46 protein-coding genes (1 of these 46 only partly in view) are annotated in these 57,156 nt (G+C 72.3%); 22 read left to right on the top strand and 24 right to left on the bottom strand.

The genetic code is table 11. From position 1 onward, the window contains the following. Positions 1 to 94: 94 nt before the first annotated feature. On the bottom strand, positions 95 to 1,663 hold the full coding sequence (locus ACFWI4_RS14415) for a LamG-like jellyroll fold domain-containing protein (protein ID WP_387195435.1): 1,569 nt from the start codon (positions 1,661 to 1,663) through the stop codon (positions 95 to 97). A gap of 667 nt (positions 1,664 to 2,330) precedes the next feature. Further along, the gene (locus ACFWI4_RS14420) at positions 2,331 to 4,925 is read right to left on the bottom strand and encodes a bifunctional FO biosynthesis protein CofGH (RefSeq protein ID WP_387195207.1); all 2,595 of its coding nucleotides are present in this window, start codon (positions 4,923 to 4,925) and stop codon (positions 2,331 to 2,333) included. 222 nt (positions 4,926 to 5,147) lie between these two features. Between ACFWI4_RS14420 and ACFWI4_RS14425 the strand changes: the two genes are divergently transcribed. Beyond that, complete coding sequence (locus tag ACFWI4_RS14425) at positions 5,148 to 6,662, top strand: CehA/McbA family metallohydrolase (protein ID WP_387195210.1); 1,515 nt, start codon at positions 5,148 to 5,150, stop codon at positions 6,660 to 6,662. Here the strand turns inward: ACFWI4_RS14425 and ACFWI4_RS14430 are convergent. After that, entirely contained in the window at positions 6,634 to 7,089 is a 456-nt protein-coding gene (locus ACFWI4_RS14430) for an ATP-binding protein (protein ID WP_387195213.1), read from the bottom strand. The genes ACFWI4_RS14425 and ACFWI4_RS14430 overlap by 29 nt on opposite strands. A 212-nt stretch (positions 7,090 to 7,301) precedes the next feature. Between ACFWI4_RS14430 and ACFWI4_RS14435 the strand changes: the two genes are divergently transcribed. From ACFWI4_RS14435 to ACFWI4_RS14445, 3 genes are all read left to right on the top strand, one after another. Next, positions 7,302 to 8,153 carry a helix-turn-helix domain-containing protein gene (locus ACFWI4_RS14435; RefSeq protein WP_387195216.1) on the top strand — a complete coding sequence of 284 codons (852 nt, stop codon included), beginning with the start codon at positions 7,302 to 7,304 and terminating at the stop codon, positions 8,151 to 8,153. Positions 8,154 to 8,164: 11 nt separating this feature from the next. Beyond that, complete coding sequence (locus ACFWI4_RS14440) at positions 8,165 to 8,356, top strand: DUF397 domain-containing protein (protein WP_387195219.1); 192 nt, start codon at positions 8,165 to 8,167, stop codon at positions 8,354 to 8,356. A gap of 209 nt (positions 8,357 to 8,565) precedes the next feature. Beyond that, entirely contained in the window at positions 8,566 to 9,369 is an 804-nt protein-coding gene (locus tag ACFWI4_RS14445; RefSeq protein ID WP_387195222.1) for a DUF4232 domain-containing protein, read from the top strand. A gap of 18 nt (positions 9,370 to 9,387) precedes the next feature. Here ACFWI4_RS14445 and ACFWI4_RS14450 read toward each other — a convergent pair whose 3' ends face one another. The 8 genes from ACFWI4_RS14450 to ACFWI4_RS14485 all read right to left on the bottom strand — a co-directional run bounded on the left by ACFWI4_RS14450 (position 9,388) and on the right by ACFWI4_RS14485 (position 18,579). Then, positions 9,388 to 10,128, bottom strand: a complete 741-nt coding sequence (locus ACFWI4_RS14450; protein ID WP_387195225.1) for a TetR/AcrR family transcriptional regulator — start codon at positions 10,126 to 10,128, stop codon at positions 9,388 to 9,390. A 46-nt stretch (positions 10,129 to 10,174) separates the two neighbouring features. Then, positions 10,175 to 10,924, bottom strand: coding sequence for an SDR family oxidoreductase (locus tag ACFWI4_RS14455; RefSeq protein WP_387195228.1), 750 nt, complete (start codon positions 10,922 to 10,924; stop codon positions 10,175 to 10,177). A gap of 133 nt (positions 10,925 to 11,057) precedes the next feature. Continuing rightward, positions 11,058 to 12,521, bottom strand: coding sequence for an aldehyde dehydrogenase family protein (locus tag ACFWI4_RS14460; protein ID WP_387195231.1), 1,464 nt, complete (start codon positions 12,519 to 12,521; stop codon positions 11,058 to 11,060). Then, positions 12,518 to 14,248, bottom strand: a complete 1,731-nt coding sequence (locus tag ACFWI4_RS14465; protein ID WP_387195234.1) for an amidohydrolase family protein — start codon at positions 14,246 to 14,248, stop codon at positions 12,518 to 12,520. Before ACFWI4_RS14465 ends, ACFWI4_RS14460 begins: the two co-directional genes overlap by 4 nt. Before the next feature lie 20 nt (positions 14,249 to 14,268). Beyond that, on the bottom strand, positions 14,269 to 15,390 hold the full coding sequence (locus ACFWI4_RS14470; RefSeq protein WP_385395312.1) for an LLM class flavin-dependent oxidoreductase: 1,122 nt from the start codon (positions 15,388 to 15,390) through the stop codon (positions 14,269 to 14,271). 98 nt (positions 15,391 to 15,488) lie between these two features. Further along, the gene (locus ACFWI4_RS14475; RefSeq protein ID WP_385395309.1) at positions 15,489 to 16,265 is read right to left on the bottom strand and encodes an SDR family NAD(P)-dependent oxidoreductase; all 777 of its coding nucleotides are present in this window, start codon (positions 16,263 to 16,265) and stop codon (positions 15,489 to 15,491) included. Positions 16,266 to 16,276: 11 nt separating this feature from the next. Next, the gene (locus ACFWI4_RS14480; protein WP_385395306.1) at positions 16,277 to 17,218 is read right to left on the bottom strand and encodes a TIGR03619 family F420-dependent LLM class oxidoreductase; all 942 of its coding nucleotides are present in this window, start codon (positions 17,216 to 17,218) and stop codon (positions 16,277 to 16,279) included. 101 nt (positions 17,219 to 17,319) lie between these two features. Next, entirely contained in the window at positions 17,320 to 18,579 is a 1,260-nt protein-coding gene (locus ACFWI4_RS14485; protein WP_387195238.1) for an amidohydrolase family protein, read from the bottom strand. Positions 18,580 to 18,823: 244 nt separating this feature from the next. Between ACFWI4_RS14485 and ACFWI4_RS14490 the strand changes: the two genes are divergently transcribed. Next, positions 18,824 to 21,781, top strand: coding sequence for a BTAD domain-containing putative transcriptional regulator (locus tag ACFWI4_RS14490; RefSeq protein WP_387195241.1), 2,958 nt, complete (start codon positions 18,824 to 18,826; stop codon positions 21,779 to 21,781). Between the two features lie 224 nt (positions 21,782 to 22,005). After that, positions 22,006 to 22,179: a hypothetical protein gene (locus tag ACFWI4_RS14495; protein WP_385395298.1), complete on the top strand. Its 174-nt coding sequence runs from the start codon at positions 22,006 to 22,008 to the stop codon at positions 22,177 to 22,179. A gap of 139 nt (positions 22,180 to 22,318) precedes the next feature. Here the strand turns inward: ACFWI4_RS14495 and ACFWI4_RS14500 are convergent, their stop codons facing one another. Beyond that, positions 22,319 to 24,016 (bottom strand): fatty acid--CoA ligase family protein, encoded by a 1,698-nt coding sequence (locus ACFWI4_RS14500; RefSeq protein WP_387195244.1) that lies wholly within the window; start codon positions 24,014 to 24,016, stop codon positions 22,319 to 22,321. A 98-nt stretch (positions 24,017 to 24,114) separates the two neighbouring features. Between ACFWI4_RS14500 and ACFWI4_RS14505 the strand changes: the two genes are divergently transcribed. From ACFWI4_RS14505 to ACFWI4_RS14515, 3 genes are all read left to right on the top strand, one after another. Then, positions 24,115 to 25,263, top strand: a complete 1,149-nt coding sequence (locus ACFWI4_RS14505; RefSeq protein WP_385395294.1) for a lipid-transfer protein — start codon at positions 24,115 to 24,117, stop codon at positions 25,261 to 25,263. A 128-nt stretch (positions 25,264 to 25,391) separates the two neighbouring features. Then, positions 25,392 to 25,817: a Zn-ribbon domain-containing OB-fold protein gene (locus tag ACFWI4_RS14510; RefSeq protein ID WP_385395649.1), complete on the top strand. Its 426-nt coding sequence runs from the start codon at positions 25,392 to 25,394 to the stop codon at positions 25,815 to 25,817. Then, positions 25,814 to 26,605, top strand: coding sequence for an enoyl-CoA hydratase/isomerase family protein (locus ACFWI4_RS14515; protein WP_387195247.1), 792 nt, complete (start codon positions 25,814 to 25,816; stop codon positions 26,603 to 26,605). Before ACFWI4_RS14510 ends, ACFWI4_RS14515 begins: the two co-directional genes overlap by 4 nt. 219 nt (positions 26,606 to 26,824) lie before the next feature. Here the strand turns inward: ACFWI4_RS14515 and ACFWI4_RS14520 are convergent, their stop codons facing one another. Both ACFWI4_RS14520 and ACFWI4_RS14525 read right to left on the bottom strand, forming a co-directional pair. Further along, on the bottom strand, positions 26,825 to 29,149 hold the full coding sequence (locus ACFWI4_RS14520) for a PQQ-binding-like beta-propeller repeat protein (protein WP_387195250.1): 2,325 nt from the start codon (positions 29,147 to 29,149) through the stop codon (positions 26,825 to 26,827). A gap of 392 nt (positions 29,150 to 29,541) precedes the next feature. Then, a complete protein-coding gene (locus ACFWI4_RS14525) occupies positions 29,542 to 30,276 on the bottom strand; it encodes a VOC family protein (protein ID WP_387195253.1) in 735 nt (244 codons plus the stop codon). Positions 30,277 to 30,462: 186 nt separating this feature from the next. Between ACFWI4_RS14525 and ACFWI4_RS14530 the strand changes: the two genes are divergently transcribed. Next, the gene (locus tag ACFWI4_RS14530; protein ID WP_385395285.1) at positions 30,463 to 31,110 is read left to right on the top strand and encodes a TetR family transcriptional regulator; all 648 of its coding nucleotides are present in this window, start codon (positions 30,463 to 30,465) and stop codon (positions 31,108 to 31,110) included. Between the two features lie 100 nt (positions 31,111 to 31,210). Here the strand turns inward: ACFWI4_RS14530 and ACFWI4_RS14535 are convergent, their stop codons facing one another. Beyond that, positions 31,211 to 31,726 carry a nitroreductase/quinone reductase family protein gene (locus tag ACFWI4_RS14535; protein ID WP_387195256.1) on the bottom strand — a complete coding sequence of 172 codons (516 nt, stop codon included), beginning with the start codon at positions 31,724 to 31,726 and terminating at the stop codon, positions 31,211 to 31,213. 89 nt (positions 31,727 to 31,815) lie between these two features. Further along, positions 31,816 to 33,006 (bottom strand): acyl-CoA dehydrogenase family protein, encoded by a 1,191-nt coding sequence (locus ACFWI4_RS14540; RefSeq protein WP_387195259.1) that lies wholly within the window; start codon positions 33,004 to 33,006, stop codon positions 31,816 to 31,818. A 171-nt stretch (positions 33,007 to 33,177) separates the two neighbouring features. Here ACFWI4_RS14540 and ACFWI4_RS14545 point away from each other — a divergent pair, with 171 nt between their 5' ends. Next, on the top strand, positions 33,178 to 34,368 hold the full coding sequence (locus ACFWI4_RS14545; protein ID WP_387195262.1) for an acetyl-CoA acetyltransferase: 1,191 nt from the start codon (positions 33,178 to 33,180) through the stop codon (positions 34,366 to 34,368). A 22-nt stretch (positions 34,369 to 34,390) separates the two neighbouring features. On the opposite strand, the gene ACFWI4_RS14550 is transcribed toward ACFWI4_RS14545, so the two are convergent. After that, positions 34,391 to 35,692 carry a hypothetical protein gene (locus tag ACFWI4_RS14550; RefSeq protein WP_387195265.1) on the bottom strand — a complete coding sequence of 434 codons (1,302 nt, stop codon included), beginning with the start codon at positions 35,690 to 35,692 and terminating at the stop codon, positions 34,391 to 34,393. A 172-nt stretch (positions 35,693 to 35,864) separates the two neighbouring features. On the opposite strand from ACFWI4_RS14550, the gene ACFWI4_RS14555 reads away from it, so the two are divergent. Further along, positions 35,865 to 36,521: a pyridoxal 5'-phosphate synthase gene (locus tag ACFWI4_RS14555; RefSeq protein WP_387195268.1), complete on the top strand. Its 657-nt coding sequence runs from the start codon at positions 35,865 to 35,867 to the stop codon at positions 36,519 to 36,521. A 49-nt stretch (positions 36,522 to 36,570) separates the two neighbouring features. Here the strand turns inward: ACFWI4_RS14555 and ACFWI4_RS14560 are convergent, their stop codons facing one another. Next, complete coding sequence (locus tag ACFWI4_RS14560) at positions 36,571 to 37,443, bottom strand: GNAT family N-acetyltransferase (RefSeq protein ID WP_387195271.1); 873 nt, start codon at positions 37,441 to 37,443, stop codon at positions 36,571 to 36,573. 90 nt (positions 37,444 to 37,533) lie between these two features. On the opposite strand from ACFWI4_RS14560, the gene ACFWI4_RS14565 reads away from it, so the two are divergent. Continuing rightward, positions 37,534 to 38,139: a GNAT family N-acetyltransferase gene (locus ACFWI4_RS14565; protein WP_387195274.1), complete on the top strand. Its 606-nt coding sequence runs from the start codon at positions 37,534 to 37,536 to the stop codon at positions 38,137 to 38,139. Positions 38,140 to 38,285: 146 nt separating this feature from the next. Here ACFWI4_RS14565 and ACFWI4_RS14570 read toward each other — a convergent pair whose 3' ends face one another. Together ACFWI4_RS14570 and ACFWI4_RS14575 are read right to left on the bottom strand one after the other, a co-directional pair. Next, positions 38,286 to 38,795: a Zn-ribbon domain-containing OB-fold protein gene (locus ACFWI4_RS14570; protein ID WP_387195277.1), complete on the bottom strand. Its 510-nt coding sequence runs from the start codon at positions 38,793 to 38,795 to the stop codon at positions 38,286 to 38,288. Beyond that, positions 38,792 to 39,244 (bottom strand): DoxX family protein, encoded by a 453-nt coding sequence (locus ACFWI4_RS14575; protein ID WP_387195280.1) that lies wholly within the window; start codon positions 39,242 to 39,244, stop codon positions 38,792 to 38,794. The genes ACFWI4_RS14570 and ACFWI4_RS14575 overlap by 4 nt, the downstream gene beginning before the upstream one ends. A gap of 339 nt (positions 39,245 to 39,583) precedes the next feature. On the opposite strand from ACFWI4_RS14575, the gene ACFWI4_RS14580 reads away from it, so the two are divergent. From ACFWI4_RS14580 to ACFWI4_RS14590, 3 genes are all read left to right on the top strand, one after another. After that, entirely contained in the window at positions 39,584 to 40,777 is a 1,194-nt protein-coding gene (locus ACFWI4_RS14580) for a flavin-containing monooxygenase (RefSeq protein ID WP_387195283.1), read from the top strand. 378 nt (positions 40,778 to 41,155) lie between these two features. Continuing rightward, on the top strand, positions 41,156 to 43,381 hold the full coding sequence (locus tag ACFWI4_RS14585; RefSeq protein ID WP_387195286.1) for an acetate--CoA ligase family protein: 2,226 nt from the start codon (positions 41,156 to 41,158) through the stop codon (positions 43,379 to 43,381). 170 nt (positions 43,382 to 43,551) lie between these two features. Continuing rightward, positions 43,552 to 44,403 (top strand): enoyl-CoA hydratase/isomerase family protein, encoded by an 852-nt coding sequence (locus tag ACFWI4_RS14590; protein WP_387195288.1) that lies wholly within the window; start codon positions 43,552 to 43,554, stop codon positions 44,401 to 44,403. A gap of 81 nt (positions 44,404 to 44,484) precedes the next feature. Here ACFWI4_RS14590 and ACFWI4_RS14595 read toward each other — a convergent pair whose 3' ends face one another. Then, positions 44,485 to 45,453 carry a hypothetical protein gene (locus ACFWI4_RS14595; protein WP_387195291.1) on the bottom strand — a complete coding sequence of 323 codons (969 nt, stop codon included), beginning with the start codon at positions 45,451 to 45,453 and terminating at the stop codon, positions 44,485 to 44,487. Between the two features lie 154 nt (positions 45,454 to 45,607). Here ACFWI4_RS14595 and ACFWI4_RS14600 point away from each other — a divergent pair, with 154 nt between their 5' ends. After that, complete coding sequence (locus ACFWI4_RS14600; protein WP_387195294.1) at positions 45,608 to 46,234, top strand: flavin reductase family protein; 627 nt, start codon at positions 45,608 to 45,610, stop codon at positions 46,232 to 46,234. A gap of 89 nt (positions 46,235 to 46,323) precedes the next feature. Here ACFWI4_RS14600 and ACFWI4_RS14605 read toward each other — a convergent pair whose 3' ends face one another. Next, positions 46,324 to 47,670: an MFS transporter gene (locus ACFWI4_RS14605; RefSeq protein ID WP_387195297.1), complete on the bottom strand. Its 1,347-nt coding sequence runs from the start codon at positions 47,668 to 47,670 to the stop codon at positions 46,324 to 46,326. A 71-nt stretch (positions 47,671 to 47,741) separates the two neighbouring features. On the opposite strand from ACFWI4_RS14605, the gene ACFWI4_RS14610 reads away from it, so the two are divergent. From ACFWI4_RS14610 to ACFWI4_RS14630, 5 genes are all read left to right on the top strand, one after another. Continuing rightward, entirely contained in the window at positions 47,742 to 48,743 is a 1,002-nt protein-coding gene (locus tag ACFWI4_RS14610) for a GlxA family transcriptional regulator (protein ID WP_387195300.1), read from the top strand. A gap of 521 nt (positions 48,744 to 49,264) precedes the next feature. Then, entirely contained in the window at positions 49,265 to 50,560 is a 1,296-nt protein-coding gene (locus ACFWI4_RS14615) for a nucleotide sugar dehydrogenase (RefSeq protein ID WP_387195303.1), read from the top strand. 2 nt (positions 50,561 to 50,562) lie between these two features. Continuing rightward, on the top strand, positions 50,563 to 52,155 hold the full coding sequence (locus ACFWI4_RS14620) for a glycosyltransferase (protein ID WP_387195438.1): 1,593 nt from the start codon (positions 50,563 to 50,565) through the stop codon (positions 52,153 to 52,155). Positions 52,156 to 52,267: 112 nt separating this feature from the next. After that, positions 52,268 to 54,370: a polysaccharide deacetylase family protein gene (locus ACFWI4_RS14625; protein WP_387195441.1), complete on the top strand. Its 2,103-nt coding sequence runs from the start codon at positions 52,268 to 52,270 to the stop codon at positions 54,368 to 54,370. A gap of 2 nt (positions 54,371 to 54,372) precedes the next feature. Further along, positions 54,373 to 55,161, top strand: coding sequence for a hypothetical protein (locus tag ACFWI4_RS14630; RefSeq protein WP_387195306.1), 789 nt, complete (start codon positions 54,373 to 54,375; stop codon positions 55,159 to 55,161). 188 nt (positions 55,162 to 55,349) lie between these two features. Here ACFWI4_RS14630 and ACFWI4_RS14635 read toward each other — a convergent pair whose 3' ends face one another. Together ACFWI4_RS14635 and ACFWI4_RS14640 are read right to left on the bottom strand one after the other, a co-directional pair. Further along, positions 55,350 to 56,399, bottom strand: a complete 1,050-nt coding sequence (locus ACFWI4_RS14635) for a Zn-dependent alcohol dehydrogenase (RefSeq protein WP_387195309.1) — start codon at positions 56,397 to 56,399, stop codon at positions 55,350 to 55,352. Positions 56,400 to 56,499: 100 nt separating this feature from the next. Further along, on the bottom strand, positions 56,500 to 57,156 hold the 3' portion of the coding sequence (locus tag ACFWI4_RS14640) for an acyl-CoA dehydrogenase family protein (RefSeq protein ID WP_387195312.1). It continues 525 nt past the right edge of the window; the window shows 657 of its 1,182 coding nt (coding positions 526-1,182); the start codon falls outside the window, past its right edge; its stop codon occupies positions 56,500 to 56,502.

The raw sequence follows: 57,156 nt of genomic DNA on the forward strand, positions 1-57,156 counted from the left end.
GGGGGGGGGGGGGGGTGGGGGGGGGCGGCGGTGTGTGGGGGGGGCGCCGTGATCGGGGGTGCGCGCGGCCCCCCCTTCCGTGGGCCCCGCGGCCTCACGGGTTGATGTCGGCGCCCCCGCCCAGCTGGATGATCTGGGACGTGCTCAGGACCCCCGCGTAGGCCTGCACCTCGTCCACGTCGCCGTGCAGGTACTCGCCCCAGCCGTCACCGGCCCTGGCCCGGCCGACCTGGAGGGCGCCGGTGCTGTGCCAGCCGTTCGGGAAGCCGGCCGTGGCGGCGCCGCCGACGTTGCCGTCGACGACCAGCCTGATCGTGTCGGCCGCGTCGTCGTAGACCACCGCGAGGCGGTGGCCCGAGCCCTCGCCGCCGTCCGCCCACTCGGTCTCGGAGACCACCTTCTCCGGGGCTCCCGCCTCGTCCTTCTCCGGCATCACGAGCTGCCAGGAGTGCGTGGACGGCTCGTAGCGCACCTTGAAGGCGTCGGTGTGCTCGCCTGCCTGGGAGAGCACGGTCATCGGGTGGGCGGGCTCGGAGTCGGCGAGGCGCACGACGACGCCGAGCGTGAAGCTGTCCCCGGTGTCCACGACCGGTCCGTCGGTGGCCGCGTAGCCGCTCTCGCCGTCCAGGCGCAGATGCCCGCCGCCGACGAGCGCCGGGGGCACGTAGGTGCAGTCCGGGTCGATCTCCGGGATGCAGGAGTCGTCGCCTCCCCGGTAGACCGTCGCGCCCGTGCCGAGCCGCAGCGGGGAGCCGCCGTCCCGCTCGGGGCTCGCGCCGTCCGTCGCGGTCTCCAGCGACCAGTGGCCGAGCCGCTTCGGGGCGCGGCCGGCCAGTTCGGTCACCTCGCCCGGGACGACGACCCGGTCGTGGACCTGGACGTCACCGACCTCGCCGTGCCAGCGGTCGCGGTAGCCCGCGGTGCCGCGGGCGCGGCCGATCTGGAACGCCCCGGCCGCCTCGGCGGGCGTCGCGTCCACCGCGGTGCCGGTCTCGTGGCCGTTGACGTACAGCCGTGCCTTCCCGGTCTCCGCGTCGTACACGCCCAGCACGTGGGCCCATTCGCCGGTTTCGGGCGCGCCGCCCGAGACCCGTGCGCCGCCGATCGCGAACGACCAGGCCGGACCGGTGTCCCCGCCGCGCAGGCCGAGGGTGAAGCCGGGCCCGCCGGCGTCCGTGTCCTGGCTGGCGATCGTCATGGTCCGGCCGGTCTCGGCGGGCCGCACCCAGGCGCCGACGGCGAAGGACTTGCGCAGGTCGGTGGCGGGGGCGTCCGGGGTGAGGAAGCCGTGGCCGCTGCCGTCCAGGCTCACCGTGGAGGTGATGCCGGTGCCCGACGGGGCGGGGCCGCCGAAGGCCGCGCCGATGCCCGCGCGGGCGGCGGTGCCCGTCTCCGCGGCCGCCTTCCGGGAGCCGGCCGCGTCGTCCAGCTTCCAGCGGGCGACGGAGGCGCGGCCGGACTGGACGTTGAAGTCGTAGGTGGTCTGGCCGCTGCTGCGGCCGGCCCGGTCGATCGCGCGGACCTGGACGTGCTTCGGCCCGCCGGTGAGCGGCAGGTAGGGAACGGTCACGGCCGCCCCCGGGCGCTCCGCTGCGACCGTCCCGCTCGGACCGCCCAGGAAGCTGTACGTGTAGGACACCACGTCGTCCGAGGGCGAGGCCATCGTGAAGTGGCCGTAGACGCCGACCCCGTCCACCCAGAACTGCTGGTCGGGGGTCGGGTATTCGGGCGAGGTGACCGTCGCGTTCTGCGGGTTCACGTCGTCGATCACGAACGAGCAGACCGAGCCCTCGCCCTCGTCGCTCCACGGCGAGGTCGCCTTGGTGTCGTTCGCGCGGACGTGCCAGGAGACGACGGTGTCGGCGGGGATGTCGTTCGGCATCGTCCAGTACTGACGCTGCCCCGACGACAGGGTGGGGGTGGTGTAGGAGCGGCGCTGCTCGACCCCCGCCGAGTCGGTCCACCAGGCCTCGAACTCGCCCTTGACCGGGCTCGACTCGGAGGGCTGGTTGTCCTCCTCCGGGTCGTGGAGCACGGCGCTGAGGCGGGGCGCCTGCGCGACGTACGGCAGGTCCGCCCCCGTCGCGCACGCCTTGCCCTCGGTCGCCAGATCCGCGACGAGCGGCTGCTTCGGCGGCAGGTTGTCGAGTGCGTACGCGGTTCCGCCCGCGGTGGTCAGCAGCGCCACCGCGCAGCACCCGACCGCCGGCCATCCACGCACGACGGTTTTTCTTCTCAAATCGCCCTCCCCTGTCGGCACTTGAGCTTGTCGATCAAGCAAGCCGCATGAACCTAACAGGGGCCACCGACAGGGCAGAAAGGGATTTCTCTCAGTCGAGCACCGGCAGCAGTTCCGGCAGGTGGCCGTCGGAGGCGGCCGCCGTGCGTTGCCGTTCGAGGGGGACCTCGCCGTACACGGTCGTACGGGGCCTGGCGGGGCGCCCCGCGGCCTCGGCGACCGCGACCAGGTCCTTGACCGACATGTAGGAGCCGTAACGGGAGCCCGCCATACGGGAGATGGTCTCCTCCATGAGCGTGCCGCCCAGGTCGTTCGCGCCGGAGCGGAGCATCTCGGCGGCACCCTCGGCGCCCAGTTTGACCCAGCTGGTCTGGATGTTGGGGATGTGCGGGTGGAGCAGCAGGCGGGCCATCGCCATGACCGCGCGGTTGTCGCGGGCCGTCGGGCCGGGGCGGGCGATGCCGGCCAGGTAGACGGGGGCGTTGGTGTGGATGAAGGGGAGGGTCACGAACTCCGTGAAGCCGCCGGTCTGCTGCTGGATGCGGGAGAGCGTGCGGAAGTGGCCGAGCCAGTGGCGGGGCTGGTCGACATGGCCGTACATCATGGTGGAGGAGGAGCGGATGCCCAGTTCGTGCGCCGTGGTGATCACCTCGATCCAGGTCGCCGCGGGCAGCTTGCCCTTGGTCAGGACCCAGCGGACCTCGTCGTCGAGGATCTCGGCGGCGGTGCCGGGGATGGTGTCCAGACCCGCCTCCTTGGCCGCGGTCAGCCACTCGCGGATGGACAGGCCGGTGCGGGTCGCGCCGTTCACCACCTCCATCGGGGAGAAGGCGTGGACGTGCATGCCGGGGACGCGTTCCTTCACGGCCTTCGCGATGTCGAAGTACGCCGTGCCGGGCAGGTCCGGGTGGATGCCGCCCTGCATGCAGACCTCGACCGCGCCGACGTCCCAGGCCTGGGCGGCACGGTCGGCGACCTGCTCCAGGGAGAGGGTGTAGGCGTCGGCGTCCGTGCGGCGCTGGGCGAAGGCGCAGAAACGGCAGCCGGTGTAGCAGACGTTGGTGAAGTTGATGTTGCGGGTGACGATGTACGTGACGTCGTCGCCGACCGCGGCCCTGCGCACGTCGTCGGCGATCCGGCACAGGGCGTCGAGCGCCGGGCCGTCGGCGTGCAGCAGCGCGAGGGCCTCGTCGTCGGTCAGCCTCGTCGGGTCGTCGGCCGCGGTCGCCAGGGCCGCCCGTACGTCCGTGTCGATCCTGGACGGCACCATCCCCGGGGCCGCGGCCTCCTTCAGCTCAGCCCAGTCGCCGTACACGGTGTCGAAGTCCTCGCGGCGGTCGCCGGTGCGGCCCTCGGTGTCGATCGTGTGGTGCAGGTCGGTGCGCCCCGCGGACGTGAACGCCTCCTCGGGCTCCTGCCAGGGCCGGCCCTCGACGACCGCGTCCGGCAGCGCGAGGCCGGTCTCCGGGTCCGCCAGCGCCCGTACGTGCGGCAGCAGCCGCGGGTCCAGCCAGGGCTCGCCCCGCCGCACGAACTCCGGGTAGACGCAGAGGCGTTCGCGCAGCTCGAAGCCGGCCTCGGCCGACCGTTCGCGCAGCAGCTCGATCTGCGGCCAGGGGCGTTCGGGGTTGACGTGGTCGATGGTCAGCGGCGAGACCCCGCCCCAGTCGTCGATCCCGGCGCCGATGAGCCGGGCGTACTCGCCCGCGACCAGGTTGGGCGGCGCCTGGAGGCAGGCGGACGGGCCCAAGAGGTGCCGGGCGACGGCGACGGTGGCGATCAGTTCGTCCAGCTCGGCGTCCGGCATCCCGCGCATCGCGGTGTCCGGCTTGGCGCGGAAGTTCTGGATGATCAGTTCCTGGATGCCGTGGTGGGCCCGGGAGATCCGGCGCAGCGCGAACAGCGAGTCGGCGCGCTCCTCGTACGTCTCGCCGATGCCGATCAGCAGTCCGCTGGTGAAGGGGACGGAGGAGCGGCCGGCGTCCTCCAGGACCCGCAGCCGGACGGCGGGTTCCTTGTCCGGGGAGCCGAAGTGGGGGCCGCCGGGCTCGGACCACAGGCGGGTCGCGGTGGTCTCCAGCATCATGCCCATGGACGGGGCGACGGGCTTGAGCCGCTGGAAGTCGGTCCACGACATCACACCCGGGTTCAGGTGCGGCAGCAGGCCCGTCTCCTCCAGGATGCGGATCGAGATGGCCCGTACGTAGGCGATCGTGTCGTCGTAGCCGTGCGCGTCCAGCCATTCGCGGGCCTCGGGCCAGCGGTCCTCCGGCTTGTCGCCGAGGGTGATCAGGGCTTCCTTGCAGCCGAGTTCGGCGCCCTTGCGGGCGATGTCGAGGACCTCGTCCGGGGACATGAACATCCCGTGCCCGGCCCGGCGCAGCTTCCCGGGGACGGTGACGAAGGTGCAGTAGTGGCACTTGTCGCGGCACAGCCGGGTCAGCGGGACGAAGACGCTCTTGGAGTACGTGATGACACCGGGGCGGCCGGCCGCCTCCAGGCCCGCGTCCCGCACCCGCGCGGCCGAGGCGGCCAGGTCGTCCAGGTCCGTGCCGCGGGCCTGGAGCAGCACCGCCGCCTCGGCCTGGTCGAGCGCCACGCCGTCCCGCGCGCGCCGCAGCGCTCGCCGCATGGAGTTCGCCGTCGGCCCGGATCCGGGAGTCGCGCCCGTAGCGGAGGTCGTCATCCTTCGAGCATACGGTCGAGGCCGCCGGGCACAGCGGGACGCGAGGCGCTTCCCGCGCCGCGGTGCATGGGGCCGGCCCGGCCGCACGGCATCTGTCGGTCTCCCCGAAAGCCGTCGATTCCCCTGCCGTGCACCCGCGTTCACAGCCGGCTCCCACAGTGGTCCGTGGCACTTCGCATCACTCATGTCACTGTCACGCCCGACCCCAGGGGAGCAGCAGTTATGTGCGAGGACGACCACGGCATCGGCAGACGCGCGCTGTTCGTGACGGGGGCGGCCGCCGCCCTTACGTTGGGAGGCGTGACCTTTGCCGGCGGTGCGCACGCGGAAGCGGCGGACGACCAGGAGACCAGGACGGTGCGCGGCACGCTGCCCACCGGCTCCCCCGACTTCGTGTACCTCCCGGTCGACGTGCCGGCCGGGGTCGCGGAGATCCGGGTCTCCTACACCTACGAGAGGCCGTCGGTCCCGGCCGGCACGGCGGGCAACGCCCTGGACATCGGGGTCTTCGACGAGCACGGCACGGAGCTGGGCGGCCGGGGCTTCCGGGGCTGGTCGGGCGGCGCGCGCACGGAGTTCTTCATCCGCTCGGACGACGCGACCCCCGGCTACATCCCCGGGCCGGTCCGCCCCGGCACCTGGCACATCGCGCTCGGCCCGTACACGGTGGCGCCGCAGGGACTGGCGTACGAGGTCACGATCACCCTGACGTACGGGAAGCCCGTCCCGGCGCCGGAGCCGGTGTACCCGCCGTCGCGCGCCAAGGGCCGCGGCCGTGCCTGGTACCGCGGCGACTGCCACCTCCACTCCTGGTACTCCGACGGCCGCCGCACCCCCGCGGAGATCGCCGCGCTGGCGCGGTCGGCGGGCCTGGACTTCATCAACTCCTCGGACCACAACACGCACGCCTCGCATCCGCACTGGGCGGACCAGGCGGGCGACGACCTGCTGATCATGCTGGGTGAGGAGGTCACCACGCGGAACGGGCACGTGCTGGCGCTCGGCACGGAGCCCGGCACGTTCGTGGACTGGCGTTACCGGGCCCGCGACAACCGGTTCGGCCGGTTCGCGCGCCGGATCCGCGGGGCCGGCGGCCTGGTGGTGCCCGCGCACCCGCACGCCACCTGTGTCGGCTGCGGCTGGAAGTTCGGCTTCGGGGAGGCGGACGCGGTCGAGGTGTGGAACGGCCCGTACACCCCCGACGACGAGGTCACCCTCGCCGACTGGGACAACCTGCTCGTCGCCTCGGTGCGCGAGGGCCGCGGCTGGATCCCGGCTATGGGCAACAGCGACGCGCACCGCGACCCCGACCAGGTCGGCTCCCCGCAGACCGTCGTCCTCGCCGACGACCTGACCCGCGAGGCGATCCAGGACGGCATCCGCGCGGGCCGCTCCTACGTCGCCGAGTCGAAGCTGGTCTCCCTCTCCTTCTCGGCGTCCGGCGCCAGGGGCGAGCACGCGGGCATCGGGGAGCGGCTGCGGGTCGCCCCTGACACCCCGGTGACGGTCCGTCTGGAGGCCACCGGCGCCCCGCGCTGCACGGTCCGCCTGGTCACCGACGAGGGCCTGCTGTTCACCAGCGATCCCCTGCCGGTCGCCGGCTCCGGAACGGTTGAGTGGCACACGACGGCCGCCTACGCGGCGTACGTCCGCGCGGAGCTGCGCCACGAGACGGCGGCGGGCCCGGTACCGGGGGCACTGGCCGCGTTCACGAATCCGATCTTCCTGGGGGCGTGAACCGTCCCCCGCACTCCGCCCACAGCAGTTTCCCGCCCCTGGACGCGCCCATCTCGCGCAGGACGGACACGCCCCAGGCGTCGGCGCAGGCGCGGACGAGGTGCAGGCCCCGGCCGTGTTCCTCGTCCGCCGGGGGCGGGGAGGTGCGGGGCTGCCCGTAGCCGGGCGGGACTCGCGGGTCGGTGTCCCAGACGGCGACCGTCAGCCGGTCCGGCTCCGTCGACAGGACCCGCAGGGCGTACGGGCCCCGGGTGTGCAGATGGGCGTTGGTGAGCAGTTCCGAGGCCAGGAGCTCGGCGGTCGGGGCGAGTCCGGTGAGGCCGTGGGCGGCGAGGACGGTACGGAGGGTGGCCCTGGCGATGCCGGGGGCACGGGGATCGTGCGGGAGTTGGAGGGTGTAGGCCCACGGCGGCGATACGGTGGCCATCGGAAGTCTCCGCTCACGAGAGGGGGTTGAACTCTTCGTCTCCGGTGCCCAGTGACCTGGCCGCTCCGTCGAACGGGGTTCTTCTGGGCGAGGGCGCCTGAGTACACAGTAGGGGTGCACACAAAGCTGCTTTGCGTGAATCCATGAGATTCCATGCTGAACCCCTCGCGCGGGCGACATCCCGAACAGAGCTTTGCTTCAGGAGGAGTTGGATGGCAGACAGGCCAGCGCCGACGGCCCGTCGGATCCGCGTGGCCACCGAGCTGCGCAAACTCCGTGAGCGAGCGGGCATGACATCCACCGAGGCAGCACGCCGACTCGGTACCGGCTCCGGGCAGCTCAGCAATGTCGAGACAGCCCGGTTCGGAGTCAGCGCCGACCGCATTCGCGCCATGGCCTGCACATACGACTGCTCCGACCAGGCTTTCGTCGACGCGCTGGTCAACCTGGCGGGCGACAGGACCCGCGGCTGGTGGGAGCAGTACCGAGGCATCCTGCCTGCCGGCCTGCTCGATCTAGCCGAACTGGAACATCACGCCGTCGCCCTGCGCACCGCGTTCACCGCACATGTACCCGGGCTGCTCCAGACCAACGACCACGCCCGGGAGATCTTCCGTCACGTCATCCCGGCGCCGACCCCACCGGAGGTCGAACACCGGGTCTCGTACCGGATCAAGCGCCAGGACGTCCTCTACCGGGCAGACCCGGTCCCGTACCGGACCGTGCTCCACGAAGCAGCCCTGCGCATGAAGATCGGTGGCCCCGAGGTGGCTCGCGCCCAGCTTGAGCATCTGCTCGACATGAGCGAGCGGGACCACATCACCATCCGGGTACTCCCCTTCGACGTGGGCGCCTTCCCCGGATCGGGCCAGTCGATCAACTACGCCTACGGTCCTGTGCATCAACTCGACACTGTGCAACTGGACCAGTTCCACGGGCCGGTACTCCTCGACGCCGAGGCGCACCTGGACAAGTACCGGCGACTGCTCGACGCGGTGGAGACCGCCGCCCTGCCCCCGACGAAGTCGCGGGAGTTCATCCACGCCATCGCACGACAACTCTGAAGGGACTCCTCATGGACACCAGCGAATGGCAGAAGTCGTCCTACTGCCAGGAAGGCGAGGCCTGCCTCCACGTGGCCGCCTCCGGCGCCGCAGAAACGGTCCATCTGACCGAGAGCGCCGACCCGGACCACTCCATACTCTCGGCCACCCCCGCCGCCTTCGGCGCCCTGCTCCGCGCGATCAAGAGCCCGGACCGGGGCTGACGACCCGCACCGCATCCCAGCAGGCATCCCAGCCGCTCCCGTTTCCGCAGGTCACGAGGGGTGGGATGGTCCCACCGTCCCAGACCCTCCGATCGCCTTGTCCCAGGCCGACGAGCAATCCGATGCTGTGGCTGTCGCACCGGCCGACGCCGGGCCATCGACCAATGGCGCTCGCGACCTCACACGGACCGAAGACGAAACGGGACCCCATGAACACGCCTGCTCGCAGCAACCACAAGAGCCCCCGGGGCTGGAAGTCCTACGCCTTCGGGGCCGCGGCGGCCGCCTCGCTGCTCGCGGCCACGGCCTGCGGGCACGGCTCGGCCCGGGCCTCGGACGCCTCCGAGCCCGCGGCCCCGCCGAGTGCGACGGCCTCGCCGAAGCCGAGCGGCGCCCCGAGCGAGGCGGGCGGCGAGAGCACCACCGGCACCACGGGCGGCACCACGGGCGGCACCACCGCCAAGACCGGCGGCACGAAGGGCGGCACGGGCTCGGGTTCGGGTTCGGGTTCCGCCACGGGTTCGGGCGGCAAGGCGGCCACCACCGGCGGCGGCACCGCGACCGGCGGCGGCAGTGGCATCCCCGCCTGCACCCAGAAGGAGCTCGGGGTGTCCGCCGTGAAGGAGAGGGACCTGCGGCACCTCGTGCTCACCGTGCAGAACGCGAGCGACAAGAAGTGCAACGTCTACGGCTACCCCGTCGTGACACTCGGCGCCGACGCACAGTTCACCACCCCGGTGATCAAGGACAGCAACGGGACCCCGGGCGAGCCCGTCACCCTCGACCCGGGCCGGGAGGCGTACGCCGCCCTGCTCGTCAGCAGCGGCAACACGGGCGAGCACCAGGTGAAGAGCATCTCGATCCGCCTCCAGGGCAGCAGGCCCGGCAGCAGCGTGGGCACGCCGATCGACGTCCCCCTGCCCGCGAGCTCGCTGAACGCGGACAACGGCCAGCTCGTCACGTACTGGACGACCGCATCCGGCTACGCCCTGGACTTCATCATGTCCAAGTGAGCGATCCCGCCCGGGATTTCAGCCCGTGCCGGACAGCCGGTCCAGCCATTCGGCGAACAGGCCCGTCTCGGCGGGGGTGAAGGCGGGGCTCGGGTCCTGCCGGAGCAGCGCGCCGAGGTGGGTCGCGGCCGCCGGGACGGTGGACGTCCCGGCGCCGGCCGGCCCCGGCCCGGGAGCGGTCACCTCCGGGGTGAAGACGGAGGCGTGCACCGCGTCCCGTACCCGGCGGGACAGGGTCTCGTCCGTGAAGGTCGCCGGGCGGGAGACCAGCATCAGGCAGACCCCGACGTTGGCGGACATGATCATCTGCGCGGCGAGTCCGGGGGCGAGCCGCAGCTTGCCCTGTTCGGCGGCGCGGCCGAGGTCGGCGGTGAGGATCCGGTGGGCCTCCAGCGCCGCGGCGGGCGGGGTGCGCATCGCCGGGGAGTGCATCAGCCGGTAGAGGTTCGGGTTCCGCAGGGCGAACTCGGTGTGACCGTCCCAGCCGTCGCGCAGGTCCTGGACCGGGTCGGTGCCGGGGCGGCGTTCCCGCTTGGCCGCCAGGTACCGCTCCCAGCCGTGGTCGACGACGGCCGACAGCAGGCCCTCCTTGTCGCCGAAGTGGCGGTAGAGCGCGGGGGCGCCGACCCCGGCGGCCTCGCACACGGCCCGGGTCGAGACGTCACCGTCCGGGGACCCGGCGACCAGCTCGGCGGCCACGGCGAGGATGCGGGCCCGGGTGGTGACGGGGGCCGCGCCGGGGTTCTTGGGGTCGCTCATGTCGGTGATCCTGACATCCTCGGCGCCGGGGGCGGAACGGGCGGTGTCAGGCGATGCCGCCGTTGGCGCGCAGGACCTGGCCGTTGACCCAGCGGCCGCCGGGGCCCGCGAGGAAGGCGACGACCGAGGCGATGTCCTCGGGCGTGCCGAGCCGCTCCAGGGGCGGCTGGGCGGCCATCCGGGCGATGGTCTCCTCGTCCTTGCCGTCCAGGAAGAGGGCCGTCGCGGTCGGGCCGGGCGCCACGGCGTTGACGGTGACGTCCCGGCCGCGCAGCTCGCGGGCGAGGATCAGGGTCATGGCCTCGACGGCGCCCTTGGTGGCGGCGTACGCGGTGTAGCCGGGGAGGGCGAGGGCCAGTACGGAGCTGGAGAAGTTGATGATCGCGCCGCCCGCGCGCAGCCGGCGCGCGGCCTGCTGGTCCACGACGAAGGTGCCGCGGATGTTGGTGCGGTGCATGCGGTCCAGGGCGTCGAGGTCCAGGTCGACGAGCGGGGCCAGGGTCATGACACCGGCCGCGTGGACGACGACGTCGACGCCGCCGAAGGTCTCCTCGGCCGTGTCGAAGAGGGCGGCGACCTCCGCCTCCTCGGCGACGTCGGCGCGGAAGGCGACGGCCCGCCCGCCGGCCTCGGCGATCGCCGCGACCACCTTGTCGGCCTCGGCGGCGTTGCCCGCGTAGTTCACGACGACGGCGTACCCCTCGCGGGCCAGCCGTTCGGCGCTCTCGCGGCCGATCCCGCGGGACCCGCCGGTGACGATCGCGACGCGCGCGGAGGTGTTCGGCTGCTCGCTCATGGCGTTGCTCCTTGTCCCGGCCGGATCGGCGGTGTTCCCGCCCCGATGAGAGCAACGCTAACACCATCACCGTAGCACCGCTACCCGGAGGTCTCCCCTCCGGGTAGCGGCGCTACGGCGGACGACGGAGGCCTCAGCCCGGCCAGACGATCGCCTGGGTCTCGCTGTAGGCGTGCAGGGCGTACGAGCCCACGTCCCGGCCCACACCACTCTTCTTGAAGCCGCCGAACGGGGCCTCCATGTTGCGGCCGACCGTGTTGACGCCGACCCCGCCCGCGCGCAGCCGGCCGGCCACGCGGAAGGCGCGGGCCACGTCCCCGGACCAGACGTAGTCGATCAGGCCGTACTCGGAGTCGTCGGCCAGAGCGATCGCCTCCTCCTCGTCGTCGAAGGGCAGGACGACGACGACCGGGCCGAAGATCTCCTCCCTGACGACCCTCATGTCCGGGGTGCAGTCCGCGAGAAGGGTGGGCGCCACGTAGAAACCCGTGGGCAGGGAGGGGCGTTCGCCGCCCGTGACGATCCGGGCGCCCTCCTTGCGGCCGAGTTCGACGTAGGACTCGACGCGGTCGCGGTGGGCGGCGGAGATGACCGGGCCGACCACCGTCCCCGGCTCACGCGGATCGCCCACCTTCAAGTGGGAGGCGTAGGCGGCCAATTGCTGCACGAGGAGATCGTGCACACCCCGCTGCACCAGTACCCGCGTCGGCGCCGTGCAGATCTGTCCGCTGTAGAACGAGAAGGTCGTGCCGATGCCCGCCACCGCCGAGCCGAGGTCCGCGTCGTCGAAGACGATCGCCGCGCCCTTGCCGCCCAGTTCCATCAGCTGGCGCTTCATGCCGCGCCCGCACACCTCGGCGATCCGCTGCCCGACCGCCGTCGAGCCGGTGAAACTGACCATGTCGACGTCCGGGGAGTCCACCGCGGCCTCGCCGGACTCCGCCGTCGAACCGCTCACCACGTTCACCACGCCCGGCGGCACGCCCGCCGCCTCCAGCGCCTCGGCCATCCGGTAGACGGAGAGCGGATCCTGCGGCGCGGGCTTGACCACCACCGTGTTGCCCATCGCCAGGGCGGGGGCGATCTTGCCCGCGGGGTTGGCCCAGGGGTTGTTGTACGAGGTGATGCAGGTGACCACGCCGACGGGCCGGCGCACGGCCAGCGCGCCCATCACGGCGGCCCCGCCGAACGGGCCCGCCTCGTTGATCTGCGGCGGCAGCGCCGTCTCGACCGGTTCGGGCCGCGCGTAGCGCCGGAAGCGGGCCATCCCGACCCCGACCTGCATCCCGCGCGCCGTCCCGGTGGTGGCGCCGCTCTCCGCCCGGGCGAGGTCCGCGTACGGCACGAGGTTGCGCCGGATGACGTCGGCGGCCCGGGCGAGGACGGCGGCCCGCTCCTCGGCGGGGGTGCGCGACCAGGGCCCGAAGGCCTCGCGGGCCGCCGCGGCGGCGGCGTGGACCTGGGCCCGGGAGGCCTCGGGGGCGAGCCCGACCGTCTCCTCGGTCGCCGGGTCCCGCACCTCGTAGAACCCGTGCTCGGGCTCCACCCAGGCCCCGCCGACGAACAGCCGCTGTCCGGTGCTCCGGGAGGCCGTCACCGGGTGCTCACCGTCTCGGTGTCGCGGCCCGAGCGCAGCACCCTGCCAGGCACCGCGCTCGTCACCACGTCGTCGCGGATCGCCTCGGTCCCGTTGACCCACACGGCCCTCACCCCGATCGCCCGGGAGTCGAGCCGTGGACTGTCACCGGGCAGGTCGTGCACCAGGGTGGCCTTCCCGGCGTCGATCCGCTCCGGGTCGAAGAGCACCAGGTCCGCGTGGAACCCCGTCTCGACGCGCCCGCGTCCGCGCAGCCCGAACAGCCGCGCCGGGTCGTCCGTCAGCATCTTCACGGCCTGCTCCAGGGAGGCCAGCGAGCGCCCGCGCAGACAGTCGCCGAGGAACCGGGTGGTGTACGGGGCTCCGCACATGCGGTCCAGATGGGCGCCCGCGTCGGAGCCGCCGAGCAGGACGTCCTGGTGCCGCCAGGTCTCGGCGCGCAGGGCCCAGGAGTCCGGGTCGTTGTCGGTGGGCATCGGCCACAGGACCGTACGCAGCTCGTCGGCCGCGCAGATCTCCACCAGGCAGGCGAAGGGCTCCTGGCCGCGCTCGGCGGCGATGTCCCGCACCACGCGTCCGGTCAGGCCCTCGTTGGCGGCGCTGTAGGTGTCGCCGACGACGTAGCGGCCGAAGTCGGCGAGCCGCCGGAAGACGCCCGCCTCCTTGCTCCGCGCGCGCGCAAGCATCTCGGCGCGGACGGCGGGGTCGCGGAGCCTCGCGATGCGCTCGGGGACGGGCAGCGCGAGGGCCGGGCCCCAGCCGGGGATCAGGTTCAGCGCACAGAAGGTGCCGAGCGACATGTTCATCGGGGTCAGGATCGGCATGGTGAGGGCGACGACCCGCCCGCCGGACTTGCGGGCGCGGTCGCTCGCCTCCAGCTGGCGCGGGACCCGCTCGGGGACGGCGGAGTCGATCGTCAGGACGTTCCAGTTGAGCGGGCGGCCCGCCGCCGCGCTCATCTTCGCGAACAGCTCGATCTCGGCGTCGCTGAACTGGTCGAGGCAGCCGGCCGTGATCGCCTCGATCTGGGTGCCCTCGTGCTCGCCCACGGCCCTTGAGAGGGCGAGCAGTTCGGCGGGTCCGGCGTGCCGGGAGGCGACGGGCCGGCCGTCGCCGTCGGAGTGGGTGGAGGACTGGGTGGTGGACAGGCCCCAGGCCCCGGCGTCCATGGCCTCGTGGAACAGCCCGAGCATGGCGTCGAGTTGGTCCCGCGTCGGCTGTCCGCCCACCGCCTCGGGGCCCATGACGTACCGGCGCAGCGCGCAATGGCCCACCATGAAGCCCGCGTTGACCGCGATCCGGCCCTCCAGGGCGTCGAGGTACTCGCCGAACGTGTGCCAGTTCCAGGGCGCGCCCTCCTCCAGGGCGACCAGGGACATGCCCTCGACCTTGGACATCATGCGGCGCGTGTAGTCGGCGTCCTCGGGTCGGGCGGGGTTGAGCGGGGCGAGGGTGAAGCCGCAGTTGCCGCCCACGACGGTGGTGACGCCGTGGTTGAGGGACGGGGTCGCGTAGGGGTCCCAGAAGAGCTGGGCGTCGTAGTGGGTGTGCGGGTCGACGAAGCCGGGGGCGAGGACGAGTCCGTGCGCGTCCTCGCTGGTCCTGGACGGCTCGGTGACCGTGCCGATCACGGCGATGCGGCCGTCGCGCAGCCCCACGTCCGCGGTGCGGGCGGGCGCTCCCGTGCCGTCCACGACGGTCGCGCCCTTGATCAGATGGTCGAGCATCGCGGAGCTACCCCCTGGACCTAGACGACGGCTTGGCGGAACCGGGTGGTGCGGTGCACCGGGTCCGTGTCGATCTTCGGAATGACGTGCTCGCCGATCAGCCGGATCGTCTGGAGGGTCTCCTCCTTGGGGACGCCGACGGGCAGTCCGAAGCTGAGCTGGTCGGCGCCCGCCTGCTCCCAGCGCTTGCACTGGGTGAGCACCTCGTCCGGGTCGCCGCAGATCAGCAGTTCCTCCTCGATGAGGAGCTCGACGAACTCGGGGGTGTACTCGGGGAGGGTCTCGGGCCAGACGGGGAAGCCCTCGGGGCGCGGGAAGGTGTCGTGGTAGCGGAAGACGAGGGAGGGCAGGTAGTGCAACCCGCCGCCGACCGCGATCGCGATGGCCTCGTCGTGGGTGGGCGCGCAGATGGCGGTGGTGGTCACCATCACGTTGTCGTTGACGAAGTCGCCGATGGGCTCGGCGTCCACGACGGCGGTCTTGTACTGCTCCAGGACCCACTCCATGTCGGCGACCTTCTGCACGCTGAAGCCGAGCACGCCGAGGCCCTTGCGGGCGGCCATGGCGTACGAGGGCGGCGAGCCGGCGGCGTACCACATCGCGGGGTGCGACTTCCCGTACGGCTTGGGCAGGATCTTGCGCGGCGGCAGCGACCAGTGCTTGCCCTGGAAGCCGACGTACTCGTCCTGGAGCCACATCTTCGGGAACTCGGCGATCGTCTCCTCCCAGATCTCCTTGGTGAAGTTCATGTCGGTGATGCCGGGGAGGAAGCCGAGGATCTCGTGCGAGCCGGCGCCGCGGCCGGAGCCGAACTCGAAGCGGTTGCCGGTGAGATGGTCGAGCATGGCGACCTTCTCGGCCACCTTGACCGGGTGGTTGACCTGGGCGAGCGGGTTGAAGATGCCGGAGCCGAGGTGGATGCGGTCGGTGGCGTGGGCGAGGTAGCCGAGGTAGACGTCGTTGGCGGAGAGGTGCGAGTACTCCTCCAGGAAGTGGTGCTCGGAGGCCCAGGCGTACTTGAAGCCGGACTTGTCCGCCTGGATGACGTACTCGGTCTCCTCCATCAGCGCCTTGTGCTCGGCGAGCGGGTCGGTCTCGGCGCGCTTGCCCACGTATCCCTGTACAAAGAGCCCGAATTCCAAGGCGGTTCACCGTCCCCATCCAGTTATCTGACGTACCGTCAGATTCTTTGAGCCGACTGTTCCACCGAGCGCATGGAGCGTCAATAGCCGGTACGGCGTCAGAGGACACTGACGCCGGCGAGCCAGCCGCCGTCGATCACGAACGGCTGCCCGGTGATGTACGAGGAGTCCTCGCCGGTCAGGAACAGGGCGAGGCGGGCCACGTCCTCGGGGCGGCCGATCCGGCCGAGCGGCACGAGCTTGGCGTAGAACGCGTCGAGCGCCTGCGAGGCCTCCTCGGCGTCCTGGCCCGGGGACAGCTGCGCCGGATTGCTCATCGCCGTGTCGACGGCGCCGGGGCAGACCGCGTTGACCCGGATCCCCTTCTCCGCGAGCTCCAGCGCCGCCACGCGGGTCAGACCGACGATGGCGTGCTTGGTCGCCGCGTACGCGCCCACGTACGCCATGCCCGTGAGCCCGGTGAAGGAGGAGGTGTTCACGATCGTGCCGCCGCCCGCCTCGGCGATCTCGGGCGCCAGGGTCTTGATCCCGAGGAACACCCCGACCTGGTTGACCTGCACGATCTGCATGAACTCGGCCAGCGGGGTGTCCACGAGCGCGTTGAAGCGCAGGATGCCGGCGTTGTTGACCAGCCCGTCGATCCGCCCGTACGCGGCCTTCGCGGAGGCGACCGCCGCCGTCCAGTCGTCCTCCCGGCCCACGTCCAGATGGACGTACGTCGCGCCGATCTCCTTGGCCAGCTCCTCCCCCCGGTCGTCGAGCACGTCCGCGACGACCACGCGCGCGCCCTCCGCCGCGAAGAGCCGCGCCTCCTGTTCGCCCTGCCCGCGCGCCGCGCCGGTGATGAGCACGACCCGCCCGTCCAGCTTGCCCATGCCGTGACTCCCTAGCCGAGGTGGGGGGCGACGTCCGCTCCGAACGCCGCCATCTGGTCCGTGAGTTCGTCGCGGCTCCGGCTGCGGAACCGCACCTGTATCTGGTGCACGCCCATGGCGCCGTACTCCCGCAGCGAGGCGGCCAGTGCCTCGGGCGGACCGCTCAGCGTGCGCCGTCCGACCGCCCAGCCGGGCTCGCCGACGTACAGCGGCTCGGTGATCGCGCCGATCGTGAGGGGTTCGCCGACGCCCGCCTCGGCGCGCAGGGCGGTGAGCCGGGCGATCTGTCCGGGCAGCCGGTCGCGCGGGTCGCCCTGCGGCAGCCAGCCGTCGCCGCGCAGCGCGGCCCGGCGCACGGCGGCGGGCGAGGAACCGCCCACCCATACGGGCACCCGGGCCCGCGCGGGCCTGGGCCGCTGCCCGAGCCCCTCGAAGTCGTACCGCTTGCCGTGGTGGACGGGGAACTCCTCGGGCCCGAGCGCGGCCCGCAGGGCGTCGATCGTCTCGTCGAGGACGGCTCCCCGGTGCTCGAAGTCGGCCCCGACCGCCTCGAACTCCTCCCGTACGTGCCCGGCGCCGACCCCGAGGACCAGCCGGCCGCCGGAGAGGTGGTCGAGGGTCGCGTACTGCTTGGCGGTGACGAGCGGGTGCCGGAGCCCGACGACGGCGACATGGCTGAGCAGCAGGACGCGCTCGGTGACGGCCGCGAGGAAGGCGAGCGTGGCGACGGGGTCGTACCAGACGGTGCTCATGGCGTCCGCGAGCCGGCGCGGCACGGCGACGTGGTCGCAGCCCGCGACGTAGGCGAATCCGGCGCGGTCGGCGGCGCGGGCGATCGCGACGAGGTCGCCCGGACCGGCGTCCGCCTCCCACGGTTCGGCGTAGAGGGTGCTCTGCGACTGGACGGGGAGCTGGATGCCGTACGCCAGCCGCCCTTCGGGCAGGATCTGCATGGGCCCGCACCTCATATCTGACGGTCCGTCATTTCTCTTGCCGCGCTGCCATACTCATTGCTGACGCACCGTCAGACAAGGCTGAGGCGGACATCCGGGGCTCAGCCGGCCCAGAGGCCCTCAGGCGTCAGGCCCAGCAGGTCGATCGCGTTGCCCCGCACGATCCGCTCGACCACGTCCGGGGCCAGGTGCCCCATCTGGGCCTCGCCGACCTCCTTCGACTTCGGCCAGGTGGAGTCGGAGTGCGGGTAGTCGGTCTCGTAGAGGACGTTGCCGACGCCGATCGCGTCGAGGTTCCGCAGGCCGAACGCGTCGTCGAAGAAGCAGCCGAAGACGTGGCCGGCGAACAGCTCGGACGGCGGCCGGTGCACCTTGTCGGCCACCCCGCCCCAGGCGCGGTTCTCCTCCCACACCACGTCGGCGCGCTCCAGGATGTACGGGATCCAGCCGATCTGCCCCTCCGCGTACATCACCTTCAGGTTCGGGAAGCGCTCGAACTTGCCGCTCATCAGCCAGTCGACCATCGAGAAGCAGCAGTTGGCGAAGGTGATCGTGGAGCCGACCGCGGGCGGCGCGTCGGCCGAGGTCGACGGCATCCGGCTGCTGGAGCCGATGTGCATGGCCACGACCGTGCCCGTCTCGTCGCAGGCGGCGAGGAAGGGGTCCCAGTCGTCGGTGTGCACGGACGGGAGCCCGAGGTGCGGCGGGATCTCGGAGAAGGCCACCGCGCGCACCCCGCGGGCCGCGTTGCGCCGCACCTCGTCCGCGGCGAGCCGGGCGTCCCACAGCGGCACGAGCGTGAGCGGTATCAGCCGCCCCCGGGCCGTGGGACCGCACCACTCCTCCACCATCCAGTCGTTGTAGGCCCGCACCGAGAGCAGGGCCAGCTCGCGGTCGGCCGCCTCGGTGAACGTCTGCCCGCAGAAGCGCGGGAAGGTGGGGAAGCAGAGCGCGGACTGGACGTGGTTGACGTCCATGTCGGCCAGCCGCCGCGCCACGTCGTAGGAACCGGGGCGCATCTGCTCGTAGGTGATGACTTCGAGCCTGATCTCGTCACGGGCGTAGCCCACCGCCGTGTCGAGACGGGTGAGGGGCCGGTGCAGGTCCTCGTAGACCCACCAGTCCCCGACCGGGCCGTCGTCGCCCGGCGCCCCCATCACGGGGGCGAACTTCCCGCCCAGGAAGGTCATCTCCTTCAGGGGCGCGCGGACGATGCGGGGCCCGGTGTCCCGGTACCTCGCCGGCAGCCGGTCCCACCAGACGTCGGGCGGCTCGACCGTGTGGTCGTCCACCGAGATGATCCTCGGGAAGGCGTCCCCGGCGTCCGCCGAGGGGCTCTGCGCGGTTTCCGTGGTCTCCATACCGGCCACGGTAGCGCTGATCTGACGACCCGTCAGCTCTCTGCTCACGGACCGCCGGAGGCCCTTCGCGGGCGGGGGCCGACGGCGGCGCGGGGATGAACGGGCGCGGAAGTGTGAGAAGCCTGTGTGAGACCGCGCCGCCTCCCGGGCCCCGCCTTGTGATCGCTGTCTCGCACGGCTGACGCATCCGCCCTGAACAAGGCAAACTGGCCTCGTTGCACTGACAGTTCGGCAGGGGGAAGCGATGGACGGTGTGCCGCGCGTACCGAAGCAGTGGCATCCGGGCCCCGAGGAGCCCGCGACGCTGCGCTTCAGCGTGCTCGGCCCGGTGCGCGCCTGGCTCGGGGACGATCCGCTGCCGGCCGGGTCCCCGCAACAGCGCGCGCTGCTGGCGGCCCTGCTGCTGCGCGACGGCCGCACGGCCACGGCCTCCGAGCTGATCGACGCCCTCTGGGGCGACGAGCCCCCCTCCCAGGCGCTGGCCGCCCTGCGGACGTACGCCTCGCGGCTGCGCAAGGCGCTCGGCGCCGAGGTCCTGGTCAGCGAGTCCGGCGGGTACGCCATCCGCTCCCTTCGCGAGGGCGCCCTCGACCACGTGAACGCCCAGGAGCTGGCCGCCGACGCCGAGAAGGCGCGCGCCTCGGGCGACCTGCCCCGCGCCCGCGACCTGCTCCGGGACGCCCTCGCCCTGTGGGACGGCGAACCGCTCGCGAGCATCCCCGGCCCCTACGCGGAGACCCAGCGGGCCCGCCTGGAGGAATGGCGGCTCCAACTCCTCGAATCCCGGCTCGACATGGACCTGGAACAGGGCTTCCACGCCGAGGCGGTCTCCGAACTCACCGCGCTCACCGCGGCGCACCCGCTGCGCGAACGCCTGCGGGAACTGCTGATGCTGGCGCTGTACCGCTCCGGCCGCCAGGCGGAGGCCCTCGCCGTCTACGCGGACACCCGGCGGCTGCTCGCCGACGAACTGGGAGTCGACCCGCGCGCGGGGCTGAAGGAACTCCAGCAGCGCATACTCCAGGCGGACCCGGGCCTCGCCGAACCCTCCGCCCCCAAGGCGGAGCCCGTCGTCGCCCCGGTCCGCCCGGCCCAGCTCCCGGCCACCGTCACCGACTTCACCGGGCGGGCGTCCTTCGTCCAGGAACTCGGCGACGTCCTCGCCGCGGCCTCCTCCGAGGAGGGCCGGGTCATGGCCGTCTCGGCGCTCGCCGGCATCGGGGGCGTCGGCAAGACCACGCTCGCCGTGCACGTGGCCCACCAGGCCCGCGCGGCCTTCCCCGACGGACAGCTCTACGTCGACCTCCAGGGCGCCGGATCACGGGCGGCCGAGCCGGAGACGGTCCTCGGCGCCTTCCTGCGGGCCCTCGGAACCGCGGACTCCGCGATCCCGGACTCGCTGGAGGAACGCTCGGCCCTCTACCGCTCCGTCCTCGACGGCCGCCGCGTCCTGGTCCTGCTGGACAACGCCCGTGACGCCGCCCAGGTGCGGCCGCTGCTGCCCGGCACCGAGGGCTGCGCCGCCCTGGTCACCTCGCGCATCCGGATGGTGGACCTGGCGGGCGCCCATCTCGTGGACCTCGACGTGATGTCCCCCGAGGAGGCGCTCCAGCTCTTCACGAAGATCGTCGGCCGGGAGCGGGTCGCCTCCGAGCGCGAGGCCGCCCTCGACGTCGTCGCGGCCTGCGGCTTCCTGCCCCTGGCCATCCGGATCGCCGCGTCCCGGCTCGCCGCCCGCCGCACCTGGACCGTCTCGGTGCTCGCGGCGAAGCTCGGCGACGAACGCCGCCGGCTGGACGAGCTCCAGGCCGGCGACCTGGCGGTCAAGGCCACCTTCGAACTCGGCTACGGCCAGCTGGAGCCGGCCCAGGCACGCGCCTTCCGGCTGCTGGGCCTGGCCGACGGCCCGGACATCTCCCTCGCGGCCGCCGCCGCGGTGCTCGACCTCCCGGCGGAGGACACCGAGGACCTCCTGGAGTCCCTCGTCGACACGTCCCTCCTGGAGTCGGCGGCCCCCGGCCGCTACCGCTACCACGACCTGGTGCGGCTCTACGCGCGTGCGTGCGCCGAACGCGACGAACAGCCGCCCAGCGAGCGGACGGCGGCCCTGTCCAGGCTGCTGGACTTCTACCTGGGCACGGCGGCGGGCGTGTACGCCCTCGACCGCCCCGGCGACCGCCTGGTGGACCATCTGGAACCGACGGCGTACCCGGGGCTGGCCTTCGAGGACCGGCACCGGGCACAGGACTGGCTGTACGCCGAGGCCGTCTGCACCCTGGCGTGCGTTCGCCAGTCGACGGGACCCGAGACCCTGGCGCGCGCCGTCGACCTCCTGTGGGCGGCCTGCGACCTGGCCGAGTCGGGGGCCAACGCCAAGGAGTACGAGGCCATCGCCGAACTGGCCCGTGTCGCCGCGCAGCAGCACGCGGCCCCGCGCGCCGAGGCCCGGGCGCTCACGACCCTCTCCTTCGTGCACCACATCACCGGCCGCTTCGACTCCGCGGACGCGGCGGCCACCCGCGCCCTCGAACTCGCCCTCGCCACCGGCGATCCCCTCACCAGCTGCTGGTCCTCCAACATCCTCGGCGTGATCGCGATCTACCAGAACCGTCACGACGACGGCGAGGCCCATCTCAACCGCGCCATCGAGAACTTCCGCGCCTGCGAGGACCGTCCGGGCGAGGCGAGCGCCCTGTGCAACCTCTCCCGCATCCATCTGGCCACCGGCCGGACCGCGAGCGCGGTGGCCCTCGCCCAGCAGGGCACGGACATGTACGACGACATGGGCCACGCGCTGAAGGGCGCCAACGGCCGCTACGCGCTGGGCCTGGCGCTCACCCAGAGCGGTCAGCTCGGGCAGGCCGTGGACCGTCTCAGGGAGGCGCTCGAGGTCTTCCGTGACAGCCGCCAGCGCCTGTGGGAGGGCATGGCCCTGTTCCGTCTCGCCGAGGCGGACCTCGCCGCCCGGCGGCCGGCGCAGGCCGCGGGGAACGCGGAGCTGGCGCTCACCGTGCTGCGGGGGATCGGCGGCGACTGGCGGCGCGGCAACGTGCTCACCGTGCTGGGCAAGGCCCTGAGCGGCATCGGCCAGCCCGGCCGTGCCCAGGTCTGCTGGCGCGAGGCCCTGGAGATCTACGAGCGGCTGGGCGTCCCGGAGGCGGACGAGGTGCGCGCGCTCCTCAAGCCGCTCGCCGTCGCCTGAGAGCGTGCGCCTGCGCGTTCATCGTTCGTTTATCGCCGCCCGGCACTCTCTTCCTTGTCGATCCGTCGCGTCGGGGGGCAGGCGGAACGACAACAGGCCACACCTTTAAGGTGAACCGGCCCAGAAGTACCCGTCCGGCGGTCCTCGGGGGAGTTGCCGGGCGGGTTCTTCCCGACTACCTCGATCGCACTTCGCGACGAACAGAACTGCCAGGGGAGCCAGTCATGAGCGACGACCTCAGCACCGACAACGTGCACGCCACCGGTGAGCCGACGGCCACGACGGACAACGTCCACGCCACCGACGAGCCGCTCAAGGGCAAGAACCCGATCGCCCCGGGCGAGGACACCGGCGACGCGTCCACGGACAACGTCCACGCCACGGGCGAGCCTGTCTGACCAGAGCCGCACCACACGGGGATCGGCCGCGGCGGCGCGGAGGGGGAGCCGCCGCGGTCGCCGTGTGTCCGGGCCCGGGCGGTCGCCGTGTGCCAGGGGCCTCGACGGTCGCCGTGTGCCAGGGGCGGCCGGCGCGGTTTCAGCGGCCGCGCAGGTCTCCCTTCACCACCTTGCCGCTCGCGTTGCGGGGCAGCCGGGGGACGAAGGCGACCGTGCGCGGCACCTTGTAGTTGGCCATCTCCCGGCGGGACCAGGTGATCAGGTCCTCGGCGGTGAGGGCGGAGTGCGGGCGGCGGACCACGAAGGCCCTGCCGACCTCGCCCAGACGGCTGTCGGGCACGCCGATCACCGCCACGTCGGCGATCTCCGGGTGCAGACCGAGCAGTTGCTCGATCTCCGCGGGGTAGGCGTTGAAGCCGCCGACGATGAACATGTCCTTGATCCGGTCGGTGATCCGGAGATTGCCCTCCTCGTCGAGGACGCCGACGTCGCCGGTGCGCAGCCAGCCGTCGGGCGTGAGGACCTCCGCCGTGGCGGCCGGGTCCTCGAAGTAGCCGCTCATCACGTTGAAGCCGCGGACCAGGACCTCGCCGGGGGATCCGGGGGCGGCGGGGGCTCCCGAGGAGTCCACCACCCGTACCTCGGTGTCCGGGATCGCCCGGCCCGAGGTCGAGGCGATCACCTCCGGCCGGTCCCCCCTGCGGCACATGGTGACGATGCCGCTAGCCTCGGAGAGGCCGTACGCCGTCAGGACCGTGTCCACGCCGAGTTCCGCGCGCAGCCGCTCGACCAGCCGCAGCGGGACCACCGCGGCGCCGGTCACCACCAGCCGCAGCGCGGACAGGTCGTACGCGTCACGGGCCGGGTGGTCGAGCAGCGACTGGTGGAGGGTCGGCGGGCCGGGGAGGACGGATATGCGTTCCGCGGCCACGTTCGCCAGCACCGTGTCCACGTCGAACACCGGCTGCGGCACCATCGTCGCCCCGCGCATCAGACAGGCGATGATCCCGGCCTTGTAGCCGAAGGTGTGGAAGAACGGGTTCACGATCAGATAGCGGTCGCCCTCGCGCAGACCGGCCAGCTCGCTCCAGATCCCGTAGCCGCGCAGGGTCTGGGCGTGGGTGATCAGGGCGCCCTTGGGGCGGCCCGTGGTCCCCGAGGTGAAGACGATGTCCGAGGGGGAACCGCCGGACACGGACGCCCCCCGGCGGACGACCTCGTCGCGCCCCACGCCCTCGCCGTCCGCCAGGAAGTCCTTCCACGTACGGAAGTCGGCGGGGGCGTCGTCCGCGAGGACCACCACCCGCTCCAGGTACGGAAGCCCGGGGAGCGGACCGGAAGAGGGGGCTGAGGGCGCGGAGGGGGCCGAGAGAGCGGAAGGCTCCGAGAGGGCCGGGGTGGGAACGGGAGCCGGGCCCGGACGCTCCGGCTCACCCGCCTCCCCCGGCTCACCCGCCGCCCGGCGCAGCGCCGCCACGTACGACGTGCCGAGGAACGTTCCCGTCACGAAGAGCAGCTTCGCCCGGCTCCTGGCCAGCACGTACGCCGCCTCCGCGCCCTTGAAGCGGGTGTTGAGGGGGACCAGGACCGCGCCCGCGGACACCGCGCCGAGGGCGGAGACGATCCAGTCCAGGGTGTTCGGCGCCCAGATGGCCACCCGGTCGCCCGCGCGCACCCCGTTCGCCATGCAGGCCGCCGCCGCACGCTCCACCCGGGCGCCCAACTCCTCGTAGGAGACGCGCGTTCGGCCCTCGACGACCGCCTCGCGGTCCGCGAAACGGGCCGCCGCCCACCGGACCAGCCCCGGGACGCCGCCCCACTCCAGGTCACCGCGCATCGCGTACCTCCCGCCGCAGCGCCACTAGCTGACTGACCGTCAGATTAGCTGTAGCCTGACGGCCTGTCAGCAGCCGGGACCGTGTGCGGAGGTCACCCATGCCAGGGATCAAGGACGCCACAGCCGTCGTCGGGATCGGACAGACCGCCTTCGCGAAGCAACTGCCCGAGTCCGAGAAGACGTTGGCCTGCCGGGCGATCCTCGCCGCCCTCGACGACGCCGGCATCGAGCCCGCCGAGGTCGACGCCCTCGCCTCCTACACCATGGAGGAGACCGACGAGGTGGAGGTCGCCAAGGCCGTCGGGTTCGGCGACCTCACCTTCTTCAGCAAGGTCGGCTTCGGGGGCGGCGGTTCCTGCGCCACCGTCGCGCACCTGGCCGCCGCCGTCACCGCCGGCCAGGCGACGGTGGGGGTGGCCTGGCGGTCGCGCAAGCGGGGCAGCGGGCCGCGCCCCTGGCGGAACACGGCCGTCCAGCTCCCCACCCCCGCCCAGTGGACCCGGCCGTTCGGGCTGCTGCGGCCCGCCGACGAGATCGGGATGCTCGCCCGCCGGTACATGCACGAGTACGGGGCCACCCGCGACCACCTCTTCAACGTGGCCCTGGCCTGCCGCAACCGCGCCAACCAGAACCCGGCCGCGATGATGTACGACCGCCCGCTGACCCGCGAGATGTACATGACCGCCCGCTGGATCAGCGAGCCGCTCTGCCTCTTCGACAACTGCCTGGAGACGGACGGCGCGCTCGCCTGCGTGGTCGTGTCCGCCGAGCGGGCCCGCGACTGCCGGCAGCGTCCCGTCTACGTCCACTCCGCCGCCCAGGGCCTGCCCGCCCAGCACCACGGGATGGTCAACTACTGGAACGACGACCCGCTCACGGGACCCGCCTGGACCGCCGCCCGCCACCTGTGGAAACACGCCGACCTCACCCCCGAGGACGTGGACGTGGCACAGATCTACGACGCGTTCACGCCCTTGATACCCCTGTCGCTTGAGGGCTACGGCTTCTGCGGGCGCGGGGAGGGCGCGGCCTTCACCGAGGGCGGGGCGCTGGAGATCGGCGGACGGCTGCCGGTCAACACCGGGGGCGGCGGGCTGAGCGAGGCCTACGTGCACGGCTTCAACCTCATCAACGAGGGCGTGAAGCAGCTGCGGGGCACGAGTACGGCACAGGTGCCGGGGGCGGCCACCTGTCTGGTCACCGCGGGGGAAGGGGTCCCCACCTCCGCGCTCCTGCTGAGGAACTGAGGGGACGGGACGCCGACATGACCGACATCGACGGCACGACCACGCGCGCCGGGACCGGCGGGACGGACGGGACCGACAGGACCGACAGGACAAATGGGACCGGCCTGACCGGGGGGACGGGGGAATCCCTGCTGTCCCCCGTGCCCGACGACGACGGCGCGCCCTTCTGGCACTACGCGGCCCGCGGCGAACTCCGTGTCCAGGCCTGCGCCGACTGCGGTGAGCTGCGCTTCCCGCCGCGCCCCTGCTGCCCGCACTGCCACTCCTTCGCCGACGAGTGGCGAAGGATGAGCGGACGGGGCCGCATCTGGTCGTACGTGGTCCCGCATCCGCCGCTCCTTCCCGCCTACGCGGCCCTGGCCCCGTACAACGCGATCGTGGTGGAGCTGGACGAGGCGCCGCGGATCCGGCTGGCCGGGAACCTGGTGAGCGGGCCGGACGCGCCCATCGGCTCCGTCCCGCCGCGCCGGATCCGGATCGGGGCCCGGGTGCAGGCGGTGTTCGGCGAGGTGAACGGGATGACCGTGCCGCGCTGGGTCCTGGAGCGGGCGTGAGCGGGCCGGAGGGAGGCGGCGGGCTCACGGTGAGCGTCGACAAGGCCGCCGGGGTCGCCGTCCTCACCCTCGACCGGCAGGACCGGCTCAACGCCGTCGACCTCGCGACCGCCGCCGAACTGGCTTCCGCCTGGCGGGAGTTCCGCTTCGACGACACCGTACGGGCACTGGTCGTCACCGGCGCAGGGCGGCGGGCCTTCTGCACCGGGATCGACCGCGCCGCCGAGGTGCCGCAGCCCGGCTCCCCGTACATGGTGGACGATCCGCTCGCCGCGATCGGACCCAAGGCCAACGACCTGTGGAAGCCGGTGATCGCCGCGGTGAACGGGATCGCCTGCGGCGGCGCCTTCTATCTGCTGGGCGAGTCGGAGTTCGTCGTCGCCGACGAGGAGGCCACCTTCTTCGACCCGCACACGACGTACGGGATGGTCAGCGCCTACGAGTCCGTCTACCTCGCGCAGCGGATGCCGTTCGGCGAGGTGGCGCGGATGGCACTGATGGGCACCGCCGAGCGGGTCTCCGCGCGGCGGGCGTACGAGGTGGGGCTGGTCTCCGAACTCACCCCGCCGGGCGAGGCGTTGGCGGCGGCGGTCGCGTGCGCTGCGGTCCTCGCGACCTATCCGCCGGAAGCCGTCCAGGGGACCGTGCGGGCGCTGTGGTCGGCGCAGGAAGCGACCCGGACGGCGGCCCTCGCGCACGCCCCGCAGCTCGTCTCCCTCGGGAACCTCCCGCCCGAGCGGCAGAGGGACCTGTTCACGTCCCGCCGCCCGGACTTCCGGCTGCGCTGAGCGGGGGCCGGGAGCCGGCCGCGCTCCCGGCCGGCCGGAGGAACGCTCGAACCCGGCAGGAGAGGGCCCGGTCCCCTGCTCGCTCCCTGTGGCGGACCGGTCACGCCGGGCGTAACCTCGCAGCCGGAGCGGCTTCCGCAGGCCGTCCGCGCGAACGACGGCCGCCGTCCGGAGACCCTTCCGTGCCCGGTACGGCGGCCGTCACGCGAGTGCCGTGACCTACGTGGTGCGTGCGGTTCCGGTGCCCTTCTCCGCGTCCAGCGCGTACACACAGCGGTCCTTGCTGCACGCGTACACGACACCGTCCTTGACCACGGGCGCGCCCGTGATCTCGCCGCCGGTGGCCAGCTTCCAGCGCAGCCGCCCGTCGTCGGCCTTCAGCGTGTACAGGAGATGGTCGGTGGAGCCGAAGTGGATCCGGCCCTCGGCCACCGCCGGGGCACCCACCAGGTCGCCTCCTGCCTGGAAGCGCCACTTCGGGGTGCCGGTGACGGCGTCCAGCGTGTACAGGCCCTTGCCGCTGCCGACATGGACGTGTCCGGCGGCCACGAGGACCGGCTCGGTGGAGGCACGGGACTCGGTGGCGATGCGCCAGCGGTCACGGCCGTCGGTGGCGTCGAGCGCGTACACCGTGCCGAGGTAGTCGGCGAGGTAGACGCCGCCGCCCGTCACCGCCGGGCCCGGGGCGAAGGTGGGCGGGCTGAGGAAGACGGCCGGGGCCTCGAAGTGCCAGCGGACATGACCGCCGGCCACGTCGACGGCGAGGACCCGGGTGCCCGCGCAGATGTAGACGTAGCCGTCGGGGGCGTGGGTCATCCGGACCGGCACGCCGCCGCAGGAGGCCGCGTCGCCGATCGGGTACGACCAGCGCTCCTCACCCGTACGGGCCTCCAGGGCGCGCAGCCGCGCGTCCTTCCAGACGTAGACCGTGCCGTCGTGGATCGCCGGACCGGCCTCGGCGGACTCGAAGTCCGTCTGGGCTCCGTTGATCTCCCAGAGTTTCTGCCCGTTGGAGGCCTCCCACGCCTGGACGCCGCCGCCGCGCGTGCCGGTGACGACCGTGCCCCGGTCGGCCTGGAGGGAGTAGACCCAGGCGTCCGTGGACAGACGCCAGAGGTCGGCGCCCTCCCTGGCCTCCAGCGCGTACAGCGTCGGTCCGTCGGACGCGTGGATACGGCCGTCCGCGACCGCCATCGACCAGGCCACGTCACGGGTCTTGAACCGGCGCCTGCCGGTCGCGACGTCGAGGGCGTGGACCTCGAAGGACGTGACGTAGACGAGGTCGTCGGCGACCGAGGGCGTGCCCCAGACGTCGTTGGACATGCGGAAGCGCCAGGGGCGCCAGCCCGCGCCGGCGTCGGGCGCCGGGGGCGCGGCCGTGGGCACGGGCGCCGGTTCGGCGCCGTTCACGCCGATGCGCGGCCGGGACCAGGACGCGGCGAGCCCCGCTTCCGGCGGCGGCGCCTTCACGGCCGCCGCGCGGGCGTCGAGGACCCGGGGTCCGGGACCGATGGGCACCTTGGCGCCCGCGAGACGCACCGGGCCGGTGTCGGGCGCGCCCACGGCGACCGGGGCGTGCGAGGGCGGCGGGGGCAGGGCCGGACGCCCGCCGCGGCCCGCTCCCTGGGCCGGCTGCTGGACCGGCGGACGGCCGCCCCTGCGGGTCTCGATCAGGCCCACCGCGCGCTCGGGCAGCCACGCCGACGCCGTACCGCTGTCGTCGGAGCCGGAGCCGAAGAGGTGGGGTGCGAGCTGGGCCTGGAGGTCGGCGGGGTTGGGGCGCGCGGTGGCGTCCATCTGCATGCAGGACTCGATGAGCGGGCGCAGCTCGTCGGGCAGGCCTTCGAGGTCCGGGCCCTCGCGGAGCAGCATGAACACCGTCTCGACGGGGTTGGCGCCGTGGAAGGGTGCGTGTCCGGTGGCCGCGAAGACGAGCATCGAGCCCAGCGAGAAGACGTCGCTCGCGCCGGTGACGCTGCGGGAGTCCTTGGCCTGCTCGGGCGACATGTAGGCGGGGGTGCCGACGGCCACGTTGGTCATGGTCAGACGGGTGTTCGAGACGCCGGACGCGATGCCGAAGTCGATCACGCGCGGTCCGTCCTCGACCACGAGGACGTTCGAGGGCTTGAGGTCGCGGTGGACGAGTCCGGCGCCGTGGATCGACTGGAGCGCCTCCGCGACACCGGCCGCCAGCCAGCGCACCGCCTGGGCCGGGAGCGGCCCGCACTCGTTCACTATCTCTTCGAGCGAGGGCGCGGGGACGTAGGCGGTGGCCAGCCACGGCACCGCGGCACGGGCGTCGGCGTCGACCACGGCCGCCGTGTAGAAGCCCGACACGGCGCGGGCCGCCTCGACCTCGCGCGAGAAGCGGACCCGGAACAACTGGTCCTCGGCGAGCTCGGTCCTGACCGTCTTGATCGCCACGCGCCGGCCGGAGGCCGAGCGCGCGAGATAGACCAGCCCCATGCCGCCGGCACCCAGCCGGCCCAGCACCTCGAACGGCCCGATCCGGCGCGGATCGTGCTGCGTCAGCTGATCCACCACTTGCCTGCCACCTCCCCGTACGGGTCGCGTCATCCACGTATGAACGCGGCCCAGTGCAGCGTCTCACCACCGCACCGCCATGGCGGCACGCACCCCGATTCTTCCTGGCCGAGCCGCCGGTTGCGAACCCGGGGGCGGATCGGGGTGTCTCATGACAAATCAGCCACCCCGGCAGGAGTGCGGTCGCCGGGGCGCCACGCTTCGGGGCCGAAATGCGCCCCTCACCCCAGAAGTACCCCGCTCCGGGCCCCGGAAGTGCCGTCCCTCACGTCGAAATGGCGTGCCCACGAACGCGGAAGCGTTTCGGACGGCGTCGGCGGGGCGTCCCCGGTGTCCGGCGGGGCCCGGGCGGCCTCACCGCCGGGCGGGCGTCACGCCTGGTGGCGGCGCGTTCACCGCTGGAGCACGGCGAAGGACGCGCCCTGGTTGTCCGTGACGACGGCGACCCGCCCGTACGACGTGTCGAAGGGTGTCACCTGGACCCGTCCGCCGAGCCGGTTCACCGTCCCGAGTGTCTCCTCGCAGTCCTCGACCCCGAAGTGCACGAGGAAGTGGGGTGGCATCTCGGCCGGAAAGACTCCCGTCACCGGAACGCGACCGAAATCGGGGGTCGCGTCGGGTCCGAACAGCGCGTCGTGGAAGAGGGTGCCGTAGAAGCGGTCGACGGTCGCGGTGTCGCGGGCGTAGAGCTCGGCCCAGCAGAAGGTGCGCGGCTCGTGCCGTCTGGCGAAACCGGCGTGGGTGCCGGGCTGCCAGAAGCCGAAGACGGCGCCCTCCGGGTCGGTGGCGAGGGCGGCCGTGCCCAGCTCGCCCGACGGTCCCACCGCCGTGGGGACGGCGATGATCCGGCCGCCCGCCCCCGTGATCCGGCGCGAGAGCGCCCCGGCGTCGGGTGTCGCGAAGTAGACCGTCCACACGGTGGGCATCCGGCCGTCCAGCTTGGGCGTGAGCGCCGCGACCGGGTCGCCGTCCAGCTCCGCCCAGCCCTGCGGTCCCGGCTCCTCGGGGAACGTCCAGCCGAAGAGCTCACCGTAGAAGCGCTTGCCCGCCTCCACGTCGGGGAGCTGGGCGTCGACCCAGCAGGGCACGCCCTCGGGGAACCCGGCGAAAACGGCTGATTCGGCCATGCGGCCAAGCTAACGGCCCTTTCGCCATCCCGCAGGGTGTGCGCACCTGCTCCGGTGACGTCCCGTCCCTGCTCAGGGGCCTCGCGGAGGAGAAAAGGGCGCCTTTCCGAAACGGGCCGATCACGGTCGCACCCCATTTGCAGTCGGCCGAATCGCGCTCCGATCACCCCTCGGTAAGCTGACGGCATGACAGGACAAGTGCGTACCGTCGACGGCCGCGTGGCCGGACGACGTGGGCAGGCGACCCGGCAGAAGCTGCTCGACTGCCTCAGCGAGATGCTCAGCTCGTCGCCCTACCGGGACGTCAAAGTCATTGACGTCGCCCGGAAGGCGGGCACTTCACCGGCGACCTTCTACCAGTACTTCCCGGACGTCGAAGGTGCCGTCCTGGAGATCGCCGAGCAAATGGCCGCCGAGGGCGTGGGGTTGACCCAGCTGCTCGAAGGCCGTTCATGGGTCGGCAAGGCCGGATGGCAGACCGCACAGGAACTCGTGGACGGATTCCTGGAGTTCTGGCGGAAGAACGACGCGATTCTGCGCGTGGTCGACCTCGGCGCCGCCGAGGGGGACAAGCGGTTCTACAAGATCCGCATGAAGATCCTGAACTCCGTGAACAACTCCCTCACGGATTCGGTCACCGAACTCCAGGCCAAGGGCAAGGTCGACAAGGACGTGAACCCGGCCGCGATGGCCGGTTCCCTCGTCGCCATGCTCGCCGCGGTCGCCTCGCACCAGAAGGGGTTCCAGACCTGGGGCGTCAAACAGGCCGAACTCAAGCCGAACCTGGCGCTTCTGGTGTATCTGGGTGTGACCGGGAAGAAGCCGACGAAGTAGATTCCCGCGTCCGAAACGCTCCAGCTCCTGTCATGCGGGCGGCAGTTCGCTCCGGAGGAACCCTCCGGCGGACCGCCGCCCGCTGCGCGTCCGGCCCCTCTCACCCGGAGTCCGCCCCGCCCTTCGCGGAGCCGGCGGGCACCTCCCTGCGTACGATCCTGAAGAGCCGTATCTCCCGGTCCACCCGGGCCTGATAGGTGGCGTAGGGCGGCCAGAACGCCAGCACCGTCCTCCAGACCGCCGCTCTCTCCTCGCCCGTCAGGAGCGTGGCGGTGACGGGGATGTCCTCGCCCCTCCAGTTGATGACGGCCTCGGGGCGGGCCAGCAGGTTCGCGGTCCAGGCGGGATGGCTGTCGCGGCCGAAGTTGGACCCGACGAGAATCCAGCCGGACCCCGCCTCCGCTCCCGGCGCGGCGCCCTCCGGCATGCAGGCCAGTGGCGTACGGCGCTCCAGACCGCTCCTGGCCCCGCGCGCGGTCAGCACGACCCCCGGCAGCATCTGGGCGCTGAGCAGTACCTTGCCGCGGGTGAGCCGGTGCACGGCCCGGTCCAGGGCCGGTACGACGTGAGGGGCCACCCTGGCGAACGCCCGCGTGGAGGAAACCCGCTGCACCACCCGCACACCCCGCGCCCGCCGCCCCCCGGCTCCCCCACCCGGCCGAGCGTCCCCGGCCGAACCCACGCCTGCCCCTCCGTCCGTCGCCATCAGACCGTCACCTCTCCACCGTCGAAGAGCCGCGCCGCGGCCGCCGCGTGTGCGCGCAGTCGGTGGGCGGGGCCGAAGAGCAGTTCGTCGCCGGAGGCGCGCTTGAAGTAGAGATGGGCCTCGTGCTCCCAGGTGAAGCCGATGCCTCCGTGCAGCTGGATCCCCTCGGCGGCGGCGGTGCGCAGCGCCTCCAGCGCCTGCGCGAGGGCGAGGCCACCCGCGCGCTCACCGCCCGCCCCTGCGGCCCAGGCCGCGTAGTACGCCGCCGAGCGCGCCGACTGCACGGCCACGTACACGTCCGCGAGCCGGTGCTTGACCGCCTGGAAGGAGCCGATCGCCCGCCCGAACTGCTCACGCCTGCCCACGTGTTCGACGGTGCGCTCCAGCGCCCGGCCGGCGGCGCCCACGGCCTCCACGGCCAGGACGGCCGCGGCCCCGTCCCCGACGGCAGCCAGCGCGGCGGGCACATCGGCCCGGTCGTCGTCACCCAGCAACTCGGCCTCCACGTCACGCAGTTCGATCCTGGCCTGCGGCCGGGTCGGGTCCAGGGCGGTCTGCCGTGTCCGTACGAGCCCCTCGGCACCGCCCCTCACCAGGAACAGCAGCGTCCGCGACCGCGCGAAGCCGCCGGTGTGCGCGGCCACCACCAGCAGCCCGGCGCTGTGGCCGTCGAGCACTTGGGCCGCCTGACCGTAGAGCCGCCAGACGCCGTCCGCCCGGCGCGCCTGCACTCCCCCCGCGCGGCCGCCGCCCGCCCAGTCGCCGCGGTTGTCCCCGGCCAGGCCGAGGGCGGTGGCCAGGCCCGTGCCGGGGACCGCGAGGGCGGCGGTCAGCGCGCCCGAGGCCAGCGACGGCAGGAGCGCGGCGCGCTGCGCCCCGGTTCCGAGGGCCAGGACCAGCGGGGCGGCGAGGACGGCACTGGACAGCAGGGGCGAGGGGGCGAGGGCACGGCCCGACTCCTCGCAGGCGAGGGCGAGTTCCGTGAGGGAGCAGCCGACACCGCCGTACGCCTCGGGCAGGGCGAGTCCGGGCAGTCCCAGGTCCCGCGCGAGGGCCTCCCAGAGCGCGGGGTCGTAGCCGGCCGGGGTCCGTTCGGCGGCCCGCAGCTCCTGCGGGCCGCACCGCTTGTCCAGCAACTCCCGCAGCGTGCGGCGGATTTCCTCCTGCTCCGCGGTGAGACGGGCGTCCATGGGCGGGCTCCTCCCTCGCCGGACGGCGGGCGTCCCGGGGACCCCGGGCCGGCGCGGCGGACTGATCCGGCAAGCCGATCTGACGGGCCGTCATGTTAGGGCGGGGGGTCCCAGATGCACAGGGGTGCGACGCCTCCCGACGGAGCGGACATCTGATGTACCGTCAGATTCATGACGCATGCCAGTACGGGCCGCGGCCGTCGAAAGGTCGCCGTCGTCGGTGTGACCCTCTCCGACTGCGGCCGGGTGGACGAGGCGACCGCGTACGCGCTGCACGCCCAGGCCGCCCGCCGCGCCCTGGCCGACTCCGGCCTGGACCGTTCGGTGATCGACGGACTCGCCTCGGCGGGACTCGGCGTCCTGGCCCCCGCCGAGGTGGCCGAGTACCTGGGACTGCGGCCCACCTGGGTCGACTCGACCTCGGTGGGCGGGTCCACCTGGGAGGTCATGGCGGCCCACGCGGCCGACGCCATCGCCGCGGGCCACGCCAACGCCGTCCTGCTCGTCTACGGCTCCACCGCCCGCGCCGACATCAGGGCGGGCCGCCGCACCGGCGACCTCTCCTTCGGCGCGCGGGGCCCCCTCCAGTTCGAGGTCCCCTACGGCCACACGCTCGTCGCCAAGTACGCGATGGCCGCGCGCCGCCACATGCACACCTACGGCACCACGCTCGAACAGCTCGCCTCGGTGGCCGTCCAGACCCGCGCGAACGCGGCCCGCAACCCGGAGGCGATGTTCCGCACCCCCGTCACCGTCGACGACGTCCTGTCCGGGCCGATGATCGCGGACCCGTTCACCAAGCTGCACTGCTGCCTCCGCTCCGACGGCGGCGCGGCGGTGCTGCTGGCGGCCGAGGAGTACGTGCGCGACTGCCGCACGGCCCCGGTGTGGGTGCTCGGGACCGGTGAGCACGTCTCGCACACCACCATGTCCGAGTGGGAGGACTTCACCGTCTCCCCGGCGGCGGTGAGCGGCAGGCTCGCGTTCGAGCGGGCGGGGGTACGCCCGGCCGAGATCGACCTCGCGGAGATCTACGACGCCTTCACCTACATGACCCTGGTGACCCTGGAGGACCTCGGCTTCTGCGCCAAGGGCGAGGGCGGCGCCTTCGTGGACGCGGCGAAGGGACGGCTCCTGGTGGGCGGGGAACTGCCGGTGAACACGGACGGGGGCGGCCTCTCGGCCCAGCATCCCGGCATGCGCGGTCTGTTCCTGCTGGTGGAGGCCGTACGACAGCTACGGGGCGAGCTCCCGCCGGAGCGCCAGGTGCGCCGCCCCGACGGCACCCTGCCGGAACTGGCGGTGGCGTCGGGGACGGGCGGCTGGTTCTGCTCGTCGGGGACGGTGGTGCTGGGGCGGTAGCGCCCGGACGGCGTGAGGCCGGTCAGGGCAGGACGGTGACGGCGGCCGTGTCGTTGCCGGGGTTCGCGTCGCGGCGACCGCCCGACGGGATCTCGTCCTCGACGGTCACGCTGCCCTCCCCCGGCCCGTAGAGGCGCAGGGTGAACACGAAGTCGCGGCTCTCCCCCGGGTCGAGCTCGTCCACCGGGCAGGTGTACGTCCCGTCGGCCGAGTCGCAGAGCGGCTCGAAGGCGTCCACGTCGATCTCCCGCATGGGCTCCTTCACCACATCACTGGGCGGCGGGGTGAAGACGAGCCTGATGGCGTTGCCGGGGTTGCCGGGCCCGTTGTTGCGGACCCTCAGCCGCAGCTGACGCCGCACACCGGAGCTGCCGTGCAGTTCGACGCCGAAGACCTCGTAGTCGGCGTGGATGTCCAGGCGCACGGCGGTGGACACGGGCCCCTCGGTGAAGGTGCCGTCCGTGTCGCGTGCGGACGTGACCACGGCCTTCAGGGCCGGCCCGTCGCCGTGATCGCCACGCGACGACACCGCGATGTCCCGGCCGGGCCCCGAATCCAGCGGCCAGGCCACCTGACTGAACGAGGTGTACGTCCGTGTCCTCGACGCGCGCAGACGCACCGCGGGACGCAGGACCACGGCGCCGCCCGGCGGGATGCGCAGCCCGGGAAAACGGCAGACCGCCGTGCCTCCGTGACTCCGCAGTGAATAGCGGCAGTTGGCGTACCGCTGCCGGAAGTCCAGGAATTCCGAGCCGAGTTTCAGGCCGAGACCCTTCACCGGGACCTCGCCGTCGTTGCGGACGACGAGCGGGACGGCGACGTCGGCGCCCGGGCGGACGCCGACGATCGACTTGAGAGTCCTCACCTTCACCACGGGCTCGCCGACCACGACCCTCGTGCGGGTCGTCATCCTCTTCCCGTCGCCCGTCGTGAAGGTGAAGCGGACGACGCCCGTGTCGCCGGGTCCGCTGCCCTTCGCGGCGACCGGGTACACGCGGTCCAGGTCGGCCCAGCTGTCGTAGCCGCCGCCGAGTTCGCAGGTGACCCGCACCGTGCCGCCGTGGCACCGGGGGCCGTTCCCGCCCAGGCCCACGGTCCTGAGCCGCACGACGCTCTCCGACCCGCTCACGTCGACGGTCAGCCGGTGGTCCCGTGCCACGGAGCCACGGCTCGCTCCGACGTCCTCGGCCTGCACATGAAAGGGCACCTTGGCCTTGGACCCGGTCCTGTCGCCGTACGGGCGCAGATAGAAGAGCTCGGGTGCGGTGAGCGAGGACTTCCGTTCCGTGACGGAGCCGCACCCGGCGAGCAGAAGCGGCAGCACGACTCCGAGGACGATGACGACGGCCGTACGTCCCGACGCGTGGCCCCGCCCCCGCACCCGCCCTCGCCCTCGCCCTCGTCCTCGCACTCCCGACGGTGAGGCCTCCGGACCACCACGAGCGTGGGCCTCCGAGCCTCCGGCACGGGTCAGCTCCTGGCGCGATAATCGGGTCATGGGAACAGATCTACACGACCTGCTGCGGTCGCTGCGGGTGTGGGACGCCGAGCTGCCGTCGTTCGACCCGGCGACCGCGCCCGCCGAACCGCTGACGCTGTTCACGGAGTGGTTCGCCGAAGCGGCGGCCGCCGGACAGGCCGAGCCGCACACGATGTCGCTCGCGACGACCGGCGAGGACGGCCTGCCCGACGTGCGGATCGTGATGCTGCACGGCGCGGACGAGGACGGCTGGGCGTTCGCCTCGCACGTGACCAGCCGCAAGGGACACCAGCTGGCCGCCCGCCCGTACGCCGCTCTCGGCTTCTACTGGCCCGCGCAGGGACGCCAGATCAGACTCCGCGGCCCGGTCACGGCCGCGTCGCCCGAGGAGAGCCTCGCGGACCTGCACGCCCGCTCCACCGGGGCGCTGGCCGCGGCACTGGTGGGCCGGCAGAGCGAGGTCCTGCCCTCGCGGGCCGAGCTGGACCGGGCCTCGGACGCGGCCTGGCAGCGGGCCGAGAGCGCCCCGGACGCCCCGGCCCCCACCTGGACCCTCTACCGTCTGCGCCCCGACGAGGTCGAGTTCTTCCAGGGCGACGCCCGCAGGCGCCACACCCGGCTCGTCTACCGCCGCGCGGAGACCGGCTGGACCACCGGACTGCTGTGGCCCTGACACCGGCGACGGCCACGACCCGGAACGCCCCGGGTCCGACCGCCCCGCGCTACCCCTCGTACGTGAAGTCGAAGGTCGCGAAGTCGGAGACGGGCCGGTAACCGATGCGCTGGTACAGGCCGTTGCTGGTCGGATTGGCCAGGTCGGTGAAGAGCAGCACCTCCCGGACGCCGGTGGCGAGCGCGGCGCGGCTCACCTCGGCGGTGACGGCACCGGCGTAGCCCCGGCCGCGCAACGGCGCCGGGGTGTAGACGGGGGCGACCCGGAGCTGTCCGGCGACCGGTGGTGTCACGCCCGCCATGGCGACGGGGGTGCCGTCCGGGGTCTCCCAGAGGGTGACGCCGCCGTAGGAGATCCGTTCGTCGGCCCAGGCGCCGAGGTCCCGGTGCGCGCCTTCTCCGATGGACTCGGCGAACTCCGTGTACCAACGGGCGAGCAGGTCCCGGTCGCCCGCGTCCGCGACACGGGCACGGCCGGGCGGCGCGGGCTCGGGCACGGTCACTCCGGCGAGCCGGTACAGCCGCTCGCTCCGCAGCCGCTCGGCCCTCGCGCCGGTCCGCAGCCCCCAGGCCTCGACGAAGAGCTCGGCGGTGTCCTTGTCGGCGGAGACCCCGGGCACCTCGGTCCGGGCGTCCGCGAGCAGCGCGGCCAGCGACCGCGCGTCCCGCTCGCCGAGCGAGGTGAGGTTCAGCCGGTACGGCGGCGTACGGAAGAAGGCGCCGCGGACGGCCCCGTCCCGCTCCAGGATCCCGAAGACCGGCGCGCTCCCGCCGTACTGGCTCATCCCCCGCCTGCGCAGGGCTTCCGTCACGGTCAGCGCGACGGTGTGCCGGTCGGGCCGCGAGCGGAGGAAGTCGCCGGCCGTGCCGAGGAACGCGTCGAGGTCGTGGGTGAGCCGCCAGTCGTACGTCAGGGAGGTCATGCCGGATGATCCCGTGCGGCCGCGCGACCGTGCCTCCGATTTTCCGCGGATGGGAGTGACCGGTGGGCCGGGAGAGGTTTGAATGGCTGGATGGCCGACGCGCATGTGCAGTTCTCCGTCCAGCCCGCCCCCGAGCTGACGGGCCTCGGCCTGCGGCTGCGCCCCTGGGACCCGGAGTCCGACGCGGACGTGTCGGCGTACCTGCGCGGGCTGACCGATCCCGAGTTCCAGCGCTGGAACACCCCGCTCAGGTTCGTCCGGGACATCGACGCGGCCCGTGAGTCGCTGCGGACCCGGGTCGCGGCGGCGACCAGTGGCACCGCGCTCTCCTTCTGCGTCACCGACGCCGGGACCGGCGAGACCCTGGGCCATGTCGGCCTCAACGAGATCGACCACGTCATCAGCTGCGCCCGCGTCGGCTACTGGGTCCTCCCGGAGTGCCGCGGCCGCCGGGTCGCCACCCGCGCCCTGCTCCTGGCGGCCCGCTACGGCTTCACCGACCTCGCCCTGCACCGCCTGGACCTCGGTCACGCCGTGGGGCACGAGGTGTCCTGCCGGGTCGCCGAGCGCTGCGGATTCCGGCACGAGGGGACGCTGCGGGGCGCGATGTTCGAGGCCGGCCGGCACGACGCGTTCCGCGACGTGCACCTGCACGGACGACTCGCCACGGACCCGGAACCGGCACCCGTCCACTAGGTCGTGTCCCGGGCGGCCGGGGGCAGGACCCGCGGACGGGGCTCGGCCCGCCTGAGGGACCGGCGGAGGTCACCCACCTGGAGGACCGGCGGCAGTCACCCGCCGGCGGCCCGAGGTCACCCGCCCGGAGGACCGGCGTCGGTCGGTCACCCGTCGGCGCCCGGTGCCACGGGCCCGGCCGCCGCGGGCTCAGCCGTCACAGGTACGGCCGCCACAGGCCGGAACACGGGGATCCCCGCCCGGAAGGCGACCTCCAGCTCCATCCCGATCCGCAGCGCCGTCCCCTCGCACCCGATCACCTCGGTCATCATCCGCGGCCCTTCGGCCAGGTCGACGACGGCGGCGGCGTAGGGCACGCGTGCGCCGAAGGGGGGCAGGTCGTTGCGGTGGACGACGGACCAGGTGTGGAGCGTGGCGCGTCCGCTCGCGGGACGCCAGTCCACGTCCTCGCTCCAGCAGTACGGGCAGAACTCGCGCGGATAGTGGTGGACGCGGTCGCAGGTCGCGCAGTGCCGGATCAGCAGCCGCCCCTGGGCCGCCGCGTCCCAGTAGGGCCGGGTGAAGGCGTCCGCCTCGGGAACGCCGAACCCGCCACCCGGACCCGCCGCGCCCCCGCCGGTCCCGCCGACCCCGCCTGCCCTGCCGTCCCCGCTCACCGGAACAGTCCGAGGGCGCTGTCCAGCGACCACGTCTGCCAGGACATCGCGAACAGGCCGACGGCCGAGGCCAGCGCCATCATCGCGTTCTGTCCCTGTTCCGCCCAGTCGTGGATCATGAGGGTGAAGTAGAGGAGGTTGAGGAGCAGGCCTCCGACCAGTGCCACGGGGGTCAGCAGCCCGGCCACCAGCCCGAGACCGAGTGCCAGCTCCGCGTACACGACGACGTACGCCATCACCCTGGGGCGCGGTGCGACGATCGTGTCGAATCCCGAACGCACGGCGTTCCAGCGGTGCTTGGAGGCGACGTCCGCCGCCCACGCGATGCCGGTCCCGCGCTCGAACCAGCCCTTCCTGTCCTTGTGGCGCCAGCTTTCGAGCCACCACAGGCCGAGTCCGATACGGAGCACAGCCAGCCATTCCGCCCCGCCGAGCCAGATCGTGTCCATGGCCGCACCTCCCGCAGAGGGAACGTATCTGACGGAACGTCAGTTTCGACTTCCGAGAGCGCCCGCGCAAGAGCCCGGCACCGGCCGACCGGGACGGAACGCCCACCCCTCAACACGCCGCACCCCGAGGGGGGCGCGCGAGTCCGGCCCCGCGCTCCCGCGATCGGCGTACGACCCGGCACCCACCTGCGGCGACACCGCACTTTTCGTACGTCTTCACCACGCCGAAGTGACCTACGCCACGAGACCCACCCACCCCTCCCACAGTCGTGACCGGTTCGCAACCGATTCAGGTCTTGACCGAGACCTATCAAGCCGAGCCATGATTACGCTCGCGCTATGGCCGACACGACTGCTTCCACGACCCCCCGCACGGTGCCCTCCCACGAGGACCGCCCCGTGTACGTGATCGGAGGCGGCCCCGGGGGGCTCGCGGCGGCGCACGCACTGCGCGCCCGGGGCGTACGAGCTGTCGTCCTGGAGAAGTCGGACCAGATCGGCGCCTCCTGGCGGGGGCACTACGACCGGCTGCACCTGCACACCACCCGGCGCCTGTCCGCGCTGCCGGGGCTCGCGATGCCGCGCTCGTTCGGCCGCTGGGTGGCCCGCGACAACGTGGTGCGCTACCTGGAGAAGTACGCCGAGCACCACGCCCTGGAGATCGTCACGGGCGTCGAGGTGTCCCGCGTCGAGCCCGCCCCGGGCGGCGACGGCTGGCTGCTGCACGCCACCGGCGGACGCGAGCTGACCGGCAGCGCGGTGGTCGTCGCGACCGGTTACAACCACACCCCGCGCGTCCCCGACTGGTCGGGCCGCGACACCTACACCGGCGAGCTGCTGCACGCCGGCGCGTACCGCAACCCCGCCCCCTACGCGGGCCGTGACGTCCTCGTCGTCGGCGTCGGCAACACCGGCGCCGAGATCGCCGTGGACCTGGTCGAGGGCGGCGCCTCGCGGGTACGACTGTCCGTCCGCACCGCGCCGCACATCGTGCGCCGTTCGACGGCGGGCTGGGCCGCGCAGTTCACGGGCATCGTCGTACGGAGACTGCCGGTGCGGCTCGTGGACGCGCTGGCCGGGCCGATGGCGAAGCTCAGCGTGCCGGACCTGGCGGCGCAGGGGCTGCCCCGGCCCTCCACCGGGCTCTACTCCCGGGTCAACGAGGGTTCCATCCCCGTCCAGGACGTCGGTCTCATCGACGCCGTCCGCAAGGGCAGGGTCGAGATCGTGGCCGCGGTGGAGGGGTTCGAGGACGACAAGGTCGTCCTCGCCGACGGGGAGCGGATCGCTCCGGACGCGGTGATCGCGGCGACCGGCTACGCGCGGGCGTTGGAAGGTGTGGTCGGGCATCTGGGGGTGCTCGACGGGCGTGGGCATCCCGTCGTGCACGGTGGGCACGCGCCGAAGAACGCGCCGGGCCTGTACTTCACCGGGTTCACCAACCCGATCAGCGGCATGTTCCGTGAACTCGCCCTGGACGCAGAAAAGATCGCCAAGGCCGTAGCCCGCCACACGTCCAGATCAACAACCTGACCCCCACACCCCCTCCCCAGCAACGCCGACCAAGCCAGGCAACAGCTCCCTTCGCCCCCTCCGCCCCTACCCAACCCGTCACCAGGGGCTCCGCCCCCGGACCCCCGCTCCTCAAACGCCGGAGGGGCTGAAACTCACGCACGCCACGACGCACCCGCAGCCGGAATACGGCGTGAGGGGCCGTGCCGGTACATCGATGGCCGTCGCCACCTACGGTCACGCCTCACCCAACGGCGACGGGCTGATGCACCGGCGCGGCCCCGACCCACCCACCGGAGCGAACCCGCACCTGCACAGCGGTTCCTGACACGACGTCAGTTGCGTAATCTGACAGTGCGTCAGTTATCCATTGACTGTCACACAGGAGCGGGCGGACCGATGCTTGGATCAACTCACGGCACCCTCACCACCGACTCCCGCCGGGCCCGGGTCATCGCCTGCGGCGAGCAGCCCTCCCCGGTCGTGCACGGCCGGCCGGCCGAGGTCGACGACCTGGACGTCAGCGGACGCCCGCTGTACGCCGCCGTCCCCGACCTGGACCGCTTCTTCCGGCCCGAGTGCGTGGCCGTCATCGGCGCCTCGGACGCCGAGGGCCGGCCGAACACCGGGATCACCCGGCAGCTCATCGGCTGGGCCGACCGGGTCGGCGCCCGGCTCCACCCGGTCCACCCCACCCGCACGGAGGTCTTCGGCCTGCCGTGCCTCCCCTCCGTCGCCGACCTGCCCGAGCAGGTGGACCTGGCGGTCGTCCTCGTCGGCAACCCCCTCCCGGTGATCGAGGAACTGGCCGAGGCCAAGGTGAAATTCGCGGTCGCCTTCGCGTCCGGCTTCGCCGAGACCGGTGCCGCAGGCGCCGCCGCCCAGGCCCGGCTCGCCGCCGCCGTACGCGGCTCAGGACTGCGCCTGCTCGGCCCCAACACCAACCTCAACGCCTTCGAGAACTTCCGCGACGACCTCGAAGGACCCGCGATCGCCCTCATCACCCAGTCCGGCCACCAGGGCCGCCCGGTCTTCGCGATGCAGCAGCTAGGCGTCCGGCTCTCCCACTGGGCCCCCACCGGCAACGAGGCCGACCTGGAGACCGCGGACTTCATCTCCTACTTCTCCGAGCGGCCCGAGGTCGGCGCCATCGCCTGCTACGTCGAGGGACTCAAGGACGGCCGTTCCTTCCTGCTGGCCGCCGACCGCGCCGCCCGGCGCAAGGTGCCCGTCGTCGCGGTGAAGGTCGGCCGCACCGAGACCGGCGCCCGCACCGCCGCCTCGCACACCGGCAAACTGACCGGCGCCGACGCGGTGGTGGACGCGGCCATGCGCCAGTACGGGGTGATCCGCGTCGACGGACTCGACGAACTCCAGGACACCGCGGCCCTGCTGGCGCGAGCCCGAGCACCGCTGGCCGACGGGGTCGTCGTCTATTCGATCTCGGGCGGCACGGGCGCGCACTTCGCGGACCTGGCGAGCGCGGCCGGCCTGCACCTCCCGGTCCTCTCCGACACCAAGCAGGCCGAGCTGCACACCTGGATACCCGACTACCTGAACGTCGCGAACCCGGTCGACAACGGAGGGCACCCCGTCGGCGACTGGCGCGGCCGGAAGATCATCGACGCGATCCTCGCCGACCCCGCCGTCGGCGTGCTGATCTGCCCGATCACCGGGCCGTTCCCGCCCATGAGCGACAAGCTGGCGCAGGACCTGGTGGACGCGGCGGAGCAGACGGACAAGCTGGTGTGCGTGGTGTGGGGGTCGCCGGTCGGCACGGAGCCGGCGTACCGGCAGACACTGCTCGGTTCGTCCCGGGTCGCCACCTTCCGGACGTTCGCCAACTGCATCACCGCCGTCCGCGCCCATCTCGACCACGCGCGTTTCACCGCGCGCTACCGCTCCCCCTTCGACGAGGCCCCCCGCACCCCCTCGCCCTCCTTCCGCAAGGCACAGGCCCTGATGCGCCCGGGCCAGCAGCTGAGCGAACACGCGGCCAAGCAGCTGCTGCGCGCGTACGGGATACGCGTGCCGCGCGAGCAGTTGGTGACCAGCGCGGCGGCGGCCGTGCGGGCGGCGAGCCAGGTCGGCTACCCGGTGGTCATGAAGGCCTCCGGCGCGCAGATCGCCCACAAGACCGAACTGGGCCTGGTCAAGATCGGTCTGACCTCCGCCAGCCAGGTCCGCGACGCCTATCGCGAGCTCACCGACATCGCCCGCTACGAGGGCATCTCCCTGGACGGGGTGCTGGTCTGCCAGATGGTCGAGCGGGGCGTCGAGATGGTCGTGGGCGTCACGCACGACCAGCTCTTCGGGCCGACGGTCACCGTCGGGCTCGGCGGGGTGCTCGTGGAAGTGCTGCGGGACTTCGCCGTACGCGTGCCGCCGTTCGGTGACGACCAGGCGCGGGCCATGCTGTCCGAACTGCGGGGGCGGGCGCTCCTCGACGGGGTGCGCGGGGGGCCGCCGGTGGACGTGGACGCGCTGGTGGAGGTGGTGATCCGGGTCCAGCGGATGGCGCTCGAACTCGGCGACGAGATCTCGGAGCTGGACATCAATCCGCTGATGGTCCTGCCCCGGGGCCAGGGAGCCGTGGCCCTCGACGCCCTGGTGATGTGCCGCTGAACGGCCCGCTCCCCACCACCCGCACCGAACGCGACCACTGCGACGAACCCACCCGCACCTCTCGCACCCCTGGCACTGCTGGCACTGCTGGCACCGCTGGCACCCACCGCACCCCTCGCACCCACCACGGCGAACCCACCCGCACCCTCCGTACGAAACGGAGCACCTTCATGCCCGACTCCCCCCGTGCGTCCCGTGAATCTCCCGAATCCGACGAATCTCCTGAAAAGCCCCTCGACTCATTGATACGTCACACCACTGACAACGCGGTCTCGTGGATCACGCTCGACCGGCCCGAGACGATGAACGCGCTCACCTGGGACCAGCGGGAGCGCGTGATCGGTCTGCTCGCGGCCGCCTCCGCCGACCCGGGTGTGCGGGCCGTGGTCATCACGGCCACCGGCCGCGGGTTCTGCGCGGGAGCGGACCTGCGGGGAGGTCCGCCCGCGGGCGAGCGGCTGCCCGGCGACGTGGCCCGCACCATCCGGCTGGGCGCTCAGCGCCTGATCGCCGCCGTGCTGGACTGCGAGAAGCCGGTGATCGCGGCGGTCAACGGCACGGCGGCCGGCCTCGGCGCGCATCTGGCCCTCGCGTGCGACCTGGTCCTCGCGGCCGAACCCGCCCGTTTCATCGAGGTGTTCGCCCGCCGGGGGCTGGTGCCGGACGGCGGCGGGGCCTATCTGCTGCCCCGCCTGATCGGCCCGCAGCGGGCCAAGGAGCTGATGTTCTTCGGCGACGCGCTGGGCGCCGCGGACGCCGAGCGGATCGGGCTCGTCAACAGGGTCGTACCGTCCGAGGAGTTGGAGAAGACGGCCCGCGCTTGGGCGGAGCGGCTCGCCGCCGGGCCCACCCGTGCGCTCGCCCTCACCAAGCAGCTGGTCAACGCCTCGCTGGACACCGACCGCGGCGGCGCGTTCGCGGCGGAGGCGGCGGCGCAGGAGATCAACATGACGACGCGGGACGCCGCCGAGGGAGTGGCGAGCTTCGTGGAACGACGCGCCCCGCGCTACGAGGGCCGCTGACAGCCCCCCTCCCCCCGAAACCGGAACCCGGAACCCGGAATCCACCCCACCCCACCCCGCCGCCCCACGGCCCCGCCCCGTTCAGTCCTGCCGCAGCACGCGCAGGTCCCCCGCGTCGGGGTCGCCGAAGAGGACGAAGAGTTCGGGGTGGGCCTCGGTGCCGCCGATGGTCCAGTACGTGTCGTGGCCGCAGTCGCCGACGCGGACGACCACACCGTCGCGCCGCTGGGAGGCGGGCCCGTCGGCGTACGGGTCGTAGCGGCCCGCGGTGTCGAGGAACCACTTGCCCGCGCCGTCGCAGCGCGTGAACTCCTTGGTGGTCACGTCCCCGAACTCGGGCTGGGCGGGAACGGCCGAGAGCTCGGCCCTGCCGCCGGCGCTCAGCCGCAGCACGGCTCCGTGATCGCCGCGCCAGACGCCGGTGAGCCGGTCGGCGCCGAGCTTCGGCGGCTCGTACGGGTGGATGAGCCCGGTGGCCAGGGCCGCCGTGCCCGCCGCCGCGACCAGTGCGCACACGCCGAGGGCCGCGAGCGCCGAGCGGAGCCAGACACGGCCGCCGTCCGGAGGGTGTCCGGTGGCCCGTTCGCGCCGTCGCATCAGGGCGACACCGAGCGCCGGCGGCACACCCCATCCGCAGAGCAGCAGGGCCTTGGTCCCGGTGGGCGCGAGGCCGAACAGAAGGACCGCGAGCGCGGACCAGAGCGCGCCGACCAGCAGGACGAGACCGATGTGCCGGAGCCACTCGGGGCCGGGGGCGCGGCGGCGGGTCAGCCGGGCGAGGGTGGCCGCCGGCATCGTGCAGGTCACGGCGTGCAGCAGACCCAGCGCGGCGAGCAGTGGCGGCCCGAAGACCAGCACGCACAGCAGGCCGACGGCGGCGAGTCCGCCGCCGAGTCCCGCGCCGTGGTCGTCGTCGTCGAACGTCCCGACCCACCGGACCGCGACGGCCACGGCGAACTGGGCCGCACAGATCGCCGCGGCGAGGTTCACCTCCGCACCGGTCCATGTCGACCAGGGGCGCGTGGGCTTACCTGAGTTCCCCGACCTCATGAGCCGAAAGATACGCGGGCCGGACACGGCGTGCCGCGAGGGGTTCCCGCCACCGGAGCCGCCGCCCCCGCCACCACGCCCCCCGGTCCGCCTGCTGCCAGCCTCCGCGCACCCCTTCCTATCTGACAGGCCGTCAGCTTCAATGGACGGTGTGATGGGACACGCAGGGATGGCCGCCGCCGCCGTCCGCTACCTCAGGTCGGCCGGGGCCCCCACCGTCGCGGGGCCCGTCGAGGCGCTGCCGCGCCCGGATCTGCGCGCGGTCGGCGAGGACGAGCGGGCCCCGGTCGATCCGGCCCGGTTCCGCCGCGTCCTGGGACACTTCGCGACCGGGGTGACGGTCGTGACGGCACCGGCCACCGGTGCCGACGGCCCGGCCGGATTCGCCTGCCAGTCGTTCGCCTCGCTCTCGCTGGATCCGCCGCTGGTCTGCTTCATGGTCGGCCGTACGTCGGCGACCTGGCCGCGCATCGCCCGCGCCGGGGTCTTCTGCGTCAACGTGCTCGGCGCGCACCAGGGCGACCTGTGCCGCGGCTTCGCGGTGAGCGGCGCGGACAAGTTCGCCGGGGTCGCCCACGATCCCGCCCCGGTCTCCGGGTCCCCCCGCCTCGCGGGCGCGGCGGCCTGGGTCGACTGCACGATCCACGCGGTGCACACCGGCGGGGACCACCTGATCGTGGTGGGGCGGGTGGACGCGCTCGGCGCGGGCGGTGACGGGGAGGACGGCGAGGACTCCGCCGTACGACCCCTGCTCTTCCACAAGGGCCGCTTCCTCGACTGAGCCTCCCTCCCCCGCCGCCACCGAGGCCCCCACCACACGAAAGCCCAACCCACCCGCACCCGCACGAAGGCCAAACCCCCCGCACCCCGTCACGCGGCCGCCGGTGCCACCCCCGCCGTCGCCGCGCTCGCCGTGGGGAGCGACGGACGGCGGCGCCGGATCACCAGGACCATCAGCGTGGCGGCCGCGCACAGTGCTCCGGAGGCGTACCAGACGACGTCGTACGAGCCGAAGCGGTCGCGGGCGACGCCGGCGAGGAAGGCGACGAGCGCGGCGCCGATCTGGTGGGAGGCGAGGACCCAGCCGAAGACGATGGCGCTGTCCTCGCCGTACTGCTCACGGCACAGGGCCAGGGTGGGCGGGACGGTGGCGACCCAGTCGAGGCCGTAGAAGACGATGAAGAAGACCATCGGCGGGTGCACGGACGGGGCGAGCAGCATCGGCAGGAACAGCAGCGAGATGCCGCGCAGGGCGTAGTACACCGCCAGCAGGCGGCGCGGCTCGAAGCGGTCGGTGAACCAGCCGGAGGCGACCGTGCCGACCACGTCGAAGACGCCGACCACGGCGAGGAGCGAGGCGGCCGCGGTGACGGGCATGCCGTGGTCGTGGGCGGCCGGCACGAAGTGCGTCTGGACCAGGCCGTTCGTCGAGGCGCCGCAGATCGCGAACGACCCGGCCAGCAGCCAGAAGGGACCCGTGCGGACGGCGGAGAGCAGCACGGTCACCGCGCGCCGGGCGGCGCCCCGCACCGGCTCGGGCTTCGGCACGAACTCCTTCGCCCCGTACGGCGTCTGACCCACGTCGGCCGGGTGGTCGCGCAGCAGCAGCCACACGAAGGGGACGACCGCGAGGGCCGCGAGCGACACGGTGACGGCGGCCGGACGCCAGCCGTGCTGCGTGACGATCCAGGACAGCAGCGGGAGGAAGATCAGCTGGCCGGAGGCCGAGGCGGCGGTCAGGATGCCCGTCACCAGGCCCTTGCGCTCGGTGAACCAGCGGTTGGTGACCGTCGCCGCGAAGGCGAGCGCCATGGAGCCGGAGCCGAGGCCGACCAGCAGGCCCCAGCAGAGCATCAGCTGCCAGGCCGTCGTCATCCACACGGTCAGCCCGGAGCCGATCGCGATCACGGTCAGGGCGACGGCGACCACCCGCCGGATGCCGAAGCGGTCCATCAGCGCCGCCGCGAACGGTGCCGTGAGTCCGTACAGCGCGAGGTTGATGGAGACGGCCGCGCCGATCGTGCCGCGCGACCAGTGGAACTCCTGGTGCAGCGGGTCGATCAGGAGCCCGGGGAGCGACCGGAAGGCGGCCGCGCCGATGATCGTCACGAAGGTGACGGCGGCGACGAACCAGGCGCGGTGGACGCGGTGGGAGGAGGAGGGACGGTCGGGCCGGGAGTCCTCCCGGGCCTGCGCGGCTTCGGTTGTCTGGGTCACGTCCTAGAGCTTCGGGGAAGGTACGCCGATGAACCACTGGCCCGAGGGACAGCATTCGCTACGATCGGGCCATGGCCTCTCCCGGTACGCCGCCCCCGCACCGCGTCGTCGTCCTCGCCCTGGACGGCCTGCTCCCCTTCGAGCTCGGCATCCCGCAGCGCATCTTCGGCAAGGCGCGGGACACGGAGGGTCGCCCGCTCTACGAGGTCGTCACCTGCTCGGTCAGGCCGCCTGGCCCGGTCGGGACGGACGCGGACTTCTCGGTCCTCGTCGCCAACGGGCCCGAGGCGCTGGCCGGCGCCGACACGGTGGTCGTCCCGGCCTCGTACGAGCTCGGGCCCGTCCACCAGGAGGGGATCCTGACCCCGGAACTGGCCGCCGCGCTCGCGCACATCCGCCCCGGCACCCGTCTCGTGTCCATCTGCACCGGCAGTTACGTCCTGGCCGCCGCCGGGTATCTCGACGGCCGCCCCGCCACCACGCACTGGATGCACGCCGAGCACTTCCAGCGGCTCTTCCCGCGGATCGACGTCGACGCGGACGTGCTCTTCGTCGACGACGGCGACGTCCTCACCTCCGCCGGGGTCGCGGCCGGGATCGACCTGTGCCTGCACCTCGTACGGCGCGACCACGGCGCCGCCGTCGCCAACGAGGTGGCCCGCAGGACGGTCGTACCGCCGCACCGCGACGGCGGGCAGGCGCAGTACATCCGGCGCCCGGTCCCGGAGGCACGGTCGGCCGGCACCACCGCCGCCCGTGCCTGGGCGCTCGGCCGCCTCCACGAACCGATCCAGTTGCGCGACATGGCCGAGCAGGAGTCCATGTCGGTACGCACCTTCACGCGGCGGTTCCGCGAGGAGGTCGGGGTCAGCCCCGGCCAGTGGCTCACGCGGCAGCGCGTTGAGCACGCCCGCCATCTGCTGGAGTCCAGCGACCTGTCCATCGACCAGGTGGCCCGCGACGCCGGATTCGGCACGGCCCAGTCGATGCGCCAGCACCTCCAGGCGACTCTCGGCGTCAACCCGACCACCTACCGCCGCACCTTCAGAGCGGGCAGCGGCACCGGCCGATGACCTCCCGCCGTCCGCTCTGAAACTCAGGCCTCGTCAGCACGGCAGCGGCTTCAGCCGACCCGGAACTGCTCGCGCCGCATGAGCAAGTGTCACCGTCCCTGCCCGTCAGCACCCAGCCCGACGGCCGGAGGGGCGCCACCCTTCGGCATGGGTCCTGCAACCTCGCCCTACAGCGGCGCAGAGATGTCGACCTGACGCCTGATAACTGATGACTGATGACTGATGACTGATGACTGATGACTGATGACTGTCCACATACTGAAACATGTGACGGCATGTCAATAATCATCCGATCGTTACAAGCCGATCACAGTATCGAGCACACCTCGGCGGCTTTTCGGCAATTTTTGCCGCATTCGCCGTCAACCCTTGAAAACAAACCAGACAGATCACCCCGCTCCTACCACGGTGAGCCTTTGACGCGTTGACCATGACTAGGTATCTCTTAGCCTTCATGTTCACGAGATCATCACAGGATCTCTATTTGTCACCCACCACTTGCGGTAGCCAGGAGCACCTCCATGTCCGTTTCACCCCCTGCATCACTTCTGCCGGAAGAGCACGCCGCCGCCCCGGTTGCCGTCGTCGGCCTCGGCTACGTCGGCCTGCCGACCGCACTGGCGTTGTTGGAAGCCGGTAACGAAGTGATTGGCATCGACGTCAGCGAGCGACGTCTCGACGCCATCCGCACCGGGGACGTGGATCTGCTCCCTACCGACCACGAGCGCCTCGTCCGGCTGCGCGACACCGGCCGGTTGACCCTGACCAGCGACCCGGCCGCGCTCTCCGCTGCCCGTACGGTGCTGATCTGCGTACCGACCCCGGTCGACCAGCACCTCGTGCCGGACCTGGCCGCGATGGCCGGCGCCTGCGCCGACGCCGTACGTCACGCCGTTCCCGGCCAGTTGCTGATGCTGACCTCCACGACGTACGTCGGCACGACCCGGGACCTGCTGGTCAAGCCGCTCATCGAACGTGGCCTGCTGGTCGACAGCGAAGTCTTTGTGGCCTTCTCCCCCGAGCGGATCGATCCCGGCAACGCGCACCACGCCCAGGAGAGCACCCCGCGCGTGGTGGGCGGCGCCGGTGCGCGCAGCACCGAGCTGGCCGCCGCAGTGCTGGCGCGGACCGCTCCGTCGGTCCACGCACTGCCCTCGGCCGAAGAGGCCGAGATGACCAAGCTGTGGGAGAACACCTTCCGCGCCGTCAACATCGCGCTGGCGAACGAGTTCGCGGAGAACTGCCGGGGCCTGAACCTGGAGCCGGTCCGGATCATCGAGGCCGCCGCGACGAAGCCTTACGGCTTCATGCCCTTCTACCCCGGCCCCGGCGTCGGCGGGCACTGCATCCCCTGCGACCCGCACTACCTGCTCTGGCAGCTGCGCGCCCGCAGAATCGTTTCCCCTCTCATTGACGCCGCGATGGCCGCCATCGCCTCCCGCCCGCGCAAGGTCGTGCAGCGCGTACGCGAACTGCTCGGAGACGCCGGGCACAGCATCTCCGGAGCCAGGGTCCTCGTCCTCGGGATGGCTTACAAGGCGGGTGTCGCGGACGTGCGTGAGTCCCCGGCCCTGGAGATCCTGGAAGAGCTCACCGAAGCCGGCGCCAAGACCGCTTACCACGATCCGTTCATACCTTCGCTGCGGATCGGCGAGCACACGGTGACGAACACCCCCGCTCCCGAGGCTGAGCCCTGGGACCTGGTCCTGGTGCACACCGTCCAGCCCGGCATGGACCTGGCCTGGCTTCAGACTCAGCCTCTGGTGCTGGACGCCACCTACCGCCTCGACGCACCTGCCCACAAGGCGGTCGTGTGACCATGCCCGGCCCCGAACCGCTCGTCGAGACGACCCTCACCGGTGGGCAGCTCAGCGAGCACGTCCCGCACCAGCCCGTCGGTTCCGGCGACGTCGCGCTCGCCTTCGGCGCCGTACGGGCAGAGCGTCCTGCGCCGCCACCGCTGCCGCCGCTGCGTTCGGCCCGGAAGACCGAACCAGGCTTCCTGCGCCGTCGGTTGGACGCAATGCACCCGGCGCTCCGGCACGGCCTCCGCCGAGTACTGACACTGATCTGCCTGCTGCCGCTGCTGCTGATCCTGGCCCGTGAGGCACCTCGTCTGGCACAGAGTCCTCTCGTGCTCGGCTATGGCTTCACCGTGCTGACCGGCACGATCGCCATGCTCTACATCGCGTACAGCCGCTACGACGACCCGTCGGAGCGGATGCTGCGCAAGCGCCCCAAGCCGAAGAACCTGGCAGATTTCCCGTCCCTGCCACCTCGGCCCAAGGTCAGCTTCCTGCTGGCAGTCAAGGACGAGATCGACTACATCGAAGCCTGCGTGCGCTCGATGGCCCTGTGCGAATACGACGAGGACCTGCTTCAGATCATCGTCGTGGACGACATGTCCGAGGACGGCACCCGTGACGTGCTGCGTCGGCTGGAGGCGGAGCTCGGCATCACCGTGCTCTACCTGGAGAAGAACCTCGGTAAGAAGTACGCGCTGGTGAAGGCGTGCGAAATCGCGGATGGCGACGTCATCGCCTTCACCGACTCCGACTGCATCCTGGCTCCGGACGCTCTCAGCCGCTGTATACGTGCCCTCGTCAGCCACCCGGAACTGGGCGCGGTCAGCGGTCATGCCCGCGCGCTCAACGTAACCCGTACCGTCTTCACCAAGGCGCAGGACGTCTGGTACGAGGGTCAGTTCCGGGTCGCCAAGGCCGCCGAGTCCACCTTCGGCTCGGTCACCTGCGTCTCCGGACCGCTCGCGGTCTTCCGCCGCGACGCCATCTACAACTACCTCCCCGCCTGGGCCGGCGACCGGTTCATGGGTGCGCCGTTCCGCTTCGCGACCGATCGTCAGCTGACCGGCTACGTCCTCGGCCAGCGCTGGCGCGGCAAGAAGCTCAAGCGACAGTACGCCGACTCCCCCTTCGTGACCGAGCGGGACTACCCCGAGCGCTCCTGGCGCATCGGCTACGTGCAGTCCGCCAAGGTCTGGACGAACGTTCCGGAGAGCTTCCGCTCGTTCATGAAGCAGCAGATCCGCTGGAAGAAGAGCTTCATCCGCAACCTCTTCTTCACCGGCTCATTCATGTGGCGCCGCGGCTTCGGCCCGGCCGCCCTCTACTACGGGCACGCCCTGTGGGTGGTGGCCGCCCCGATCATGGCCTTCCGTCATTTGGTGTGGGCGCCGCTGCACGGCATGGCCTTCCTGACCCTGCTCTACCTGTGCGGCGTCATTCTCAAGGGCCTTGTCTGGGGCCTGGCGTTCAAGGTGGACAACCCGGACGACGGACGCTGGCGCTACAGGCCGCTGATGAGCCTGCTGTCGGCGGTACTGCTGGCCTGGCTGCTGCCGTACTCGTTCGCCACCATCCGCCGCGGCGTCTGGGCAAGGAGCCTCACCTGATGAAAGCCCTAAATCTGCTGGGGCGGTTCATCGCCGCCCTGTTGTCGATCGCCGCGGTATGCGGCATTTACGCCATCGTGCTGTCCCGAGGGAGCATCCTGCCGTGACCGACATGAACCGGCACCCCGGGAAGCTGCGCCAGAGTGTCTGGCACTGGCCGACCAGGTTCGGGCTCGTCGTGCTGGCACTCGCGGTGCTGGCTCTGCCCTTCTACGCCGCCGCCGAGTACTACCTGTACGGCAAGTACATGAGCACCCAGGTCCAGCCGCCTACGGTCCGGGTCGATGCCCGGGAAGCGGCCTCCTGGACCAAGTCGGCCCGGTCCCTGCCGGCCACGGCCGCCCCGGTCGTGCTGGCTTATCACGACATCGGGCATGCCCCGAGCGACTACACGGTCACTCCAGCCGCGTTCGACGCACAGTTGACCGCGCTGGAAAAGGCTGGCTACAGGAGCCTGACCAGCGACGAATTCGTCGCTTACCTCCACGGTGAGCCGGCGCCGCCCCGCTCCGTCTACATCACCTTCGACGACGGCCCGAACGGCCTGTGGGTCTACGGCGACCGGATCCTTGCCCGGCATCACATGCACGGAGCGGTCTACTTGATCACCGGTCGCGTCGATGACCGCCCGTACTACCTGTCCTGGAACGAGATCGCCCGGATGCAGGCGTCGGGACGCTGGGACTTCCAGGACCACACGCACAACCTGCACCACCGCGCAGTGGTCGATGCAGACGGTCACCGGGCTTCGGCACTGGCCAACCGGCTCTGGCTGCCGCAGGAGCGGCGCCAGGAGACACGCAGCGAGTACGAGGCCCGGGTCCGCCGTGATCTCCGACTGTCCTTCGGCGATTTCGCAGCCCACGACCTTCCCACCCCAAAGCTGTTCGCCTTCCCCTTCTCCGAGGCAACGGAACAGGCCAACCTGCCGATGCCGGGTCAGACTCTGCAAGAGATCCTGAACGGCAGCTTCGTGGCCACGATGACCAACGTCTCGTCCCGGCCGCTGCCCGCCAGCCGACGCGCAGCCGACGCCCGCCAGGTGCAGCGCCTCGAGGTGCTCAGGTCGACCACTTCGGCTGAACTGATCTCCGACGCGATCCGCTGGACCCAGGTCTCTCCGCAGGCCAGCGCGCCGCTGGCCCAGCCGCAGTTGTGGTCGAGTGACGACAGCAGTGGGCTGAGCGGCCTGGGCGCCTTCACCGGAGCCGGTCCTTATCCGGCCAAGAGTTCGCCGGTGCACTACATCGCTGCCTCGTACCGGCCCCGCAGCAGTGTGGACTGGAACAACTACGAGGTGGACGCGCGCCTCTCCGGCCTGAGCAACGGCACCAACCAGGGAGCTGTGCAGGTACGCGACGGCAGCGGCGCCCCGGTCTCGGCCAGCGTGAGCCAGAGCAACCTCCTGGTCTCTGTCTCAGGGACGAAGAAGCTGATCAAGCACCTGACCACAGCCTCGAGCCATATGCTGCGGATCGCGGTGCGTAATGACAGCACCCAGATCTGGGTGGACGGCACGGTGCACGTCAAGCTGCCGACGACCCCTGGCAGCCCTGGCAACCGGACCGGTGGTATCGCGCTGCGTGTCGGCATCAACAAGCCGGGCATCGCCTGGCCTCGCTTCGCCTCTCTTCGGATCGTCGACATCGCAGACAGCTCCCGCGATGTCACCGGCTCGCAGCAACGGGTGAGCGACGCGGCGCTGCTCGCCCCGAACGCCCCTTGGGTCTCCTCTCCGGATGTCAAAGCTGCGCTCAAGATCACGGACAGCGAGCTGGCCCCACAGGGACGCACACTGTCGGCCTACGGCGCCTACCAGCCCGACGCGACCGCCCGCTGGGACAGCTACACCCTGAAGGGCACAATCGCCCACCTGAACAGCAGCGAAGTCAGCGGAGCCCTCTGGGTTCGAGTCGGAAGCCCGCTGGCGATCAGCGTGCGGGTGTATCAGGACCACCTGAATGTCTACTCGGGAAACGCGGACAACCAAGCGCTCGTGGCCAGTCGCCGGCTCACCTCGGCACCCGCTCATCCCATAGCGATCCGCGTGACCGCCGACAGTACGCTGATCACCGCGGACGGATCGACCAGCCTCAACCTGATCGCCAAGGGCGAGACCGGCGGTGTGGGCTTCTCGGCTTACCGGGACTTGACCCGACTGTCGTGGCCAACCGTCCAAAAGCTCGGGGTCAGTGCGATCGCGGGAGCAGACTGACCGTGGCCGGACTGACGCGACGTCAACTCATCTGGTTCGGTGCAGCCGCGGGACTGGGTGCCGCGGTCGCCGGGGTAGGTACCTGGGAGCGGTACGGCAACGACGCCTTCCCCGACTTCTGGCCGCGCTTCGGCGCGGACGGACTGGTTACCAATGAGTGGGCGTTCCGCCATCCGCATGGATCGGGAGCGCACCGCTCGGCCGACTGGGTGGCCACAAGTGGCTCCCTGTTCGCGAGTGGCGGCCTTGGCTGGACCGGTCGACCCGACGCGGGGAAGACCGGTCCCCACTCCCAGACCGCTGACGATTCGGCAGTCTTCCGGCTGGTGAGCCGCCGTCGGGACTTCGGACCGGTGAGGGTGTCCTTCCAGATACGAATACAGCCACCGATCACCACGGCGCGCACTCCACCGGAAGCCTGGGACGGCGCCCACGTGTGGCTGCGATACCACAGTCCGCAAGAGTTGTACGCACTCAGTTTCCGTCGCCGGGACGGCACAGTGGCGATCAAGCGCAAGGTGCCATCCCACGACTCCTCGGCCGTGGAGGGTGGTGACTACGCAACGATCGCCGAGGGCAGCCATGGCATCAGCTACGGCGACTGGCATCGGGTCGAGGCCCAGGCGGTCAACACCTTCTCCGGTGTGCGTCTTCGCCTGGTCATCAATGGAAAAGAGGTGCTGCACACCGTGGATGACGCACCGGGCCCACTGGCAACGCCGGGCGGGGTCGGTCTGCGCGCCGACAACAGTGAGCTGTGGTTCGGCGACTTCTCGGCCCGCAGGGCCTGAACACCTTGCTCACACGCTCGCTGCCGAAACCGGATCTCGAAGCACCGCCGCTTGTCGAGGTCAGGTACGGCAGCGAGCCGAGCATGCGTCAGCGGATGTCCTAGCTCTGCCCGGTCAAGGAGATTGCCGGCTCGGCCTCCTCGGCGAAGAGCTGGGTCCACCGACTTGCTGAACAGGCGACCTGCACCTCAGAACGTCAACACCGCCCGCGCCACCTTCCCCGCGTGCGCGTCCTCGGCCGCTCGGTCGAAGTCCTCGACCGGGTACGTCGCCGTCACCAACTCGTCCAGGAGCAGCCGGCCTTCGCGGTACAGCTCGGCGTACAGGGCGATGTCGCGCTGGGGGCGGGACGAGCCGTAGCGGCAGCCCAGGATGGACTTGTCGAGGTACATCGAGGAGACGAGGAAGGAGGCCTCGGCCGTCGCCGGGGGGACGCCGAGCAGGATCGCCTGGCCGTGCCGGTCCAGCGAATCGACCGCGCCCCGGATGAGTTCGACGCGTCCGACGCATTCGAAGGCGTGCTGGGCCCCGGTCGGCAGGACGTCCCTGACCCCGTCCATCGAGGTCAGGAAGTGGGTCGCGCCGAACTGCCGGGCCACGGTCTCCTTGGCGGGGTTGGAGTCGACGGCGACGATGCGCAGGGCGCCCGCGAGCCGGGCGCCCTGGAGGACGTTGAGGCCGATCCCGCCCGTGCCGATGACCAGGACGGTGTCGCCGCGGTCGACCCGGGCCCGGTTCAGGACCGCGCCGACGCCGGTGAGGACCCCGCAGCCGATCAGCGCGGCCGAGGTCAGCGGGATGTCCTTCGGGATCCGGACCGCCTGGACCGCCTTGACCACCGTGCGTTCCGCGAAGGCCGAGTTGGCGGCGAACTGGTGCAGCGGCTCGCCGGCGCGGGTGAACGGCCGCTGCGGCATGCCGATCGCCCTGCGGCACATCGTGGGCCGCCCCCGGTCGCACTCGGCGCAGGTCCCGCAGTTGGCGAGGGTCGACAGCGCCACATGGTCGCCGGGCCCGACGTGGGTGACCCCCGCGCCCACCGCCTCCACCACGCCCGCGCCCTCATGGCCGAGCACCACGGGGACGGGGAAGGGGATGGTTCCGTCCACCACGGAGAGATCGCTGTGGCAGAGCCCGGCCGCGGCGATCGCGACCAGGACCTCTCCGGGCCCTGGATCCCGTATCTCCAGGTCGTCCACCACCTGGGTCCGCTTCCCGTCGAAGATCACGCCTCGCATCGCACCGGCTCCCCTCTCCCCGGGCCGCCCCGGGCGCTGTTCCCGGGCCGCTCCCGGGCTGATTCGGTCCGTACCCGGCTGCCGCGCGTGCCGGGCCCGTTCATGAACCGCCCCGCGGTTCCTTCGGCAGGCCGAGCGCCCGCTCGGCGATGATCGTGCGCTGGATCTCGTCCGAGCCTCCGTAGATCGTGTCGGCCCGGCTGAACAGGAACAGGTGCTGGGACGCGTCGAGTTCGTAGGACCGCTCGGCCGACCAGTCCGCCGGGCCCGCCGCGGCGGCGGCTCCGCGTACCTGGACGGCCAGTTCACCGAGCCGCCGGTGCCAGCCGCCCCACAGCAGCTTCGCCACGCTCGGCGCGGCCGGGCCGCCCGACCCGCCCCGGCCGTCCGAACCGCCCAGGGTGCGCAACGCGTTCCACCGCATCACCCGCAACTCGGCCCAGAGCCGCACCAGTCGCTCGCGCACGACGGGGTCCTCGGCCGCTCCCGTCTCGACCGCCGTGCGCAGTACCCGCCCCAACTCCTCGGCGAAGCCGATCTGCTGGGCGAGCGTGGAGACCCCGCGCTCGAAGCCGAGCAGGCTCATGGCGACCCGCCAGCCGTCGCCCTCGGCGCCGACCATGTGCCCGGCCCGCGCCACCGCCCCGTCGAAGAACACCTCGTTGAAGTCGCTGGTGCCGGTCAGCTGGCGGATGGGCCGGACCTCGATCCGGCCGGGCTGGTCCATGGGGACGAGGAGGAAGGACAGTCCGTGGTG

The sequence above is a fragment of the Streptomyces sp. NPDC127038 genome, assembly GCF_042725875.1.
Taxonomy (GTDB): domain Bacteria; phylum Actinomycetota; class Actinomycetes; order Streptomycetales; family Streptomycetaceae; genus Streptomyces.

Excerpts from the sequence above, each read along its gene's own strand:
- ACFWI4_RS14415 (WP_387195435.1), bottom strand. The coding sequence starts at position 1,663 with ATGGCCTCGCCCTCGGACGACGTGGTGTCCTACACGTACAGCTTCCTG.
- ACFWI4_RS14420 (WP_387195207.1), bottom strand. The coding sequence starts at position 4,925 with ATGACGACCTCCGCTACGGGCGCGACTCCCGGATCCGGGCCGACGGCG.
- ACFWI4_RS14425 (WP_387195210.1), top strand. The coding sequence starts at position 5,148 with ATGTGCGAGGACGACCACGGCATCGGCAGACGCGCGCTGTTCGTGACG.
- ACFWI4_RS14430 (WP_387195213.1), bottom strand. The coding sequence starts at position 7,089 with ATGGCCACCGTATCGCCGCCGTGGGCCTACACCCTCCAACTCCCGCAC.
- ACFWI4_RS14435 (WP_387195216.1), top strand. The coding sequence starts at position 7,302 with ATGGCAGACAGGCCAGCGCCGACGGCCCGTCGGATCCGCGTGGCCACC.
- ACFWI4_RS14440 (WP_387195219.1), top strand. The coding sequence starts at position 8,165 with ATGGACACCAGCGAATGGCAGAAGTCGTCCTACTGCCAGGAAGGCGAG.
- ACFWI4_RS14445 (WP_387195222.1), top strand. The coding sequence starts at position 8,566 with ATGAACACGCCTGCTCGCAGCAACCACAAGAGCCCCCGGGGCTGGAAG.
- ACFWI4_RS14450 (WP_387195225.1), bottom strand. The coding sequence starts at position 10,128 with ATGAGCGACCCCAAGAACCCCGGCGCGGCCCCCGTCACCACCCGGGCC.
- ACFWI4_RS14455 (WP_387195228.1), bottom strand. The coding sequence starts at position 10,924 with ATGAGCGAGCAGCCGAACACCTCCGCGCGCGTCGCGATCGTCACCGGC.
- ACFWI4_RS14465 (WP_387195234.1), bottom strand. The coding sequence starts at position 14,248 with ATGCTCGACCATCTGATCAAGGGCGCGACCGTCGTGGACGGCACGGGA.
- ACFWI4_RS14475 (WP_385395309.1), bottom strand. The coding sequence starts at position 16,265 with ATGGGCAAGCTGGACGGGCGGGTCGTGCTCATCACCGGCGCGGCGCGC.
- ACFWI4_RS14480 (WP_385395306.1), bottom strand. The coding sequence starts at position 17,218 with ATGCAGATCCTGCCCGAAGGGCGGCTGGCGTACGGCATCCAGCTCCCC.
- ACFWI4_RS14485 (WP_387195238.1), bottom strand. The coding sequence starts at position 18,579 with ATGGAGACCACGGAAACCGCGCAGAGCCCCTCGGCGGACGCCGGGGAC.
- ACFWI4_RS14490 (WP_387195241.1), top strand. The coding sequence starts at position 18,824 with ATGGACGGTGTGCCGCGCGTACCGAAGCAGTGGCATCCGGGCCCCGAG.
- ACFWI4_RS14495 (WP_385395298.1), top strand. The coding sequence starts at position 22,006 with ATGAGCGACGACCTCAGCACCGACAACGTGCACGCCACCGGTGAGCCG.
- ACFWI4_RS14500 (WP_387195244.1), bottom strand. The coding sequence starts at position 24,016 with ATGCGCGGTGACCTGGAGTGGGGCGGCGTCCCGGGGCTGGTCCGGTGG.
- ACFWI4_RS14505 (WP_385395294.1), top strand. The coding sequence starts at position 24,115 with ATGCCAGGGATCAAGGACGCCACAGCCGTCGTCGGGATCGGACAGACC.
- ACFWI4_RS14525 (WP_387195253.1), bottom strand. The coding sequence starts at position 30,276 with ATGGCCGAATCAGCCGTTTTCGCCGGGTTCCCCGAGGGCGTGCCCTGC.
- ACFWI4_RS14530 (WP_385395285.1), top strand. The coding sequence starts at position 30,463 with ATGACAGGACAAGTGCGTACCGTCGACGGCCGCGTGGCCGGACGACGT.
- ACFWI4_RS14540 (WP_387195259.1), bottom strand. The coding sequence starts at position 33,006 with ATGGACGCCCGTCTCACCGCGGAGCAGGAGGAAATCCGCCGCACGCTG.
- ACFWI4_RS14545 (WP_387195262.1), top strand. The coding sequence starts at position 33,178 with ATGACGCATGCCAGTACGGGCCGCGGCCGTCGAAAGGTCGCCGTCGTC.
- ACFWI4_RS14555 (WP_387195268.1), top strand. The coding sequence starts at position 35,865 with ATGGGAACAGATCTACACGACCTGCTGCGGTCGCTGCGGGTGTGGGAC.
- ACFWI4_RS14560 (WP_387195271.1), bottom strand. The coding sequence starts at position 37,443 with ATGACCTCCCTGACGTACGACTGGCGGCTCACCCACGACCTCGACGCG.
- ACFWI4_RS14565 (WP_387195274.1), top strand. The coding sequence starts at position 37,534 with ATGGCCGACGCGCATGTGCAGTTCTCCGTCCAGCCCGCCCCCGAGCTG.
- ACFWI4_RS14575 (WP_387195280.1), bottom strand. The coding sequence starts at position 39,244 with ATGGACACGATCTGGCTCGGCGGGGCGGAATGGCTGGCTGTGCTCCGT.
- ACFWI4_RS14580 (WP_387195283.1), top strand. The coding sequence starts at position 39,584 with ATGGCCGACACGACTGCTTCCACGACCCCCCGCACGGTGCCCTCCCAC.
- ACFWI4_RS14585 (WP_387195286.1), top strand. The coding sequence starts at position 41,156 with ATGCTTGGATCAACTCACGGCACCCTCACCACCGACTCCCGCCGGGCC.
- ACFWI4_RS14590 (WP_387195288.1), top strand. The coding sequence starts at position 43,552 with ATGCCCGACTCCCCCCGTGCGTCCCGTGAATCTCCCGAATCCGACGAA.
- ACFWI4_RS14595 (WP_387195291.1), bottom strand. The coding sequence starts at position 45,453 with ATGAGGTCGGGGAACTCAGGTAAGCCCACGCGCCCCTGGTCGACATGG.
- ACFWI4_RS14600 (WP_387195294.1), top strand. The coding sequence starts at position 45,608 with ATGGGACACGCAGGGATGGCCGCCGCCGCCGTCCGCTACCTCAGGTCG.
- ACFWI4_RS14610 (WP_387195300.1), top strand. The coding sequence starts at position 47,742 with ATGGCCTCTCCCGGTACGCCGCCCCCGCACCGCGTCGTCGTCCTCGCC.
- ACFWI4_RS14615 (WP_387195303.1), top strand. The coding sequence starts at position 49,265 with ATGTCCGTTTCACCCCCTGCATCACTTCTGCCGGAAGAGCACGCCGCC.
- ACFWI4_RS14620 (WP_387195438.1), top strand. The coding sequence starts at position 50,563 with ATGCCCGGCCCCGAACCGCTCGTCGAGACGACCCTCACCGGTGGGCAG.
- ACFWI4_RS14625 (WP_387195441.1), top strand. The coding sequence starts at position 52,268 with ATGAACCGGCACCCCGGGAAGCTGCGCCAGAGTGTCTGGCACTGGCCG.
- ACFWI4_RS14635 (WP_387195309.1), bottom strand. The coding sequence starts at position 56,399 with ATGCGAGGCGTGATCTTCGACGGGAAGCGGACCCAGGTGGTGGACGAC.